18 protein-coding genes are annotated in these 44373 nt (G+C 55.8%); 14 read left to right on the top strand and 4 right to left on the bottom strand.

What is annotated here, in order from left to right:
* Positions 1–666 precede the first annotated feature (666 nt).
* Positions 667–1746 carry a fatty acid desaturase family protein gene (locus ABD971_RS12770; RefSeq protein ID WP_345322590.1) on the bottom strand — a complete coding sequence of 360 codons (1080 nt, stop codon included), beginning with the start codon at positions 1744–1746 and terminating at the stop codon, positions 667–669.
* 1572 nt (positions 1747–3318) lie between these two features.
* Here ABD971_RS12770 and ABD971_RS12765 point away from each other — a divergent pair.
* The 9 genes from ABD971_RS12765 to ABD971_RS12725 all read left to right on the top strand — a co-directional run bounded on the left by ABD971_RS12765 (position 3319) and on the right by ABD971_RS12725 (position 18823).
* A complete protein-coding gene (locus tag ABD971_RS12765; RefSeq protein WP_345322588.1) occupies positions 3319–9801 on the top strand; it encodes a beta strand repeat-containing protein in 6483 nt (2160 codons plus the stop codon).
* A 72-nt stretch (positions 9802–9873) separates the two neighbouring features.
* Positions 9874–10239: a DUF6916 family protein gene (locus tag ABD971_RS12760; RefSeq protein ID WP_345322586.1), complete on the top strand. Its 366-nt coding sequence runs from the start codon at positions 9874–9876 to the stop codon at positions 10237–10239.
* 59 nt (positions 10240–10298) lie between these two features.
* Complete coding sequence (locus tag ABD971_RS12755; protein ID WP_345322584.1) at positions 10299–10838, top strand: phage tail protein; 540 nt, start codon at positions 10299–10301, stop codon at positions 10836–10838.
* A 37-nt stretch (positions 10839–10875) separates the two neighbouring features.
* Positions 10876–11397: a phage tail protein gene (locus ABD971_RS12750; RefSeq protein ID WP_345322582.1), complete on the top strand. Its 522-nt coding sequence runs from the start codon at positions 10876–10878 to the stop codon at positions 11395–11397.
* Between the two features lie 28 nt (positions 11398–11425).
* Positions 11426–11938 carry a phage tail protein gene (locus ABD971_RS12745; protein ID WP_345322580.1) on the top strand — a complete coding sequence of 171 codons (513 nt, stop codon included), beginning with the start codon at positions 11426–11428 and terminating at the stop codon, positions 11936–11938.
* A gap of 60 nt (positions 11939–11998) precedes the next feature.
* Positions 11999–12448 (top strand): DUF6916 family protein, encoded by a 450-nt coding sequence (locus tag ABD971_RS12740; protein WP_345322578.1) that lies wholly within the window; start codon positions 11999–12001, stop codon positions 12446–12448.
* A gap of 48 nt (positions 12449–12496) precedes the next feature.
* Complete coding sequence (locus ABD971_RS12735) at positions 12497–13615, top strand: GNAT family N-acetyltransferase (protein WP_345322576.1); 1119 nt, start codon at positions 12497–12499, stop codon at positions 13613–13615.
* 307 nt (positions 13616–13922) lie between these two features.
* Positions 13923–14417 carry a YciE/YciF ferroxidase family protein gene (locus ABD971_RS12730; protein WP_345322574.1) on the top strand — a complete coding sequence of 165 codons (495 nt, stop codon included), beginning with the start codon at positions 13923–13925 and terminating at the stop codon, positions 14415–14417.
* A 1277-nt stretch (positions 14418–15694) separates the two neighbouring features.
* Positions 15695–18823, top strand: coding sequence for a hypothetical protein (locus tag ABD971_RS12725; RefSeq protein WP_345322572.1), 3129 nt, complete (start codon positions 15695–15697; stop codon positions 18821–18823).
* A gap of 1839 nt (positions 18824–20662) precedes the next feature.
* On the opposite strand, the gene ABD971_RS12720 is transcribed toward ABD971_RS12725, so the two are convergent.
* Positions 20663–21574, bottom strand: coding sequence for an HNH endonuclease (locus tag ABD971_RS12720; RefSeq protein ID WP_345322570.1), 912 nt, complete (start codon positions 21572–21574; stop codon positions 20663–20665).
* 1437 nt (positions 21575–23011) lie between these two features.
* On the opposite strand from ABD971_RS12720, the gene ABD971_RS12715 reads away from it, so the two are divergent.
* The 3 genes from ABD971_RS12715 to ABD971_RS12705 all read left to right on the top strand — a co-directional run bounded on the left by ABD971_RS12715 (position 23012) and on the right by ABD971_RS12705 (position 34313).
* A complete protein-coding gene (locus ABD971_RS12715; RefSeq protein WP_345322568.1) occupies positions 23012–28768 on the top strand; it encodes an anti-phage protein ProA in 5757 nt (1918 codons plus the stop codon).
* A gap of 560 nt (positions 28769–29328) precedes the next feature.
* Positions 29329–33027, top strand: coding sequence for a DEAD/DEAH box helicase family protein (locus ABD971_RS12710; protein WP_345322566.1), 3699 nt, complete (start codon positions 29329–29331; stop codon positions 33025–33027).
* A 263-nt stretch (positions 33028–33290) separates the two neighbouring features.
* Positions 33291–34313: a nuclease-related domain-containing protein gene (locus ABD971_RS12705; protein WP_345322564.1), complete on the top strand. Its 1023-nt coding sequence runs from the start codon at positions 33291–33293 to the stop codon at positions 34311–34313.
* Positions 34314–36052: 1739 nt separating this feature from the next.
* On the opposite strand, the gene ABD971_RS12700 is transcribed toward ABD971_RS12705, so the two are convergent.
* Positions 36053–37222, bottom strand: coding sequence for an EF-hand domain-containing protein (locus tag ABD971_RS12700; RefSeq protein WP_345322562.1), 1170 nt, complete (start codon positions 37220–37222; stop codon positions 36053–36055).
* 896 nt (positions 37223–38118) lie between these two features.
* Positions 38119–38820, bottom strand: coding sequence for a hypothetical protein (locus tag ABD971_RS12695; RefSeq protein WP_345322560.1), 702 nt, complete (start codon positions 38818–38820; stop codon positions 38119–38121).
* Positions 38821–39703: 883 nt separating this feature from the next.
* Between ABD971_RS12695 and ABD971_RS12690 the strand changes: the two genes are divergently transcribed.
* Positions 39704–43549 carry a S1 RNA-binding domain-containing protein gene (locus ABD971_RS12690; RefSeq protein WP_345322558.1) on the top strand — a complete coding sequence of 1282 codons (3846 nt, stop codon included), beginning with the start codon at positions 39704–39706 and terminating at the stop codon, positions 43547–43549.
* A gap of 3 nt (positions 43550–43552) precedes the next feature.
* Positions 43553–44044: a hypothetical protein gene (locus ABD971_RS12685; RefSeq protein ID WP_339946516.1), complete on the top strand. Its 492-nt coding sequence runs from the start codon at positions 43553–43555 to the stop codon at positions 44042–44044.
* Positions 44045–44373: the final 329 nt, after the last annotated feature.

Raw genomic sequence — 44373 nt, 5'->3', positions numbered from 1 at the left:
ATCGGCTTGGAAAGCCGAGCGACACTGCCCCGTAGCGAAACTTGTCAAAAGTTTCGGCACCCACCATAGTCGGCCAGCTTTCCAAGCTGGAACCGCCAGTGTTGAACGCCCCATTCTCAGTGCCCCCAAAACACCCTCGCTTCGACAATCCAACCACATCCTGCGCCATCGGCTTGGAAAGCCGAGCGACAATGCCCCGTAGCGAAACTTGTCAAAAGTTTCGGCACCCACCATAGTCGGCCAGCTTTCCAAGCTGGAAACGCCAGTGTTGAACGCCCCATTCTCAGTGTCCCCAAAACACCCTCGCTTCGACAATCCAACCACATCCTGCGCCATCGGCTTGGAAAGCCGAGCGACAATGCCCCGTAGCGAAACTTGTCAAAAGTTTCGGCACCCACCAACATTCGCGTCACCGCTTCCATCTGGCTTGCCGCGGCGGATTCGACGCACCGCCCCGCCTCATTTGCCATTTTTCAACTGTCAATTTTACTTTTTCAATCCTTCCGCCGGATGCTCGTTTTAAGCGGATAGGAACCGTGGCTAACGCCAAGACGCGACGTTGTGAAACATTGAGAGGCGGCATATTACTTGCGTTTCGCAGTCGCGCTCGCCAGAGCATGGATGGTTGACTCGCAAATGCGAATCACCACCTTCTCGCGAAGGTTACTACGAAACAGTTTCGCTTAGCACGCTGGTTCGTCTCCTCTTGGTCGCGATGGAATGCTGAGCCGAGTGATAAACGAGTTCGCGAACCACCGAGAACCAACTTGGGTATACCGTGTCACGATACGGCGAATCGCTCGGCAAAGCTTCCATTAACCGCCGATGTGCGATGCCCAAGTTGTGATAGGGCATACGGGGAAAGAGGTGATGCAGTCCGTGGTACCGCATCCCCAGTGGAAACAACAACTCGGTCAACACGGCGACTCCAGTGACGTTGGTGGAATCAAAGACTTGAGTCTCATGCGACACGGCATGCCCCTGGCTCAAGTAGCGATGGGCCGCAAGTGTACGAAGATGATTGAGCCCCAACGACAGGGCAGCGAGTGCATAGAGCAGCGGGACGCGGCTCCAATCATTGATACCGACGACGCACAGCACAAAGATCGCCCATGCTCGTAAACTGCACGCTAAATCCATAAACGCCCATGCCCGCAGCGGGGCGTGAGCAGAAATCTTTCTGCGATAACGAAAATCGATCACAAAGGAAGAGGCTCGCTCGAGCGTCCAGCGGCGAAGTCGGGGGTGCAGAAACGTCAGCGGTGTCAATAAAAAACGCAACGTAATGAAAATCGGTTGTAGTAGTATTTGGAAAAGAAATATACCAATATGACGCAGCGGTCCCGTACCAAGCGGCAAATATTCGCCGTCTTGATGGGTACCGTAATGACGTGCATTGTGATGGTCGTTGTGACTCTCGTAGAAAAACGAGGGCGTCAACATTGGGATCCCCGCTAACAAGTCCCACACGATACGAAAACGACGCATCTCACCTGAGCGGAAATGGACAATTTCGTGCATGAACGATGCCACGCGGTAGAGTGCGATAGCGGCAATCGGCCAACTGATCCACTGTTGCAGCGAGAACAGCGGCGATTGCAGGTAAATCGCGGCAAATCCGTAAGCAATCAACAAGCTGACCGAGAAATCGAGCCAGTACAGCAGGGGTTTGGGCTGAAACAGGTCTGCGACGATCGGGCGTGCTTGGACGGGAAACGAGGAGTGAGCGGAGCGTGTTGCGGTCATCAGTCGTGGTGCGAGATTCGTGGTGAAGGCCGATAAACGGGACAGACAATTCACATGGATAGAGTGGTTGTTGGCGGATCCAATCCGCCATTAATCCTGTACTGCTATCGTTGAATAGATAAGAGCTCTTTTTCTGCACTGGATCGTGAGCACATCGTGTTCCAGATAGTCCGATCTCACCGACAAAACATTATCGAAAATATATGATTTCGGAATGCTAGGACGGAGCCATGCTCCCTCGCGAGTGGGTGTTCGGTGCAGTCTTCTGGTAACTTTGTTCCGACACCCCGGTTCCTACGCAACATCATGTGCTGTCGTTATTCTGCACAGTGACTGTCGCTGCCGCATCTAATCTCGGCGCACGCCAGCGGCTCGGAAAGCCGAGCGACAATGTTGCCCGTAGCGAAACTCGTCAAGAGTTTCGGCACCCGCCAACATCCCACGAACCCCGCGTCGTCGGCCGTGATACCAAACGCAAAGCATTGAAAAGGTGAAATTGTAAATTGACAATTGAAAATTGCTGGCCTCTCAGCCACGGACGTGGCGATAGCACGTAGCCTTGGACGCGAGGCCCAAGGAACGCTTCACCCTCCCGGCGCAGCCGGGAGGGTCGGAAAACGAGCCTTCGGCGAGTTTTCCGGGGAGGGCAACGTGGCAGTGGAAACCGAAGTTCCATCAACAAGCCGTCAAAAGTTTCGACAAGCGCCAACATGCCACGAACCCCGCATCTTCCCGTAGCGGAACTCGTCAAGAGTTTCGGAACCGCTGCCCTTTCGACGAACGCTGTGGTACTCGGGACGCTCTCATGCCGGTAACCGCAAAACATTGAAAAGGTGAAATTGACAATTGAAAATTGCTGGCCTCTCAGCCACGGACGTGGCGACAGCACGTAGCCTTGGGCGCGAGGCCCAAGGACACTGGCCAAACTAGATTCGCAAAGCCCCGGAAGGGGCGACAGCAAAACCCCGCCGAAAGTTCCGACGTTGCATCTAACGCCGTTCGCAGACGTCCCTCTCGCTCCGACAATCCAACCACACCACACGTAAGCGTCGCTCACGCCGCGGCATCTAACCTCGACTTTCACCGTGCTCGCAACACGGGGACAGGCACGCGGAGGACGCGGGGGCACCCATAAGACGCGGCGGTTTGGTTCGTAATAACGAATACGGTTGACTCTCTGCTGCGAGTGCCCGATTCCATCGCGTCAGTGGGCCCGGTTGGCGATGCGGGGTCGGCGGGATCCGGCACACTGGTCGATGGCAAACGAGATCGGCGAAACACCCCCCGAACGAAGTTTTGTTGGCCGAGATGATGGAGCGTCTCGCGTTCTGGTATCAGTTTTTGTTAATAAAGCCGCGATAAATATCTCGTGAAAATTTCCGGGGAAGGTGTTGCACACCACTCGAGGGGGCGGTCTATTCGGGGAATCAGTTCATTTCGTCATCCGCCAAAACATGCCGTTTTGCGTCAACGAAATTCCCCCAACTCGGAGCTGACTTGATGGCCATTGGATCTTCTGAAGTCCGCGTGACATCCCCGCGAAATCGCCGTCGGAAACAAAGAGGTTTCCGAATGGCGAAGGCCAGGAGACTGCTGATTGAGTCGCTCGAGTCACGCCAACTTTTGGCCGGTGACGTGGTGTTCGTCAGCAGTGATACCGGGGGCACGATTGGCGGTATCGATTTCAGCAACGAAGACATCTTGGCTTACGAGCAGAGCAGTGGGAAATGGTCGCTGTACTTTGACGGCAGCGATGTTGGATTGTCTAACAAAAACGTCGACGCATTTCATGTGAATCAAAACGATGGCACGATTCTGTTGAGTGTCAGTATCGCGACCACGGGAGTTCCCGGTCTGGGGCGTGTCGAGGACTCCGACATCATCCGCTTTACCCCGACCCAACTTGGGCCCGGTACCTCCGGAACCTTTGATTTCTACCTAGATGGCAGCGATGTGGGGCTGTCCCCCGGCAGCGAAGACATTGATGCGATCTCGCTGGACGAAAACGGCAACCTGATCATCAGCACGATCAATAACTACATCGTTCCTGGATCGTCAGGCAATCTTTCGGGCACGAACGCGGACTTGTTGTTGTTTACCGGCAACACGGGCAGCGACAATAACGTTGGCACATGGTCGACCTATTTTGATGGTTCGGACATTGGTCTGACCACGTCCCAGGAAGCAATCTTCGGAGCCTCGGTGCAAGTCGTTGGACCAACGACGCTGGTGCATCTGACGACCAAAGGTGCGTTTAACGTTCCCGGTCTGAGTGGTGATTTCAACGACATCATCGAGGTCGATGTCAATACGTTGGGCGACAACACGACGGCGAATTCGATCACCTTGGCGGTCGACGTTGGCTCGCTTGGGTTGCCGACAACCAACCTTGACGGGGTTCAAATCGGAGACTTTGTCGGCAACGAAGTTTTCCAGGGACTCGACTTTTTCTTCAGCAGTGAAGGGGGCGGATCGCTTGGCGGTGTCAGTTACTCGGATGACGACATTTTGCGATTCGACTCGACGACCGGATCCACTTCGATGTTCTTTGATGGCTCCGATGTGGGCGTCACAATGGATGTCGACGGCTTCGTGGTCGAATCGGACACCCAGATTTTGTTCAGTCTCGGGTCGTCACAATCGCTGCCTGGGATTGGCTTGGTTGAGGGAAGCGACATTGTACGGTTTACCGGCACGCTGGGCGAAAACACGTCGGGCACCTTTACCATGATCTTTGACGGATCGGACGTGGGCTTGGACGGCTATTATGAGAATGTCGACGGGATCGCGATCGATCCGGTGTCAGGCAATCTGGTGATCAGCACTAACGGTGACTTTAGTGTTCCGGGAAGCAGCGGCACTGTCACGGGCAACAGTCGCGATCTGTTGATGTTCAACGACACCTTGTTGGGCGCGACCACGGCCGGCACATTTTCGATTTTCCAAAATGGAGCGTCGGTTGGACTGAATGCCACCTCCGAAGATGTGACCGGGATTTGGATCGATCCGGTCGGTCTGGATACTTTTGTCAACACGAACGGCAACTATTCTGTTCCTGGTTTGAGCGGCACCGGAGCCGATATCTTTTCTCCAGTCATCCCGCAGCGGCTGTTGGATTCGACGAAAAACGACATTGGCAGCCTGCCGATCGACGGCATTCACGTCGCCGTGCAAAATCGGCCTCCCGAAATCGTTAGCGATGGCGGCGGTGATACAGCCAGCGTCAACGCGGATGAGAATCAAACGTTTGTCACGGATGTGAATTCAACGGATCCCGATGGCGATGTCGAGGGCGCCGGATTGAGCTACGCCATCACCGGCGGTGCGGACGCGACGTTATTTAGCGTCAGTAGCAGCAGCGGATTTTTGACGTTCAATTCGGCTCCCAATTTTGAGAATCCGACTGACAACGGTGCCGATGGCACCTACGAAGTCGAAGTCACGGTGACCGATTCCGGTGGCCTGAGCGATTCTCAACTCATCTCGGTCACGGTGGATGACGTCAACGACGCACCGGTGATCACCAGCGACGGTGGCGGCGTCACCGCGGCAGTCGATGCCGCGGAAAACCAAACTGCGGTCACCACGGTCACCGCGACTGACGAGGACTTACCCGCCCAAAACCTGACGTTTTCGATCACCGGGGGGGCGGATGCCGGGTTGTTCGGGATCACCGCGGGCGGCATCCTGACCTTCAACGCCGCACCCGATTTTGAAAATCCTGCCGACACGGGCGGCGACAATGTTTATGACGTCGAGGTCACTGTGACCGACGACGGGGTGCCTAACCTGACCGATATCCAAGCCATCGCGGTGACCGTTACCAACGTCAACGACGCCCCGGTGATCACCAGCGACGGAGGCGGCGCCACCGCGGCGGTCGACGCCGCAGAAAACCAAATCGCAGTCACGACGGTCACCGCCACAGACGAGGACTTGCCCGCCCAAACATTGACGTTTTCGATCACCGGGGGTGCCGATGCCGCGTTATTTGGGATCACCGCGGGCGGCATCCTGACCTTCAACGCTGCACCCGATTTTGAAAATCCTGCCGACTTCGATGGCGACAATGTTTATGACGTCCAGGTCACCGTAACCGATGACGGGGTACCGAACCTGAGCGACGTTCAAGACATCGCGGTAACCGTGACCGATGCCAATGATGCCCCGGTGATCACCAGCGATGGAGGCGGCGCCACCGCGGCGGTCGATGCCGCAGAAAACCAAACCGCAGTCACCACGGTCACCGCTAGCGATGAAGACTTGCCCGCCCAAAGCCTGACGTTTTCGATCACCGGGGGTGCGGATGCCGGGTTATTCGGGATCACCGCGGGCGGCGTTCTGACCTTCAACGCCGCACCCGATTTTGAAACCCCCGCCGACTTTGATGGCGACAATGTTTATGACGTCCAGGTCACCGTGACCGATGACGGGGTACCGAACCTGAGTGACGTTCAGGACATTGCGGTGACCGTGACAAATGTCAACGAAGCACCGGTGATTACCAGCGACGGCGGCGGAGCCACGGCTGCCGTGGGTGTGGCTGAAAACACCACGGCGGTCACCAACGTCAATGCCAGCGACGACACCGACAGCGAGGGTTCCGGGCTGACTTATAGTCTGACCATGGTCGGTGGTGGTGGCACCGACAACAGCTTCTTTACGCTAAACACAGCGACGGGGGTGCTGACGTTTACAGTCGCGCCCGACTTTGAAACACCCGCTGACGACAACGGTGACAACGATTACGAAGTCCAAGTCACCGTGACTGACTCTGGTTTGTTGACCGATATGCAGGACATTACGGTCACCGTCACCGACGTGATCGAGAATGACCCGCCTGTCATCACCAGCGACGGCGGGGGAGCCACTGCGGCAATTGACGTTGCCGAAAACAGCACCCCGGTTACCGATGTTCAGTCGACGGACGACAACGACAGTGAAGGTGCCGGACTGACTTATAGTTTTACCACGGTCGGCGGTGGTGGCTCCGACAACAGCTTCTTTACGCTTAATACGGCGACGGGGTTGCTGACGTTTACAGTCGCGCCCGACTTTGAAACACCCGCTGATGACAACGGTGACAATAATTACGAAGTTCAAGTCACGGTCACCGATAGCGGTCCCGGTCCGGCACTGACCGATTTTCAAGACATCACCGTGACGGTGACCGACGTCGATCCCGAATCCATGGCGGTGGACGATTCCTACAGCGGCATCATCGGCAACGTCGGGCTGGACGTTCCGGCAGCCAATGGCTTGTTGAGCAATGATTCCGGTGGTCCCGCCGCAGTGACCGCAGTGAACGGCGGAGCCAACGTCGGCATTGCCACCGCGACCACCCATGGCACCGTCACGGTGCAAGCGGACGGCAGCTTCTTGTACGAACCGAATGCGGGCAATCTGCTGGCGGATTCGTTCACTTACGAGCTTGATACCGCCACCACCGCGACGGTGAATTTGACGTTCGGTACCGATCTGGTTTGGTTCATCGATGCCACGCCTAGCGGATCGGGTAACGTCGGCACGCTAAGCGATCCCTTCACCACGTTTCCCGACTATCACGGCGTTGCTGCCGATGGCGACAAAGTTTTTATTGCCGAGGGCAGCTATACCGGTCCGTTAAATCTGGACAACAACACGATCGTGATCGGCGAAGGGGCCGTTAGTGGGCCTGTCATTTTTGTCATCGTGGTCGACTCGACTGCGACGCTGCTAGAGGTTACCGAGCCGACCGATTCTCGCGACCTGCCCGGCGTCGATGGAACCGCGCCAGTGATCACTTCGGCCACCAACGGAATCAACTTGGCCCAGGGAAATACGATTCGCGGCGTGGACGTCGGCAACACCACCGGCACAGGGATCTCCGGCGGCGCGGTGGGATCGTTGACGATCAGCGACGTTTCCATTACTGGCAGCGGCGCCGGAGTCGATATCGGAACCTCAGGAACACTGGACGTCAGTTTTGACGAGATCTCATCGAGCAACGCAGCGGGAATCGATTTGGTCGGCGTCTCGGGAAGTTTTCAGGTCGCCACGGGAACGATCGATTCCGGAGCTTCCACTGCAGTCAATATTGTCGGCCTGCCCGTCAATCTTGGCGTGACCTTGACCAGTGTTTCCTCTGACGGCGCAACCAATGGCATTGTGATCAACAACACGACGGGGAATTTTACGATCACCGGCGACGGAAGCAACACGCAAAACGGTTCGGGCGGCACGATCGCCAATAGCACCAGCCACGGTATTCTGTTGACCAACACGCAAGGGATTTCGTTCACGTCGATGGACTTGGACAGCCCGGGGGACTCGCTCGCCGAACATGGACTGTTGGCGACCAATATTCAAGGCAACAACTTGTTCCGCGCCGGGCGGGTGACCGGCATCGGGCACACCAGCGGCGATGGGATTTCAATTAACAATACCAATACAAATCTCAGCCTCTTTGAAATCAATAACACCCTGTTCACTGGCGTCCCATCGGGAGGGAACGACGGCATTATCGTTCAAGCCCACGGCAACTCGACGATGCGAGTCGACGTGCTGAACAATTCCACATTTGATTCACTCAACGGCGATGGCGTCCAGGCCACTTCGAATGACACTTCGAATTTGACCGTCAATCTGAAGAACTCGCAATTCAATACCGATACTGGCGGCATCGATGGCGGGGCGAGTGGTGGCGTATCGCGGGTCACGTTTTCCTCGACCGGCGCTTCGACGTTGACCACGGTGGTCGAAGACAATGTGTTTGACGACACCGGCACGCAAACCGGCGCACTGCCGGTCAGCACTCAAGTCGGCGTTTTGGATTACGTCGCGAATGACAGCTCGAACTTGATCGCCAGGATTCGTGGTAATGTGATTTTCGGAGTAGACCAGGAGCAGGGGATTCGTGTGGTTGGTGATGACAACGCAGCTTCGTTGGATGTGATCATTGACGACAACGACATCAACGATATTCAAAATCAGGACGCAATTTTTGTCTACATCCGTGACGCAACCCAATTGGCCAACATTAGCATCACCAACAACGACATCGGCACCGGTCCCGACGGCGCCGTCGGTGGCGGCGACGACCAACCGATCATCGGACATGGTATTCAGGTGCGAGTGCAATCACGCAATACGGTCAACGGTGGCGGAACGAATCCCAACACCCCGATCGTGACGAATCTGCTGATCAGCGGCAATGATATCGTCAACAACGACTCCGACGAGACGATTGATTTGGAATCCGAGGTGGACAATCCCGATGGCGCCAGTGCCAATCCTGCCGCGACACTCAATGCCACCGTGACCGGAAACAACCTGGTGAATTTGGGCAGCGGCGACGAATTGGAAGCCGACTCCGAAGACGGCGTCAATACCGGCAACGGTCATGGCCCGTCGCTGCTGTGTTTGAATATGTCCGGAAACATACTCAATGCGGGTGCCGGAACGGTCGTGGTCGATGAAGACGGGGCAAGCGGTGTGGATGCACAGCTGAGTATCGTGCAAGCGGATCAGGCAACGCTGGCGTCGGCCAACGGCATCCCCACCATCAACGTCACCATTGCGGGCACGCCAAGCTTTGGCGCCGCGGCGTGTCCCACCCCGACGCACGCGGGCAGTCCTGCGTTGATGGCGGACGGTGGACAAGCAGCGGGGGCCGCCGCCAGTTTAACCGCAGCGGACTTGACCAGGGTTGTGGATGAGGCGAAATCGCGGTTTGCCGCTGTCGGGCTGTCGGCGTCCCAGATGCAATTGTTGGGAACCGTCACCTTCGCGATTGCCGATCTTGACGATGCCCGACTCGGCGAAACCTTTGTATCGAGCATCCGGATCGACGCGGACGCCGCAGGCTATGGCTGGTACGTCGACGCCATCCCAAGTGATGACAACGAGTTTGATGTTGACCAGGGCGGCAATCAGTACCAGGCCAGCCGCGGTGAAGCCGCCGGTCGGATTGACTTGTTGTCGGTGGTGATGCACGAGATCGGTCACGCGTTAGGGCTGCAACATGCAGACGAAGGGCTGATGTCTGACTCGCTCGAAATCGGAACACGCCGTTAACCGACCGCTCATGACGAGGTCTTCGCAAACCAGAATTGGTAACCCACGACTTGATAGAGGTATGAATTCCTGATGAGTGTTCGAAATCAATCCGCGGATACAGAAACACCGGTGTTGGACAATCGCCCCGGCTTCGTTCTCAGCACGTTTACGAAACATCTCGATGACCGTTTCGTGATTCGGCTCGACTCGGGGGATTCACGTTCGGTTCAGCTGGTCGAGGCCAGTGCAAGTCCTCAGAATCAATCCGAGGATGCCACCAACTTTTGTTTAGTCTTTCACGACTCCGGCGCATCGCTGGCTAACTATTTGCCTCAAGCCTCGTACGCATTGGAACACGAGCAACTCGAAACCCACCGCTTGTTCCTGGTACCGATCGGTCCCAGCCAAGATGGCGAGGGGATCCTTTACGAAGCCGTTTTTGCCAGTCCCACTTGACGGCGGGCTCAACCCGTTCAAAGCGTTTCATTCCCCTCCAACAGAACAGGAACACCTTCATGTCCGAGCCCTTTTTGGCGGAAGTGCGAATCGTGGGGTTTAGCTTCCCTCCCCGAGGCAACGCATTTTGCGATGGTCAGATCCTGCCGATTAACCAGAACCAATCGTTGTATTCGCTTCTTGGCACGACTTACGGCGGCGATGGCCGCAGTACGTTTGCGTTGCCCGAATTGCGAGGCCGTGTGCCGATTCATGTTGGCAATAGCGAAACGACCGGCAGCACGAATCATCCGTTAGGACACAAAGCGGGATCGCAAAATGTCACGCTGACGTTGGGCCAGATACCGGCTCACACGCACACGGTGATGGGCAGCGGAAACACGGCCACCACCAATGACCCAGACGATGCAATGCTCGCGACCGTGGCCCAAAATATTTACAACAACGCAGCCTCGTCGCCGCTCGTCGATTTGGCAAACGAAGGCAATACCGTGAACTCTTCCGTCGTCGGCGGAGGGCAATCTCATCTGAATGAGCAGCCCTACCTTGCCGTCAATTTTATCATTGCACTTCAAGGTCAGTTCCCGTCTCGAAACTGAGCCTTCACCCATTTAAATCGAATCCGGAGAATTTACGATGTCGGAACCCTACGTCGGTCAAATTGCGATGTTCGCTGGGAATTTTGCCCCGCGCGGCTGGGCGTTTTGTGACGGTCAATTGTTGCCCATCTCAAACCACGATGCGCTGTTTTCGTTGTTCGGAACGATCTATGGGGGCGACGGCCGGACGACGTTCGGCTTGCCCGACCTGCGTGGCCGACTTGCCATGCATGCTGGCAACGGGCCTGGGTTAGACGAACGACGCTTAGGAACCAAGTCGGGAGCGGAAACTGTGACCTTGTCCACGCCCCAAATTCCACCGCATCGGCACCAGTGGAAAGCGACCAGTGCGGTTGGCAATTCTGGCTCGCCCTCCGGTGCACTGCTGGCACAGGCACAATCCGATATCTATGTCGACAATGTCGACGATGGATCCCAGCAACTGCATAACGCCGTCGTTGTGCCCAAGGGAGGCAGTCAATCGCACACGAATCTCATGCCGTTTTTGTGCATTCACTTCATTGTTTCGCTCGTTGGCCTTTATCCATCTCGTACCTAAACCCGCCCCCCTATTTTGGAACTCGAACATGTCTGAGCCCTTTGTTGCGGAAGTCAAAATCTTTGCCGGTAACTTCGCTCCCCGTGGCTACGCATTTTGCAACGGTCAACTGCTGCCGATTAGCCAAAACACCGCCTTGTTTTCACTCATTGGGACGACCTACGGCGGTGATGGGCGAACCACAACCGCACTGCCCAATTTGCAAGGCCGCGCACCGATGCATCCAGGCCGTGGTCCCGGTCTAAACGATCGCAGATTAGGCGAAAGAGGAGGCGTTGAAACTGTCACCCTTACCGAAACGGAGATGCCCAATCACAACCATCGGCTGACGGCCAGCGGCGAAGCGGAAGGTGAGGATAACGATTCCGCAGGAAACTATACCGGGCAAAATGGAATCTACGCCGCGGCTGGGAATGCCCAGCCGATGTCCGACCGGTCGCTTGAAAATCAAGGTGGCAATCAACCCCACGACAATATGCAGCCCTACTTGGCCCTAAGTTACATCATCGCGCTAACAGGTAGGTATCCGAGTCGAGCCTGATCGGCGGCAACGGATTGCACTTGTGATGAGTTAATGAAAAACAATACAGGAGTAAGTTTGATGTCTCTCGAGAAAAAAACGCCTCGCCGTGACTTCCTTGTAACCACCACCGCGATTGCGGCCACCTGTGCTGCGGCAGTTCAAGCTCCTCGCGGTACCGCAAGCGAAGATGTTGTTCCACCGCCGCAGTCGCGAGCGGGCATGACGGCCGCTGACTTCTGCGAACGGATCGGCCAGAGTTTTCACGTTGAAAATTCCTACGGTGTCCGATCGAGACAACACGCCACGCTGGTGCTCGAACAGGTGATTCCTCACCGGCACGACCCACAGCGTCCTGGACATCTGCGTCCCCGCGGCTACTCCTTAGTCTTTTCGCCGCAAAACAACGAACGTCTCGAGAGCCAGACGCATCGTTTTCAGACCACCGGCATGCCAGCGATTGACATGTTGCTTAATCAAACCACCCCCCCCGGCGCCGCGCGTATTCGCTATGAGGTTGTGGTGAATTAGCGAACGACTTGGTGATCGGACCGTTACTCGATTCTCATAGTGAACCCCATGAATATCTCCTATCGACCCATTGCGGATTCCGACTTGGCATTTCTAAACCAAGTGTACGCCAGCACGCGGGCTGAGGAGGTTGCCATGACGGGTTGGCCTCTCGAAGAACAGCAAAAATTTTTGCGAATGCAATTTTCTGCGCAGCATACGTATTACCAAGAACATTACTCGGATGCCGCATTTGAATTGATCTTGGTCGATGGCGAGCCTGCGGGGCGACTGTACCTGCAGCGGCGCAGCGACGAGCATCGCGTGGTTGATATCGCACTGCTGCCACCGTTTCGTGGTAAAGGAATCGGCGGCACGATCATGCGTCAAATCTTGGACGAAGCGGACAAGCTCCGTTTGCCGGTGCGGATTCATGTTGAACACAACAATCCGGCCAAACATCTTTATGACCGCTTGGGATTCACAACGGTCGATGACACCGGCGTCTATTGCTTGATGGAACGGTTGCCACGCATCGATGAGTCGCCTCAAAGCAGTTCACCCAACCGCCGAGCCTTCCTGCAAAATGCATCGCTGGTCACCGTCGTAGCAAGCGGATTTGCCGGTGCATCGATGTTTGCGGTCGCAGAGGATGTCGGCAATGAAGCGGGCAACCCTGCGGATACGAACGCTGCTAGTCATCAAGTCAAGAAGCTCGATCTCGGGGTGAAGCCGACCGTGGGTACCGCAGGAGCGGTGCTCGTCCCACGGATTCGCAACACCTACGTCACGTTTCACGCCACGCAGTATGGCGAAGACGGAAATGTGGGGGTGGAGGGGACTGCGGTGATCGAGTTGGCTGTTTGTGTGCAGCGAAAATTCCGCAGCAAAGGGGACGAAGCGACCGCCGAGCATGCAATTGATCTCGAATCACTCGAGCCGTGCGAAGCGTATGAAGTGCTCGATTCGAGTTGGGCTGCGAAATGGAACGGTATTACAGGGGAAGAATCGCAGCAGGAAGGTGACGTTCGTCATCTCATCTTCACTTTTCTCGGCTTCTGTCCCGGTGTCTGTGCCGGAGCGATGCATTTTGAGTGTCTCGCGGCCGACGCCCAGGTTCACTTTTTGCAAGACGCCTCATTCGACGACGTGCTGTTGTACATCGACCTACTCGAGACGAGCAGCTAGAGCCAGCACCCGCTTCCCCCTTCCCCCGTAGCGAAACTCGTCAAGAGTTTTGGCACCGCTGCCCTTTCGACGAACGCTGTGGTACTCGGGACACTCTCATGCCGGTAACCGCAAAACATTGAAAAGGTAAAATTGTAAATTGACAATTGTAAACTGACAATTGAAAATTGCTGGCCTCTCAGCCACGGACGTGGCGACAGCACGTAGCCTTGGACGCGAGGCCCAAGGACACCGGCTTGGTACACCAATCGCTAGATGGTTTTCCTCATTACTCTTTCCCACAATTCCCTTTCGAGGAAAACCAATCATGTCAATGAAAAGCCTTGCGGATGCGTTTTACGATGAGCTTCGTGATGCACTGAGTGCCGAGAAACAGTTGGTCAAAGCGCTGCCAAAGCTGGTCAAAAACGCGTCATCGGACAAGCTGAAAGAAGCCCTTGAGAAGCACCTGCATGAAACCGAGCAACAAGTCGAGCGAGTCGAGAAGGCGTTCGAGGAAACCGGCAAGACGGCTCGGGCAAAGACCTGCGAAGCGATGAAGGGCTTGATCACCGAAACGGAAGAGATGCTCAAGGAGGACGCCGACCCGGCGGTCAAGGACGCGGTGATTATCGCCTGTGCTCAAAAGGTCGAGCACTACGAAATCGCGACCTACGGCACGCTTTGCACCTGGGCGAAATCGCTCGGCTATGACAACGCATTGAAGTTGTTGAAACAGACGATCGATGAAGAAGAGAATGCCGACAAGAAATTGTCGGAACTCGCCGAGTCGGTGAACAAAGACGCAATGGCAGTCGGCTAAGGTCAGTCCGGAAAAGGGAGTCTTCGCTACGCAAGAGCAGCCGATCGCCGGATCTCTCGCGTAGCGAAACTCGTCAAGAGTTTCGGCCGTCATTGTCGGCCAGCTTTCCAAGCTGGTACCGTGGGCGTTGGCCGCACGTTTTTTCATTGCAGCTGTCTCTCCCGCCCTGGCGTCTAACCACACTCACACGCCAACGGCTTGGAAAGCCGAGCGACATTGCTTCCCGTAGCGAAACTCGCCAAGAGTTTCGGCAGCATAGTCGGCCAGCTTTCCAAGCTGGAACCGTGAGCGTCGAGCTCACCCTTCGCATTGCAGGCGTCTAACCACTCTCACACGCGAACGGCTTGGAAAGCCGAGCGACTATGTATCCCCGTAGCGAAACTCGTCAAGAGTTTCGGCCGTCATTGTCGGCCAGCTTTCCAAGCTGGAACCGTGAGCGTCGAGCTCACGTTTCTCATTGCAGTTGTCTTTCTCCTTGCGGCGTCTAACCACTCCCGCACGCCAACGGCTTGGAAAGCCGTGCGACAATGTATCCCCGTAGCGAAACTCGCCAAGAGTTTCGGCCGTCATTGTCGGCCAGCTTTCCAAGCTGGAACCGCGAGCGTTGGCCGCACGTTTTTCATTGCAGCTGTCTTTCTCGCTGCGGCGTCTAACCACACTCGCACGCCAACGGCTTGGAAAGCCGTGCGACAATGTTTCCCCGTAGCGAAACTCGCCACGAGTTTCGGCAGCATCCTCGGGCAGCTTTCCAAGCTGGAACCGCGAGCGTCGAGCGCACGTTTCTCATTGCAGTTGTCTCTCACGCTGCGGCGTCTAACCACTCTCGCACGCCAACGGCTTGGAAAGCCGTGCGACTTTGCTTCCCGTAGCGGAACTCGTCAAGAGTTTCGGCCGTCATTGTCGGCCAGCTTTCCAAGCTGGAACCGCGAGCGTCGAGCTCACCCTTCTCATTGCAGGCGTCTCTCTCGCTCCGACAATCTAACCACTCTCGCACGCCAACGGCTTGGAAAGCCGAGCGACTTTGCTTCCCGTAGCGAAACTCGCCGAAAGTCTTGACGACATCCGCTACCAAGACGCTCGCTGCGTTGCATATCTACGCCTCTGGAGGTCGCTGTCGGCAAAATCGTCAAATTCGGCACAAGCGGAAGCGTCTGGGATGCCGAATACCTCTCTGGATGGCGTGGTTTTTGTCTGCCGGAGGGGGCACCTCGAACGAGACTCCGGAAAATCAGTGGTTTTTGCGCAGTTTTAATCAAGCTGCTACAAGGATGTGTCCCATGACGTGTTCGTTTCGGTATTGGTTTAGCCTCGTGCTTGTGGTCGCGATCGCGGGATGTTCATGGCGTCGCAGCGAACGCAGCCACCATTTCCTCGATTCCACCTTCGGCGAGCGGCACACCGGACACCATTCGCCCGATTCCGTTCTGCACCTCGCATCGGAACTGACCCGTATCGAAGACGAAATCCGGCGTAACGGTTCGATCACCGTCAAAGCTCCTGACGTCTGGGGCGATGCGAACTTGATGAGTTCGATTCAAGAATACGAAAGCGTGATGGCAGACAGCGTCAACGATTTTGACGAGGTCCTCTCTGCCTATCTGGCCCGAAGCGATCAAGCCGAATTTCAATCGGCAACCGGAGTGGCAGCAGGGGCCGCCGGCGGGTTTGCTGCCGATACCGGTGCACCGACGCCTCTGACCCAGCAACAAGTCAACCAGCTGGTGTTGCCGGCGGTGGGCGGAAGCTCGGGAGCCAACATCCCCAACCAATTGCCAAGCGATCTGCTGCAAAAATTGATTACCGCAGCACCACCGAAAAAGCCAAATGTCGGAGTCGAGCCGACGGAGTTGTTGCGGCAAGAATCGACTTACATTCAAGTCAACCAAGCGTTGCGGCGGCGAAACATGGGTGACGAACGGAGTCGCCAAGCCGGTTACGGACTGTACAAGTTCCGGGTGCCGATCTCGGTGCTGCCCGGCCGGCAAACGCACGAAGGCTATTCCGCCGTCGTCAACATGCGTGCTCGATTGGCCGTCGATGCAGCCCACCTGCGGTACACCTTTCCAAAATTGGTGGTCGCCGATGTCGTCGATGATCTGTCGGTCTACATCCATGGCAACTGGGAGAAATTTACCGCCGAAGGAGCGAAGTGTGCAGAAGATGGGAAATCAGTTCGCTCGCAGGTCGGCGCTTACACCGATTCATCGACTGAGCCTACAAAAGTTCGGGTTCATAACGCCGACTCCCGTTTGCAAGATAGGTTTTTTGAGGAAAAAAGTCTCTATAACCAAGATCCCGTTGTCGTACCAGAAATTCAAACCGAGGAGACCTACGGACCTGATAGTGTGAGTGCGATCGTGAAGCTGGCAAAATGCCAGTTCAAAGACGGACAACCCAAGCTGGCAGAGCTTCGGCATTTCTTGTTCGAGAATTTGACTCAGCAATATGAAATGCTCCGCCGCCAAAACCTGTTGTCACTGGCGTATGACGACCCGGCTTATCCGACCCCGTATGTGATCGCCGACGCGGCCAACGACGTGGCCAAGGGATGCGACGTCACGTCGGCCCGCTGTGCTTGGGTAAACGTGGCATCGTCAGAAACCTGCATCGGTGAAAACGCACTCATCGCTTGGCCGTTGGCACTGCAAGCCGGTCTACTCGACCATAACATCAAGCGAATGATCGAAGGCTTGGCGCTGGAAGGTAAAATCAGTCAATCCGATGCGGCGCTCGCCGAGAGCGTCTACTTCTTTCAAGAAGAAGTCACACCGAACGAAGAGGTCGTGCGGTTGTGGGAGATGGTCATCCAGGAAAACTTCCCCGTTCACGTCTTCGCCCTCGATCCTCAAGTCGAAGAACAGAATGTGTACGATGCCTTCAGCCGTCGCCGCGAGATGCAGATCGCACTGGCGATCTCGGTCGCTCGCGGCTCACTCAATACCGCACAGCGTGTGGACATGAGTCGTCAATTAGCCCTCGATATGGCATCGATCGATCTGAATCGCACCGCAGTCGCCTTCAGCCACGATAATGACACGTTTGGATGGTACTTCTATCCGCGTGTGCAATCACCGCCGCAGGAGCGAAATAATGTCGCTGCGCTGGCGCGTCTGATCTGGTCCACCGGCCCGACCGAACATTACGACCAGAAACACCTGTCGTTAGAACCCGGAATGCGTGAATGCGAAGTGTTGATTGCGATGCCCAGCTTCGTACCGCACGTCGAGTTTGACGTCACCACGAACTGGGAACGACTGACCAAGCCAGGAGCGACGAAGCAGAGTTACGAGGAGATGGTCGCGTTGGGCGGCCGCATCCATCGGCTTCGCGGCAATTTGCGTGAGGCCAAGGATGCTCAGTGTTTCCGTCCTGGCGACTATGCTCGTCTGATCAGCCGAGTCGACCAGTTAGAGAAAATGTTGTCGCTGCAATCGTACGAGGTCAACGTGCCTTACGCCTACGAGCAATCCGGCACGACGTTATTCAACAAAGGCGACGTGCAGCTGCGTCCAGTGCTGCATGGCGTTTATGGACTCGATTATGTCACCACCGAAGAAGACGAAGGCAAAACGACCCATTTCTTTTTGCAGGGCCGAAATTTCCATCCCACACTCACGCACGTGATCGTCGGCGGAGCGGAGAGCAACAGCTACAGTTCCGAAACCGAAGCGAGCGTGCAGGTGATCAGTCGTGAACTGATCCGGGTGAAGGTGAACGGTTTATCCGCGAAGCTGAGTGCGAAAGACAAGTTTGTGGTTCGCTGCGGAACACCGGCCGGATTGTCCAATCCGCTTTGGGTTGATGCAAAGGCTGCTACGCCGCCGAAAACGACTGCCCCCGATTTCGCTTTGAACAACACCGCAACACTGAGCGGCACGATGAAAGTGTCCGACACCGGAGCCGTTGACGAGGTCCTCTGGAACGAACGCTGCAACCTGCAAGATTCGATCCGCATCGAGTATAGTGGCGAGCACCCATTGCCATTGCACGGCACCGTCGAGGTGATCGCCAAGTTCAAGATCAAAGACAGCAGCGGAGACGCGAGTGCGGTGTCGTTGCCAGTGTCTGCGATATTCCGAGACGGCAACACGATCGAGTTGAGCTGTCAACAAATGCGTCAAGAGATAGACGCTGCACTCCGTGGCACGTTGCATGCGACCAAGGACTACGAGATCGCCAAAGGCAACCTATTGCTGCGATTTGGTGAGTGGCCGTTTATCTCGGTTGGAGGCGAGTTGACGATGAAAGTCGTCCATGCCTCATGTTGTCCGGCCCCTGAGATACTACCACAGGTCGAAGGGCATCAGGCAGTGCCAGCGGCACCCGCGCAGAAGGACGCTGCTCAGCTTCCCTCGCCCGCCGCGGCCCGCCGCCTGCCCGTCCCCGTAGCGAAATTTTCCCCGTAGCGAAATTTTCGTAGCGAAACTCGCCAAGAGTTTCGGCCGTCTTCCTCGGCCAGCTTTCCAAGCTGGAACCGTGAGCGTAGAACGCACCATTTTGCATTGCAGGCGTCTAACCACTCTCGCACGCCAACGGCTTGGAAAGCCGAGCGACAATGTTTCCTCGTAGCGGAACTCGTCAAGAGTTTCGGCCGTCATTGTCGGCCAGCTTTCCAAGCTGGAACCGCGAGCGTCGAGCTCACCCTTCTCATTGCAGGCGTCTCTCTCGCTCCGACAATCTAACCGCTCTCGCACGCCAACGGCTTGGAAAGCCGTGCGACAATGCTTCCCCGTAGCGAAACTCGTCAAGAGTTTCGAAACGGCTACCCTTTCGACGAACGCTGTGGTACTCGGGATGCTCTCGTGCCGGCAACCGCAAAACATTGAAAAGGTGAAATTGTAAATTGACAATTGAAAACTGCTGACTTTACAGCCATGGATGTGGCGGCAGCACGTAGCCTTGGGCGTGAGCCCAAGGAACGCTTCACCCTCCCGGCAAAGCCGGGAGGGTCGGAAAACGAGCCTTCCGCGAGTTTTCCGGGGAGGGCAATGTGGCTGCGGAAACCAACGCACCCTCGAAAGTCTCGACGACTTCCGCTACGGGCACCCCGCGACTTCGCCACCCGCAAATTTTCAATTTACAATTGTCAATTTAACTTTTTCAATCGGTCCAACCCTTCACCGCCACCGACGCCAGCTACGCCCAGCGGCCTAATAGCCGATTATTTGGATGCACCCGAGTAAACGTGGGTAGGAAGATGGAAGTCGGAAAATGGGGAGGACGCACCGGCGAACCAGAGCTCATCGCTCGAAAGCGTGGCAATCGAAAAGCGGTGGCCGGCCCGCATCACACCAGCCTCCCATAACGCTTCATCTTCCTGCCTCCATCTTCCTACCAAAAACGTCTGTTCGATCGTCGCCTTTTGCTCCGCAAGCGTAGCGTTTCTTCGGCGTACGTCGCGCAGAACGAATGACGATGCTCCACTCTGCCGCCGCCCCATGGACAGCAAGGCACCCCACTCTCCGGGCTTCAGCCTCCCGGCTTCGCCGGGAGGGTCGGAAAACGAGCCATCCGCGAGTTTTCCGGGGAGGGCAATGTGGCTGCGGAAACCAACGCACCCTCGAAAGTCTCGACGACTTCCGCTACGGGCACCCCGCGACTCCGCCACCGGCAATTTTCAATTTACAATTGTCAATTTAACTTTTTCAATCGGTCCAACCCTTCACCGCCACCGACGTCAGCTACGCCCACCGCCCACCGGCCAATAGCCGATTATCCGGCTGCACCTGAGAAAACGTGGGTAGGAAGATGGAGGTCGGAAAATGGGGAGGATGCACCGGCGAACCAGAGCTCATCGCTCGAAAGCGTGGCAATCGAAAAGTGGTGGCCGGCGCGCGTCACACCAGCCTCCCATAACGCTTCATCTTCTTACCTCCATCTTCCTACCAAAGACGTCTGCTCGATCGTCGCCCTTCGCTCCGCAAGCGTAGCGTTTCTTCGGCGTACTTCGCGCAGAACGAATGACGACGATCCACACTGCAGCCGCCCCATGGACAGCAAGGCACCCTACTGTCCGGGCTTCACCCTCCCAGCGCAGCCGGGAAGGTCGGAAAACGAGCCTTCCGCGAGTTTTCCCGGGAGGGCATCGTGGCAGCGGAAACCGACGCACCCTCGAAAGTCTCAACGACTTCCGCTACCGGCACCCCGCGACTCCGCCACCCGCAAATTTTCAATTTACAATTGTCAATTGAACTTTTTCAATCCTGCATCTCCCCGCCAAGTCCTGTTCGCCGTCCGGCTTTGTCTCATGCCCTCATCGGCCCCAGAAAGCATTTGCGTCGGTGCCACGCCAGGTGTTTTACCGCCGGCCACAGCCGCCGATCACGCGGCAGGATCAATCGGTTGCCGGCCATCGACGCCAACGACGACTGCATCGGGCAGTCTTCGTCAAAGGCTTCGTGGGCGACGATCACGCGGTAGTCCTCATCGACACTCCAGAGCCCAAGATCGAACAGCCAGTGCGAGTTCTTGCACAGCGCGATGCCATTTCGAGGATCATCGTTTCGCGAATGGGCGAAAGGTCGAATGTGGGCGGCGTCGACGATACTGTGACCCGTGGTCGTGGTGATGCGGTAACCGGTCAGCGCACAGGTGTGGCAATAGGCTGCAACGACATCGACGCGGAAGCGTGCGGTACGTCCTGCAGCGCGAGCTTCCCTATCCGCCTGCGCTGCCAGCTCATCAAGCACGGCCGTGTCGTCGGGCGGCTCGATTCCAGCGAGTTCATAGAGGGCGATTTGTTCAGCGTGCTCAAAGTAATTGGAAATCAGCGTGTATCCCGCGGCTTGCCGGAAGCTGGGCGATTGCAACGCGGCGAAAAATTCATCCGAAAGCCGGATCGAGGCGGTTAAATCGCGTTGATTCGATGGCTTTCCTTCCGCGGTCAACGGCGTCCAAAGTTTGGAGGAACCAAGATGGTGAAATGGCAGTCGCACATCGGGCGGTTGGGGGCGACGATGAGCCACGATCGACCAGTAGACCGAGAAGCGGAAGGCCAAGTCGGGCGTCAGTTTCAAAAACGGATCGTCGAGCAGCCCCGATTTAGCAAGCTCCAGAACGACCAGCAGCAACAGCGGCTTGTGCGGCGCGATCCCTTTAGAGCGATCGACTCGCAATTTAGCGAGTTTCTTAATGATTCTGTCGTACGCGTGTGCCACGATCGCGTTGCTTCTCCGTCGTTGGAGTTAGTTCTTCGTTGCATTCTAGGCGGTTGTGAGCGTGTTTTTTCCCGAACCATCGCAATATTTAGCCCTCCAAATTTTCTGACTGGTATCCCGCAAGAATCGCTGATTCGCAAATAGCAAAACAGCCGTCACCACTCAAGCTTCCGTGTAAGCTTGCCTCGCAGCACAGCTATTTCTGACACAGGCAACACACCTGCAAGCAGGCTGTCCTCAGAATTAATCATTTTCTGTCAAAACGAATCATCTTCCCTGTGGATTTTCGGGGACGAGTGAACTATAGCTGAGGACTTATCTGATTGGATCAACCACCCATGTCATTGTTCAGCAAGTACGGTGCAACCGTTTGGACCAGGTGATGTATCCGTCGCATTCCCACCTCCTCGCATGGTTTTACTTGCAGCTTGATTGCAAATTGCTTGCTGACGGAGTTTATATCTTCTTGCGTATTTCAACAGTGTCTTTGTTATACGTAAGCGTTTGCACACAGCATCGATTGCTTCCCCCTCGAAATAAGGGCGAGGTGTATAGAGGCGTGGTGAGAACACTGCGTAGTGCGTGGTAGAAAGTAGGATTCTTAGTCCGATAGAATAGCGCAAGCAGCAGCGTGGACTTGTAACCAGGGAAGCAGGTTAGCCTACGACGTTGACTTAGAGTGATTTCCTAACAGGGCTGGTTTTGTGTAAAGACAAGCAAATCATCCCTGAGTCGAAATATCGGGAAACCGACTCGGTGTAAGCGAATTCATGAAGAATAACGAAGAAATTGGTATATGTTGAGCGTTTCCAGACGCCGTTGGGTACCGTGTTAGTTGAGAAAGCTGCTCTTCAAATAGTTCGACATTGTAAAGGCATTTACTTGTATTAGGCGAAGCTAGGCTTCCGGATCTGCAGAAACACCTGGAGATGAGAAATTGTTTTCACAGGGTATTTCTTATGGGACCTCTCAGTCCTTACATCTCTCGATTTGGTCCAAACGCAGTAACTCAAGTCGCCGATTGAACGGGGTGAAGTTTCCCTGGAAATGCAGCAATAGCGTCAATTCAAAGTAGTCGAATAAATCGGCATTGTAGTTTCCGGACGTTGCCTCTGAGGGCGGTCAAGTTGACTGCACGCCTCGTGGCCCGGTGGAATATCTCTCCGAAACCGTATCGTTGAACCTTTGCTTGCCGATTTCGATTGCAAAACTAATCTGCGACATCTTGCAATCAGATCTGGCGATTACAATCGCGGGAAGTCAAGACAATACACCGAGGGTCGCTATATCATTATGCATGCTGAAAATAATAAACAAGGGGTTACAGATTGCGTCAAAATCCAGGCCAGCGTAGCGACATGTCTCAATTACGCATCTTGGCAAAATTCGGTTCCAATTCTTCGATGCCTTAAGATTGACAATCGGGAGGGCGAAACGTTGGAGAACCTTTGCCTAGAGGTTCGTTCGATCCCTGGATTTGCACGTCCTAAGAAATGGATTATCGATCACATCGGCGCTGGCTCGGGTGTGGCGATCCGTGATCGCAATATCGAACTTGATCCAGATTACCTCAATGGATTGAACGAAGCGGAACGCGGGGTTATTGAATTCACGCTTTCAGTGGATGGCGATATAATCACGACGGCTTCGCACGACGTCCGCGTTCTGGCTCGCGACCAGTGGGGGGGATTAAATTCAAGTCGCGAATTGCTAGCGGCGTTCGTGATGCCAAATGATCCAGCAGTCTCAAAAATTCTAAAGGTCGCCGGCGACGTGCTCTCCCAGCATGAGCATTCGTCCGCACTCGATGGGTATCAGAGTGGCGATCCGAGACGCGCGTACATGTTGGTCGCCGCGATTTGGTCTGCGGTCGCAGCAAAGTCGTTAACGTATGCCACTCCGCCGTGCAGCTTTGAAACCGAAGGTCAAAAAACGCGACGACCGTCTACCATTCTCTCCGAAGGCTTAGCGACCTGTTTGGATACCACGCTACTGTTCGCCGCAGCGATTGAAGCAGTCGGATTAAATCCGGTCATCGTGCTTGTCCATGGACATTGCTTTGTAGGTGCTTGGCTGGTGGAGAAAACGATGGATCAAGTCGTTGAAACCGATTGCAGCGAAATTCGCAAGGCGATCGCGGCTCGAGAGCTGATCACGTTTGAAACCACGTTGATCACGCATCGCCCACCTGCACCTTTTGAAGATGCGATCCAAGCCGCGGTAAGTTCAACCGGTGAGTCCAATGAAGACAACTATCTAGCGACCATCGACATCACTCGGGCCCGAATGGCGCAGATTCGGCCGCTTGCGTCGCACGAATCAATCGCAACCATGGATGAAGACACCGCTCATCCCAGCGGTCCGTTACCATTGCCGGCCGCTCCCACTATCACAGCGCCGATGCAAAGTGCTGAGGACACAAAACCTGCAACACCTGAAGGACGAATTGACCGCTGGCAACGAAAACTATTGGATCTGTCGCTACGGAACCGATTGCTAAATTTCAAGGACAGTAAGCAATCCGTTCCAATTCATTGTCCTAATATCTCACTGCTGGAAGATCATTTAGCTGCGGGAAAACAATTGCGATTGATCTCGCTGTCTGAGCACAATCCGCTGAGCGGGCGAGACGCCGAGATTCACCGCAGCAAATCCAAGCAGGATCTCGACTCCGAATTTGCAATCCAAGCACTCGATCGCGATGAGGTGTCTTGCTCACTTAGCGAATCAGAGCTTGCCGGTCGCCTGACCACAATCTATCGCAATGTGAGAAATGACCTTGCCGAAGGTGGATCAAACACACTTTTTTTGGCTGTCGGATTCCTGCGGTGGAAGAAACCCGAGGACACGAAATTTTACCGCGCTCCTTTGCTGCTGGTGCCTGTCAAGCTGATTCGTAAAAGCGCGGTTTCATCGTTTAAATTGGCGATGCATGAGGACGATGTGCGGTTCAACGCAACATTAATTCAATTGCTCAAGAAGGATTTCGCTCGAGATCTGTCTTTCTTTGAATCTAATCTTCCAACGGACGAGAGCGGCGTCGATGTTCCGCAGATCTTGGAGCGAATGCGGCGTGAAGTTCGCGAGATCCCTGGCTTTGAAGTGGTTGACGAGACTGCGTTGGGCACGTTCTCGTTCGCAAAGTACTTGATGTGGAAGGACTTGATTGAGCGCATCAATACGCTGAAGAACAATCGGGTCGTCCGGCACTTGATCGACAGCCCCGATCGTCCTTTTGAGTCCCAGGGCGGGTCGATTCCTCAAGCTCTCGAAGTCGATATTCGGTACGATCCCAACGAGATTTATCATCCTCTCCCCGCTGATTCTTCCCAATTGGCAGCTGTGATGGCCGCATCGGAAGGCCAAGATTTTGTGTTGATCGGGCCGCCGGGAACGGGTAAGAGCCAAACAATCGCCAATATGATCTCCCAATGCTTGGCCACCGGCAAAACGGTTTTGTTTGTAGCAGAGAAAACCGCAGCCCTCAATGTTGTGTATCGTCGCTTGCGGGCGCACGGATTGGGTGATTGTTGTTTGGAACTTCACAGCAACAAGGCTGAACGGCGCAAATTCCTCGATCAACTCGACAGTGCCTGGAAAGACAATCGCCAGGTAAGTCAAAATGACTGGATCTCGGTCAGCAGTCGTTTGAAAGTTCGTCGCGACGAACTGAACTCCTACGTCGCAGCAATACACAAGGAGTATTCAAACGGGTGGACGGTCTTCGAAGCAATGGGAACCTGCGTCAAAGGCGGTGACCATACAACGCCCGAATTCGATTGGGAGGATTCGGTTCAGCACGACCGTGCTGCGTTCCAAAAACTATCCGATATCATCGATCAAATTGCGCTCACATACGGGGCCATTGAAGAGGGAACGGCTTTGCCCGCTGTTGATGCGACACGTTGGTCCGCGTCATGGGAACAAGCATTGTTGTCGCAATGTGCATCGCTCCAACGGGCTGCCGACGAACTGCGGGAGACCCTATCTCGCTTTTGTGACTGCATTGGCATCCCAGGCCGTAATGATGTCTCGCTCGCTGAGATGGAAGGCATCGGCCAACTGGCGGAATCATTATTGGATGCCGCGGACGAAGACGTTCAGCTGTTGTTTCACAAGCAATTTACCAAGTTCCCCGATGCGCATCGACAATTAGATCTCGCGATCACGGCGTATGCTCAGGCTCGCAACTCTGCAGCGGCAAACTACGACGAATCGCTCGACACGATTCCACTCGATGAGATCGACCAGAATTGGCGTCATGCCATCGCGTCTGTCTGGCCGCTGTCCTGGTTTGCAAAACGCAAAGTCACTCGCTTGCTTCAAACCTATGCCAACGAAGGGATTGCGAACCCAGATACCGACATTGTTGCGATCCGTTCGATTCAAGCTCAGCTTGAGATTATCAACGCGAGCCCTCTTGCGGGGCCATCAACGCACTACAATGCGACTGAAACGGACATCCGGCAACTTGATTCACAATTAACCAAGGCCACAGCGGTTCGACGATCCCTGGTTGCAGTTGGCAAGCAGATGGACAGTCTCCAGGTGATATCCAATGCCGTTGGTCCATTCATCAATGGGCAGCATCCAGATGCTCCGCTGTTCGCCACTGCAAAACAGTACTCAACTGCGATGGGTGTGTTCCTCGACGCTATGAAAACGTTTGGCGATACGGCTGGTAAAATGCCGATCACGAAGGCTACGTCCCAAATAGTGCGTGCATCGGAGGATGCGGCGATGCAAATCCAAGCGAACCGTACGAGTCTACGGCGCTGGACCGCATGGTGCGAAGTGCGCAGGGCGGCACAGGTTGCGGGTTTATCCAGGTTTGTGGAATCGATAGAACAAGGTGATATCGCATCGAATGAACTCGCCGATCGGTTTCGGTTGGCTTACGCACGATGGTGGGTTCGAGGGGTGATCGATCGCGATGACATCTTGCGAACGTTCCAGCGGTTTCAGCACGAGGATGCGATTGAAGATTTTTGTCAGCTTGATGAACAGGCTCGTTCGCTCGCCTCGCTGCAGGCGAAACAGTCAATCGCCCATGATCTCCCCATGCCCGAAGGGGTTCCGAGAAGAAGTGAGCTCGGTTTGCTGCGTCATCAGATCGGATTACAGCGACCCAGTAAGTCGATTCGGGAAGTGATTGCTGCGATGCCCGAATCATTTGGGAAACTTGCCCCCTGTTTGTTGATGTCACCGCTGTCGATTGCCCAATATTTGCCGGTGCACCAGACGTTGTTTGACGTAGTAATTTTTGATGAAGCATCGCAAATTACAACCTGGGATGCTGTAGGAGCCATTGCGCGCGGACGTCAAACGATCATTGTTGGCGACCCTAAGCAGTTGCCACCAACGAACTTTTTTGGCCGTGCCGACGATGATCACACGAACGAAGGGATTGAAGATCACGAGAAAGATCTCGAAAGTATTCTCGATGAGGCGAAGGCCTCCGGTCTACCGACGCTGCAGCTGAATTGGCACTACCGAAGTCGCCATGAATCACTGATCGCATTCTCCAACTGGAATTATTATGGCAACAACTTGGTCACGTTTCCGGCGGCTGAATCAGAAGATCGCGGCGTTTCTTTTGTTCATCTACCCGATGCGATGTACGATCGTGGCAAGAGTCGCACGAATCGCAAGGAAGCTGAGGCCATCGTCGCCGAGGCCGTTGCCCGAATGAATAGAAACCTGTTGTTGCCCATTGATGAACGGTTGACATTTGGGGTCATTACCTTCAACAGCCAACAGCAATCGTTGATTCAGGATCTTTTTGATCAAGCCCTGCGAGACAACCCCGAATTGGATTGGTACTTTGCCGATGAGCGAACCGAACCCACCGTTGTAAAGAATTTAGAAAATGTTCAAGGCGACGAACGCGACGTGATGATGTTCTCTATCACATATGGTCGAAAAGTCAAAGGTGAAACCGTTCCCAGAAGCTTTGGTGCGTTGAATCGCGACGGAGGGGAGCGACGCTTGAACGTCGCTGTCACGCGGGCGCGACAAGAGCTTCTTGTCTTTTCATCGTTCACCGCAGATGAATTGAGCATCTTAGGAACCAATTCGCGTGGAGTACGAGATTTAAAAGCCTTCTTGGAGTACGCCGAAAAGGGGCCCGAGGCAATAGCGGCCCGAAGTGAGGGCAGTGGCGGTGGTTTCGATTCGCCGTTTGAAGAAGCGGTTGCAGAATCCTTGCAAAGCCTTGGCTGGCAGGTGGTACCTCAAGTCGGGGTGTCCGGTTTCCGCGTCGATCTCGGAGTCATTCACCCTGACAAACCCGGAGCGTATCTCGCCGGTGTGGAATGCGACGGAGCGACCTATCATCGAAGTGCTGTCGCTCGAGATCGAGACAAAATCCGACAGCAGGTGCTCGAAAATCTCGGCTGGAACATCGTTCGCATCTGGTCACCAGAGTGGTGGTATGACGCGAAGTCCGCTACCGAAACTGTCCATCGTCAATTGCAGCAACTCTTGGACGATCAGCGCAACGATGTTCCACTCGATACGGAAAAACTCGACACCGTCGATCCCAATATTACCGAGCCTGATACGAGTTTCAGTGCAATCGAATCTGCCTCTGGGATAGAATCGGAGCATGATATTGACCTCGCGCCAAAAGGTTTGACCGTTGACAAGTCCAACGAGCGGTTCCATGGTGATCCTCAGATGTTCTACGCTCGTGTGAAATTGTCCGATTTGGCATCCAATCAAGATCGATTTTTTGAATCATCGTATGACGATGAACTTCGCGCTATGGCGGTGGCCATCTTAAATCAACAAGCTCCGATTCGCGACGACGTCTTAGCGAAGCAAGTTGCCCGTGCTCATGGATTTGCGAGAACCGGTGCCAACATTCGATCGCGAGTACTTAATTTGCTGATTGGAGTTCCGTCCACCAAGGAAACCACAGGGCGATTTCTCTGGTCAAGCGAAACGCCCTCACGAATAATCTGCTTTCGCAACGCGTCCTGTGAGGATGATCGCCGTAGTGTTGGCGAAATACCCATCGCTGAACTTCTTGGTCTTATTCAGCGGAATGAGCATCTGCTTTCCGAGGACGATCCCGCCATCGCGTTGGCCCGAAGTATCGGCCTTGGGCGTTTAAGTCAGTCCGCTCGCCAACGTTTTGAGGAGGCCGTTTCTCGTTGGCAAGAGCTTAAGGGCAAGGATGAACTATGCTAGTCCGTTTTTGCTGACGTCAGAAACCGATCAGTAAGTTGCGTTGTCAGTTTCAAGCGAGCGGTTCCTAGTGGCATTGCAGAAAGCCAAGTTCAGCTACCCACCATGTATTAAAATGGGACATATACCGTCACCAACTCATGTGTTCATGCTACGTTGTGTTGGCGTTTAAGGCATGAAAGTGAGTTTACAGGAGTAATCATCGTTCATTATGGCAGCGATGGAAGGAGAGAGGTCCATTTTGGATCAGAATGCAATCCTGTGTTTCAGAGGGCTATGCAACGGGCTTTTTCCACTCCAACGTCAATGACACTGCCATCGCCTTGGGCTCACGAGATGGGGGAGTTAAAGGAGATCGGAATCGAAGCGATCGAGTTGTAACGGTTTGTGATCTCCAGTTCTCGATACGGGCAATACAGACTTCTGTACCAAGAGATGTTCCGTGGCCATTTTTGAACGATTCGTTCCCGGGTGACAAACATTGTATGCCGCTGTATCTTGGGAGAACTGTCCATAGATCGCTCGTGGTGCCCGCCTGTTTCTTGGTCGTATAGACTTTGTCGATGAAATCTCCGTTTCTTTGCATTTCGCCTGAGGATTGGCTTGCTTCCAATGAGCTGGCGTTCGCCATCTCTGACGGATTTCCGGTCGCTCCAGGGCACTCGCTGGTTGTTACCAAACGGCTCGCGGCGACTTGGTTTGATGCGACGGCGGATGAACAGGCCGCGTTGATGGAGCTGGTGAATGTCGTCAAGCAGAAACTCGATGAAACACTGCGCCCCAAACCCGATGGATACAATGTCGGCTTCAATGCGGGGAGTGCGGCAGGACAGACGGTCGATCACGTTCATATCCATGTGATCCCGCGTTACCGAGGTGACGTCGCCGATCCTCGCGGTGGGGTTCGTCATGTCATCCCCTCCAAAGCCAACTACCTAGTCGAGCAACCCGATGCTTCGGTTGCGGGCCCCGCCGAGACCGATGCCTATTTGAGTGTGGGACATCCGCAGTCGCCGCTCTGGGAGCATTTGGATTGGCGGATCGCGGGTGCAAAATCAGTCGATGTGCTGGTCTCGTTCGTCCAGTCTTCAGGGCTGGATGTGATCGAAGAACGGCTCTTTGATGCGATCCGAAATCAAGCGGTGGTGCGGATTTTGGTCAGCGATTATCTGTTTATCTCGGATCCCAAGGCACTGCGGACGCTGCTGGGATGGTGCGAATTGGTGGCGGAGGAATCATCGTCACCACAGTTATCGGTCAAGCTGATTGAGACGGCAAAGCTGCCGTCCAGTCCGGCGTCGTTTCATCCCAAGGCGTGGCGGATCGTAGAGGAGTACCGCGACTTTATCTCGGTGGGCAGCAGCAATCTTTCCAAACCGGCACTGCTGACCGGCGTCGAGTGGAACCTGTTGTCGACCACGAACGCGAAAGAGTCATCGCACGCTCAGTTTTCCGAACAGTTCGATTTGTTATGGGACGTGGCCTCGACGCTGACGCCGGAATTGGTCGCGAATTACGAGCAAACAGCGGAGAAGTATCGTCGCGAGCATTTCGTCCCGGTCACCGTCGATCCGGTGCAAATTCCGTCGCCTCGTGCTTGGCAGGTCGAGGCGCTGCAGGCTTTGCAGCGTGTTCGCGACGCTGGCCATCGCCGGGCACTTGTCGCTGTGGCGACGGGGATGGGGAAGACTTGGTTGGCGGCGTTTGATGCCTGTCAATTCGGCGATTTCGTCCGTCGTCGTCCTCGCGTTCTGATCATTGCCCACCGAGCCCATATTCTGGCACAATCCGAGACGGTGCTTTCGCGGCTACTGGACCACCGCTTCGGCGACGGCTCGACGGGATGGTATAGCGGAAAAGACAGCGAGTTGACCGGAGATCTTGTCGTTGCATCGATTCAGAAGCTTGCGCGTCCCGAGGGGCTCAAGCGGCTGGCCAAAGAACACTTTGACTACGTCATCATGGATGAAGTGCATCATGCGAGCGCACCGAGTTATCGCCGCGTACTTGCTAAGCTGGATTGCGACTTTGCCCTCGGATTGACGGCGACTCCCGAACGTACCGACGGCGTCGATGTGGCTACGATCTTTGATGATAACTTGGCCTATCAAGCGACGATCGGTGACGGGATCGCCGAGGACTCGCTGGTCCCGTTCCACTACGTCGGGATCAAGGACACGGTCGATTTCCGGCAAGTCCCCTGGCGAAACGGACGTTTCGACGTGGCGGAACTGGAAGAACGAGTCGCTCGCAGCGAACGGATGGACAAGCTTTGGACGGCGATGCAAGAGCATCCGTCCGAGCGAACGATCGTGTTTTGCTGTTCCAAGCGTCATGCCTTGTTCGCACGCGATTGGCTGAAGGAGAAAGGTGTCTCGTCCGCAGCGGTCTTTTCGGGCGAGGGTAGCGACAGTTACGGCGAGTCGCTTGAAGGGCTCCGCAGCGGCAAGCTTCAGACGCTGTGCGTGGTCGACATGTTCAACGAAGGACTCGACATTCCAGCGGTGGACCGTGTCGTGATGCTTCGGCCGACCGAATCAAAAATCATCTTCTTGCAACAGCTGGGGCGTGGCCTGCGTGCAAGCGAAGGCAAGTCACGTCTGCTGGTGATCGATTTTGTTGGCAATCATCGCATTTTTGCGCAGCGGATCGTGCATCTGTTATCACTGCGTTCGGGCAGCGACAAATGGCAACCGCTGAAGGATTGGCTTGGGGGAAAACCCGTTGACCTTCCCGACGGCTGTTTGCTGGATGTCGAGCTCGACGCGAAGGACATGCTGAAAAAGTTTCTTCCCAAGGGCAAAACAGCCTCGATCGAAGGCTACCGAGCGATCCGAGACGAATTGGGACGCCGCCCGACCGCATTGGAAGTGTTTGCCCACGGCTATTTGCCAAAAACGATGGGTGCAGGCGAGGGAAGTTGGTTTGGATTTACTCACAGCGAAGGTGATTTAGATGATCCGCAACGCGAAACACTTGCAGCGTTCAGTGATTGGTTAAAGACGGTAGAGACGACTAGTTTGAACAAGTCGTACAAGATGGTCGTGCTACGAGTGCTGTTGGATTCGGGCCAGTTTTTCTCGGGGATCGATCTCGACGAACTTTCGAAGCAGTGCCGAAGATTTATGCTTCACCATGAGGTGCTGCAGCGCGACCTCGCCGGTGATAACCACGCGGTTGACCACGAGAACGCGAGCGACCGCGAATGGTCGGATTGGTGGATCAAATGGCCGATCGGGCGATGGTTGGAAACTCAAAACAAGAAAGTTTGGTTCGAGCGAGATGGCAACCACTTTCGGTTCCGCATCGATTGCCCTGATCAGCTGCACTCTTCGCTCGAGTCGATGACCGAAGAACTGGTTGACTGGCGTCTTGCAGCGTACGCGAAGAGTCGTCGCCTGGTGAAAAGCAAGTCTGGCGATTTGGCATTCGATGGAAAGGTGTCCCATGCCAACGGACGCCCCATTCTTTTCCTGCCTGAAATGAGCGAATTGCCGGAGCGTCCCACCGGTCCGATCGTGGCAAAGCTTCCCAGCGGTGAGGTCTGGGAGTTTAAACTCGTCAAAATCGCCTGCAACGTAGCGAGACCGGTTGGCGAAACGAAGAACAAGCTGGGCGACTTGCTGAAATCGTGGTTCGGGCCGAATGCCGGTTTGCCGGGAACGAATTTCCATGTGCAATTCACGAATCAGGACGGACAGTGGCAGGTGTCGCCATGCCCGGTTGATGGGGCGATTCAACGAGATGCCGCCGAGCCGATTGACGCGGACGCCGATGTGGTCGTGCCTGAGGTGCCGAAGGCAGCGAAATACACGACGCATGCACCAGTTTACGACCTTTCAATTGCCGCCGGCGGATGGGGGCCGGAGGGAGTGCCGACGGCGATCGGTTGGATTGAAGTTCCTGGTCAACGGCTGGCCGAAGGGATGTTTGCCGCTCGCGTTACGGGGCATTCGATGGAGCCGAAGATTCCGACAGGATCTTGGTGTCTGTTCCGTCCCATTGACGCGGGATCGCGTGAAGGAAAACTGCTGCTCGTGCAGGTTAACACGCATATGGACCCTGAAGAGGGCGGTCGCTACACGATCAAACGCTACCACTCGACCAAGAACGTTACTGACGATGGCTGGGAACATGCGGCGATCGAACTGCAGCCGCTGAACAAGGATTACGCTCCGATCCAAGTGTCTGCAGAGCAGGCCGACGACCTGAGAGTGATCGGCGAATTTGTGAGCTTGATCGCGCCGTCAACGTCGGAGTAACGATTGGGCGGCTGTGCTGGCGTCACAGATGCAAGCGGGTGGTTATGCCTCGCTGGTCGGGTGGTGGCGACCCATTGCGTCTAGGCATCGAACTTGAAACAGGGACTCCTTGCGTTGTCCACTACCAAAAGTTGTCCACTACCAAAACAAGAATACGGCGTTACAAAAGGGGCGGGGACTCGTCGCCTCGTCCACTACCGTAAACGTCCTTAAGCTAGCAGCGGCGGGGGTCGCTGCATCCATTTGCTAATCCAAGAGCACTGATGATCGTAAAAGAAAAGGAATCCGTCCGGCCGACAGACCCGATGGGAAACGCGGGGTATGAGGCGGAAAAACAAATGGCGTTCTTCTTGCGTCGTGCTTTCGCCGAGTCGTCTGATGTGCTAGTGTTTAATGATGTCGCATATGAACGAAATGGCGAGGGAGCACAGATCGATCATCTTGTGATGCATCGATTTGGTTTCGTGATCGTCGAAAGCAAATCGGTGACAGGGACAGTTGAAGTCAACGAGCACCACGAGTTTGTCAGGACATCCGGTGGCCGGCGAATGGGGATGCGGTCGCCAATCGAACAGGGGCGACTGCAGGCTCAGTTGCTGCAGAACTTACTCAATGACGCTAAGGAATCGCTGCGGCCAAAGAAGCTGTTCGGAAAAGTCCAGCCTTATTTCGGTGACGAACGGTTCACCGTGTTTGTGGCGATCTCGGATCAGGGAGTGATTGAGCGAAACGGAGCCAATCCGCCTGAATTAATGAAGGCCGAGCGGGTGGTCAAGGAGATCGTCGAAAAGACGAACCGCTACCAGCAAACCCAAGGAGTCAAAGGGCTGGTCAATTTCCTGGCGGCCGGCAAGGAGAAAACAAAGGAACTCGAAGAACATCAAGTTGCCGCCTTTACTGACCATGAAATGGAAGCGATCAAGGAGTTTTTAAAGAGCCAGTGCCGAGGGGGGGCGGCGGTGAAACCTGCGAAGCCGAATGTTGTCTCCAAGCAGGTGGCGGCGGTGAACGAAGTCGCAGTTGCAAAAGAGTCGAGCGCCACAGCGCCCTTTGCCGTCAAGTGCGATGATTGTGAGACGACGGACGTTGAGATTCTGTATGGCCGCTACGGCTACTATCTCCGCTGTCGGGCTTGTGAGGCGACCAAGACGGTGCCGCAAAAATGCGAGGTGTGTAGCAGCAAGGCGAAGCTTCGTAAGAACGCCAATTGCTTCTATCGCGATTGCCAGGTGTGTGCGGCTCCAGTGCTGCTGCATACCAATCCCGCCAATGCGGCAAGTAGCTAGGACGGAAAGAGGGAAGAATTGAAAAAGTTAAATTGACAATTGTAAATTGAAAAATGGGAGTGCGTGCATTGTTGCTCGGCTTTCCAAGCCGAGGGCGCGGGGTGTGATTGGATTGTCGGAGCGAGAGAGGTTGGGGGCGCTGAGAGTTGTCGCCACGTTCGTGGCTGAGGAGTCAGCAGTTTTCAGTTGTCAATTTACAATTTTCCCTTTTCATTGTTCTCCGTGCTGCTAACACCTGCACCCAGGTTTCGTGGGGTACTGAGCGTTTCGAAACGCTTGACACGTTTGTTGATGGAACGTCTGATTTAGCTGCGGCGAGCCCTCCCCGGAAAACTCGCTGAAAGGCTCGTTTTCCGACCCTCCCTCGCTTCGCTGGGCGGGTGAATTCGGTGGGAGAAATTGAAAAAGTTAAATTGACAATTGTAAATTGAAAAATGAGGGTGCGTGCATTGTCGCTCGGCTTTCCAAGCCGATGGCGTGCGTTGTGGTTATGTTGCCAGAGCGAGAGCTTGGGGACACTGTGAATGGGGCGTTCAACGTTAGCGGTTCCAGCTTGGAAAGCTGGCCGACGATGACGGCCGAAACTCTTGGCGAGTTTCGCTACGGGATACGCGATGGGCGAGTTTGCTGTCGCCCCTGCCGGGGCTTTGCGAGTCCGGTTTGACCGCATTCCTTGGGCTTACGCCCAAGGCCACATGCTGCCGCCACGTCCGTGGCTGAGAGGTCAGCAATTTTCAATTTACAATTGTCAATTTAACCTTTTCAATGTATCCGGTTTGCTAACACGTGCAAGAGCTTCGTGGAGTGTTGGCGGTGCCGATACTCTTGGCAGCTTGTTGATGGAACGGCGGTTTCCGCTGCCACGTTGCCTTCCCCGGAAAACTCGCTGAAGGCTCGTTTTCCGACCCTCCCTCGCTTCGCTGGGCGGGTGAATTCGCTGGCGGCTTTTCCGATCGGAACGAAACTTTTGACAAGTTCCGCTACGGGGAGCATTGTCGCTCGGCTTTCCAAGCCGATTGCGCGGGTTGTGGGCAGGTTGCCAGAGCGAGAGGTCGAGTGCATCGATAGTGGGGCGTTCAGCGCTAGCGGTTCCAGCTTGGAAAGCTGGCCGACTATGACGGCCGGAACTCTTGGCGAGTTTCGCTACGGGATACGCGATGGGCGAGTTTGCTGTCGCCCCTGCCGGGGCTTTGCGAGTCCGGTTTGACCGCATTCCTTGGGCTTACGCCCAAGGCCACATGCTGCCGCCACGTCCGTGGCTGAGAGGTCAGCAATTTTCAATTTACAATTGTCAATTTAACCTTTTCAATGTTTTCGGTTTGCTAACACGTGGCAAGAGCTGCGTGGAGTGTTGGCGGTGCCGATACTCTTGAGTGGCTTGTTGATGGAACGTCGGTTTCCGCTGCCACGTTGCCCTCCAAGGAAAACTCGCTGTGGGCTCGTTTTCCGACCCTCCCTCGCTTCGCTGGGCGGGTGAAGTTTTCTGTCGCCCCTGCTGGGGCTTTGCGAGTCCGGTTTGACCGCATTCCTTGGGCTAACGCCCAAGGCTACATGCTGCCGCCACGTCCGTGGCTGAGGAGTCAGCAATTTTCAATTTACAATTGTCAATTTAACCTTTTCAATGTTTTCGGTTCGCTGACGCGTGGCAAGAGCTTCGTGGGATGTTGGCGGTGCCGAAACTTTTGACAAGTTTCGCTACGGGGACATTGTCGCTCGGCTTTCCAAGCCGATTGCGTGGGTTATTGTTGTTTCGCTAAATGTTTGGCGAGTTCTTGGAGCGACAGGCGGCCGTCTTTGTTTTCGTCGGCCGCTTTCATTGTTGATGCCGGCAACTTGCCCGGGACGGATGCGCCGGACGACAACTCGGCAGGTTCGATGAACGTCGATCGGTCGGTGTCGTGACGCAGGAGCAGCCGGCGGGCGTTGGCGATGTGCTCGTCGCTGAACCCGAGCTGCTTTCGCTCGCTGGCGATGTACGTTTGCACTTCACCCAGCGTGACGGTGCCGTCGGAGTTGGCGTCGAACCGAGTGTACTGTGAGGACGCGTCCCCATCGGCCGAAAACGCGTCGCCACGCATCTCATCTTGGCTGATCTTGCCGTCTTGGTTGAAGTCGGCCATCGCGATGATCCGTTTCGCCTTGACGCCGTCCGATTTACTGAGCCCTAGTTCTCGCCGATGCTTCGAAAACAAGATCGCCAGCTCGATGTTGTTCAGCTTACCGTCGCCGTTGTCATCATGCCCCCGGATATCGAGTGGCAATCCGGCGGCCGCCGATTCTTTGGCGTCCAGGTTTTGGTCGCCATCCTTATCGAACTTCTTCATCACCTTGATCGCACTCATGTTGTCGACCGCTTCGATCCCTAGTTCGCGGCGGAGGACGCGTTTATAGGCGAACTGTTCGGCGATTTCGATCGCGGTGATGATGCCGTCAGCGTCCTTGTCAAACTGGGACGGATCCGGCGGCCAGCCGTCGGCGATTTCATCGGCATCCAATTGCCCGTTGCGATTGGTGTCGTGTCGCTTGATGAAGACCTGGGAATTGTTGCGGTCAAATTGCGTGATCCCCAACGAGTCGCGTTGGTTGGCGAGATAGATGGCGACTTCCAAATGCGTTAGTTTGCCGTCGTGATTCAGATCAAACGTGGCATGCTCGTCACGCCACGCCAGCCGTTTGCGTTCGGCAGCGTCAATGAACCCGTCTTCGTCGGCATCGCAAATCGTCATCGTTTGCGTCGCGTCCGACAGATCCGACTGGATCAGAACCAGCGAGAGCAGGTCGCTCGGGTCGGGAGGGGACTTTGGTTCAGGGGCCTGCGCTGCGGCTGGAACACAGTGCAGCGCAAAAACGCAGTGCATCGCAATGCCAAGAACCCACAGGCCGGGTGGCCATCCGATTGAATGTTTCATCGCTTCACTCCCGTGGCCCCATCGACATTGGATTGGAATCATCATCATCAATCGTTTCAATGTATTGCATCTCGCAGTGGCTCGCAGCGTTTTTTGAGTTGTCAGTTCGGCAATTTCGAAATTTCGTTTTGCGATGTGTGGAGGGTGCGTTGTGTGAGCGGTAACGCGTGAGCGGCCGGGGCGTGCGGGGATGATGGAGACGCAGCGGAGCGAAACGTGGGTGTGCGTTTGTCACGTAGCGGAAGTCGTCAACGGCTTTCGTTGGTGCGTTGGTGCGTCGGTCGGGACGAAACTTTTGACAAGTTCCGCTACGGGGCAGGTGAAGTTGGTGGAAGAAATTGAAAAAGTTAAATTGACAATTGTAAATTGAAAAATGAGGGTGCGTGCATTGTCGCTCGGCTTTCCAAGCCGATGGCGTGCAGCGGATTTGGTCGTGGCGACAAAAGTAACCTCGTCCAGGGAGACGATCGTTCACCATTTGCGGTTCCACCTTGGAAAGCTGGCCGACAATGATGCAAGCTCTGGGTGGGGCCTCGGGGTGTTAGCGATAGAGCGATCGATTTAGCTGCCACGTTGCCCTCCCCGGCAAACTCGCTGAAGGCTCGTTTTCCGACCCTCCCGGCTTCGCCGGGCGGGTGAATTCGGTGGAAGAAATTGAAAAAGTTAAATTGACAATTGTAAATTGAAAAATGAGGGTGCGTGCATTGTCGCTCGGCTTTCCAAGCCGTTAGCGTGGGCTGTGAATTGACTTCGCTGCGAGAGAGAGACGCCTGCATTGAAAGTGGTGACATCAACGCAGGCGTTTCCAGCTTGGAAAGCTGGCCGACAATGGTGCCGAAACTCTTCGCGAGTTTCGCTACGGACGGGTGACATCGGCGATTGGGGATGCCGGAATGTTACGTTAGAGGATTGGGCGGCAGGCTGGATGATTTGAGCAGTTCGAGTTCGGCGATTCGATTTTTTAATCGCTCGATCTCTTCGTCGATCGAGGCGATGTTGCGTTGGTCGATCGGGCCGAGCACTGCGGTGCCTTTGCGGTCCAGTTTGCTGATCCGGTGCAAGATTGGGATCACTAGGCTGACCGCGGCGACGACGATCGACATCGCGGCGATCAGTCGCCAGACGGCGGACGAATCGATCTCGCCCAAGATCACGCCACACAGTACCAGCGAGTAGCCGAAAATAATCTGGCTGCCGATGAAATAGACCCAGCGAAATCGGCTGGCCAGTTTCGCGATCGACAACAGGCAGACGTGGACGGTGGTGACGGACAGGATTGACAGGCAGGTGGTGGTTTTCCAGTACATCTCCGAATCGTTGGTGGTCCAGATGCCAAATAGCAGCAGTGCGGCGGCAATGCCGGTCAGAATCAGTCCGGCGGACGGCAGCAAATTGCGGCCATGCGGAGTGCGGGTCATGTCGCAGGCGAGACCACACAGACTGGCTGCGGCAATCACGACAGTCGTCATCACCACTTGGAGCTCAAACCAGCTCCAGGTGTTCCGCAAGACGAAGAAGATGCCCAGGACGGCGCCGAACAGGACCGATCCGATCAAACCATACAACAACGGCTTTTTCAGTTTACTGGGGTGACTCATCGGTCGGGCTCAAGTGCAGGAGAAGCGGGGAGGCCAGAGAAGCAGGAGGCCAGAGAGTGGCATTCATTATAAAAGAGCCCCCGAAGCGGCGGATGCTGCGCCGAGATTGTAGTCCAGGCTGCCAGCCTGTCCGAGTTCTCGATGCCACGTCGGTTTCCGCTGCCACGAAGCCCTCCCCGGAAAACTCCGCGTGGCTCGTTTTTCGCCCCTCCCTGCTTCGCTGGGCGGGTGAATTCGGTGGGAGAAATTGAAAAAGTTAAATTGACAATTGTAAATTGAAAAATGAGGGTGCGTGCATTGTCGCACGGCTTTCCAAGCCGTTAGCGTGGGCTGTGAATTGACTTCGCTGAGAGAGAGAGACGCCTGCATTGAAAGTGGTGACATCAACTCTGGCGGTTCCAGCTTGGAAAGCTGGCCGACTATGGTGGAACGAAACTTTTGGCAAGTTTCGCTACGGCCTGGTCTCCTCACTCCTCACTCCTCACTCCTTGTCTCCTTGTCTCCTTGTCTCCTTGTCTCCTTGTCTCCTTGTCTCCTTGTCTCCTTGTCTCCTTGTCTCCCCAATCCCCACTCCAAGCTCCTTTTCCCACCTACCTTGCCGGTTGGAGGGGGAAATCTTCGGAAACCTGAAGTGCTAGCAGATTGGGGGCTTGCTCGTAGGTTGACATTTCCGCTGTTCGGCGCTATCTTCGCCCTCCGCGGCGGGTCGATTTTTATTGACCTGTTGATTGAAACTCCAGCAGAGCCGCTGTGAAACACCCAAAACTGCTGGCTTCCAAAATTGAAGGTATCGTTTCGACGTGAAGTTAGGTGTTCAGGGAGCCGTTTTTTCCTGGACGCGTTGGCTGAGCTCGGGCGTACCGATGAATGAGACCGACTTGCGATGACTGTCGATCTAGAAGCAATTGCCCGACGCGGGCGTTGCGAAGAATCAAGTTTACGAATTGCGTTGCCCCTGATTGAACAAGGATACTCGCCGCCATTTTTGGCGCGGTATCGGCGTGATGAATTGGGGGGGCTGGACGAGGCTAGTTTGTGGGCGCTCGCTGAGGCGCTGCAGGCAGACCGTCAACTGGCCGCTCGACGCGCCGAGTTGCTCGAAAGCTGGCGAGCGACCCCGATTGCCGACCCTGCGCTGGGACGAGCGATCGAGAAGGCGAATTCGAAGCGGATGCTCGAACGTCTCGGCCGACGGATCAAGTTGGAGTCGGGCGAAGCGGTCGATTCCGCAACCCGGCTGGCCGTCCGTGTGCTGAACCCGCAAAAGGGTGACGGCGACGACTTGCACGCAATCGCCGAAAAAATGGAAACGATCGACGACGCCAACGAAGCCAGTGCGAAGCTGGAGAAATCGTTGGCGGGCCGGTTGGCTGGCGATCCGCGGATGATCAATGCGGCCGTCCAGTGGCTGGGCAAACATGCCAAGATCCATGTGATCGAAATCCATGATCCCCACTCCAGCGCCGATCATGATCATGACGATGCGGCCGAAGGTGGATCCAAGCCCGGCTCGGCCAACGCCAAGGGATCGAAGAGCACAAAATCGGTCGACGCCAAACCGGCGGCGAAAGACGAAGCGGCCTTGACCCAGGTGGCCGAGGAATCTGCAACGGCTGAAGCTGCTGCAACGGAAACACCCACGGCCGAAGCTGCAACTGCGGAAACGCCTGCGAAAGAAACGCCTGCGGCCGAAACCGCGAATACGGAAGCTCCTGCGGCTGATGCGCCTGCGGCGGAAGCGGCATCGGCAGAAGCGGCTGCGGCCAGCGAAGCAGATAACTCGGTGAAAACCGACGAGCCTGCCGCGACCGAGCCGACAGCGACCGAGACCCCAGCTGCGGAGAACCCAGCGACCGAGCCAACTGCTGCGGATACAACTGCTAGCGAAGCTGTCGCCGAGACCAAGCAAGCTGACGAAGCTGCGGCGACCGAGCCGGCTGCGACTACTGAGCCCGCTGCGACTACCGAGCCGGCTGCGGCGGATGCGGAGACGCCCGCTGCGGCCGATGCGAAGGCAAAAGAGCCGAAGGCCGAGAAGAAGTCGGAACCGGCGCCGGCTAAGAAACAGAAGAAGGTGTCGCCTCGCCAGCGTCGTCGTCGTTGGTTGATGAGCGTGTTGAAGCCGCTGGAAGGCAAGCGAATTCCGACGAACAAGCTCAGCTCGTTCCAAACCGTGATGCTCGCTCGCGCCCTTCGCAGCCAAGTCGCCAATTGCTCGTTCGAGTACGATGCGAACCGCTTGGTTGCTGAGCTGCAGAGCACTGCCGAGCGGATCAATCCGCGTTTGGCCGACATGCTGCGAAGCATTCTGATTGAAAACGAAGCGGACATCCGCGGTGCTGCCGAAGCGGCGTGGTGGGACGAATTGCAAGAACGTGCGTCGACTCGATTGCTGGGCATCGCGGCCGACCATCTGCGAATGCAAGTCAATCGCAGCGGCGTCGAAGCCAAAGTGGTGATGTCGATCGATGCGGTCGGACCTCGCACTGCGGCTACCGCGATCGTGGCAAGCGATGGCCGTTTGCTGCACTGCGAAGATTTGCCTTGCCAACTATCCGCCGGCATGCGTTCGCAAGCGGTGTTGCGAATGGGCGAACTGATTCACGCTCATCACGTTGATTTGATCGTGATCAGCAACGGCCCGGCTCGCCGAGGTTGTTTGGTGGCGGTCAGCGAATTGGTCAAACAATCGCCAGAAAACTCGATCCGCTGGACGTTGGCCGATCGCAGTGGTGCCGACACGTATGCGGGCAGCCAGGTTGCCGACCAAGAGATGCGAACGACCCCACGTCGATTCCGCAGTGCGGCTTGGGTGGCATTTTCGGTGCTGCAGCCCGCCGGTGCGATCGCCAAGGTCGATCCGCTGAAGTTGCGTTTGGGTTCGTTCCAGCGTGAGCTGTCCGACCAAGCGTTGATGGATGTGCTTGACGACGTGATGATCAGCGGCGCGTCGCGTGGCGGAGTGGATGCCAATGCAGCTCCGACATCGTGGTTGTGCCGACTGCCGGGCGTGACGCCGCAAGTCGCTGACGCGTTGGATGCGGCTCGCCGCAAGGAATTGTTCAAATCGCGAGAGCAGATCGAAGAACTCGAGTCGTGGGGCGACCAAGCGTCGACTCGCCAAGCGTTGCCGTTTCTGCGTGTGTTTGGCAGCGAAGAATCGCTCGATGGGACTTTGATTCACCCCGAGGATTATCCGCTTGCGAAGAAGTTGGCGACGGCGCTCGAGATCGAGCTGCCTCCGTCGACACCGCCTGGTTACGAAACTCCGAATTTTGACGAAGACGCGTCGCCGAAATTGAGCGATGTCGTCGAGCCGGCGGCAGCGAGTGAGGAAACGCCGAGCGACGACGAGGCCGAGGAGAAACCGTTTGGTTTGTCCGCCGAACTCGATACCGCCAGCGCCAGTGGTGATGCGGCTCCCGCAGACCCGCCACCGGAAAGTGTTTCGGCAAGCGAGTTGGCGGGAGAAGCGGCGGCGGAATCGGAAACGGCGGCCAGCGAGAGTTCCGAGTCGGAGTCGCCTGCAGGTGATGCGGCCGCGAGTGATTCGTCGGAGCCAGCGGCAGCTGATGCCGAAGCGGCCCAATCTTCTGAAGAAACTCAACCATCCGAAGAGACTCCGTCGGCTGAGGAAGCTGCGGTTTCGATGCGAGTGGTTCGGCCTCGACCTGAAAAGGCCAAGATCGACAAGTGCATCAAAGAATGGCAGATCGGTGCCCGCCGGGCTCGTCAATTGGTCAGTTGGTTGTGTGACCCGTTCGGGGACAGCGACGTTGCCGATGGGGCATCCAATGCCGTTTTGACATCGATGCCGAACTTGAAGACGTTGAAGACCGGCGACCAAGTGATCGGCGTGGTGGTCGGCGTGATGCCGTTTGGCGTGTTCGTCGAATTGGCGCCCGATTGCAGTGGGCTGATTCACGTCAGCCGTGTTTCGGAACAATTTATCGAAGATTTGCACGAGGCAATCCAAGTGGGTGACGTGATCACGACTTGGGTGACCGGCATCGATACCAAGCGTCGGCGAGTGGCCCTGAGTGCCATTTCGCCTCAGCGTGAGATCGAACTCGAAGAGATGCGACGTCAGCGCAGCGATCGTCCTCACCGTGGCCAGCAATCGCAAAATCGTGGCGGTGGCAACCGTGGCGGCGGAGCGGGACGCGGCGACGCGGCTGGCGGGCAAGCTGCCAAGGGTGGCCGTCCCGATAACCGTGGCGGTCGTGGCAAAGCGGGCGCGGCTGGTGGTGGCGGCGACCGTGGTGGACGACCCGGCGGTGGTGGCGGACGCGGTGGACGTGATGGGGGGCGCGGACGCGATAACCGAGGTCGCGATCAACGCGGCGGCGGACGTGGCAAGCAATCCGAAACGTACCGTGTCGTCAGCAGCAAGCCGGTGGAACCGATCAGCGATGCGATGCTGAAAGGGGACGAGCCACTGCGTTCATTCGGCGATTTGATGCAGTTTGTTTCCAAGGACAAAGCGGAACCCGCCAAGGAAGTAAAGCCGAAGAAGGAAAAGGCGAAACCGGAAGCGTCGGCGGTTGCCGAGGCGACCGAAGCGACTGCGGCTGGTAGTGAAAAGCCTGTGGTTGCCGAGACGGTGAAAGCGGAAACGCCGAAACCGGAATCGCCTAAGCCGGAAACCCCCAAGCCGGAGACGACGGAAGCTTCCTCGGCAGCCTCGGGTGACGAGCCCACCAGCACCTCCACGGAACCATCGGCCTGATAGATGAGCGACGATTTTAACGAACGGCTCGAGTCGGCCATCCAGCGTGGGAAGCAACGAGCGGAGCGGAAAGCGACCGCGGAGCGGCAGCAGGAGATGTCGGCGGAAGAGCTCCGGCGACTGCACACTTCGTTGCGACTATCGCTGTCGGATCACATAGAGAAGGCGGTGCATCGCGTCGCCGATCATTTTCCGGGATTCCGCACCGAGGCGTTGTTTGGCGAGAATGGCTGGGGAGCGGCCTGTTACCGAGACGATCTGCGGATCGAAGCGGGCAAGCGGAGTAACCAATACAGTCGTTTGGAGATGATGATTCGCCCCTACAGTGACTTGAATGTGCTGGAGCTAAAGGGCAAAGGCACGGTGATGAATCGCGAGCTCTTTAATCGCAATCATTTTGTCACGATCGCGGAAGTCAACGAGAGCGATTTTTTGCGTCTAATCGACAGCTGGGCGATCGAGTACGCCGAAGTCTACGCAACCAAGAGCATGTAGTCGTAGCGGAAGTCGTCAAGACTTTCGTTGGCATTGAAAAGGTTAAATTGACAATTGTGAATTGAAAAATGGTGTTGTTCCGTTGCGGCGTGATGCACCCATTGTCGCTCGGCTTTCCAAGCCGATTGCGTTTCACCTCCCCGAAACTTGTTTTGGGGAGGTCAGAGCGAGCGGAGCAAGCTCTGGGTGGGGCCTCGGTGTGTTAGAGGTAGAACGTTCAATTTAGCAGCCACGTTGCCCTCCCCGGAAAACTCGCTGTGGGCTCGTTTTCCGACCCTAGTATATGATCATTGTGGTGTTTCGACCGGTTTTCACGTCGATTCGCTGTG

It is taken from the genome of Novipirellula rosea (genome assembly GCF_039541335.1).
Lineage (GTDB): Bacteria > Planctomycetota > Planctomycetia > Pirellulales > Pirellulaceae > Novipirellula > Novipirellula rosea.
The sequence above is the reverse complement of the archived record's forward strand: the minus strand, read 5'-3'. Positions and strand labels throughout refer to the sequence as shown.

Excerpts from the sequence above, each read along its gene's own strand:
- ABD971_RS12770 (WP_345322590.1), bottom strand. The coding sequence starts at position 1,746 with ATGACCGCAACACGCTCCGCTCACTCCTCGTTTCCCGTCCAAGCACGC.
- ABD971_RS12765 (WP_345322588.1), top strand. The coding sequence starts at position 3,319 with ATGGCGAAGGCCAGGAGACTGCTGATTGAGTCGCTCGAGTCACGCCAA.
- ABD971_RS12760 (WP_345322586.1), top strand. The coding sequence starts at position 9,874 with ATGAGTGTTCGAAATCAATCCGCGGATACAGAAACACCGGTGTTGGAC.
- ABD971_RS12755 (WP_345322584.1), top strand. The coding sequence starts at position 10,299 with ATGTCCGAGCCCTTTTTGGCGGAAGTGCGAATCGTGGGGTTTAGCTTC.
- ABD971_RS12750 (WP_345322582.1), top strand. The coding sequence starts at position 10,876 with ATGTCGGAACCCTACGTCGGTCAAATTGCGATGTTCGCTGGGAATTTT.
- ABD971_RS12745 (WP_345322580.1), top strand. The coding sequence starts at position 11,426 with ATGTCTGAGCCCTTTGTTGCGGAAGTCAAAATCTTTGCCGGTAACTTC.
- ABD971_RS12740 (WP_345322578.1), top strand. The coding sequence starts at position 11,999 with ATGTCTCTCGAGAAAAAAACGCCTCGCCGTGACTTCCTTGTAACCACC.
- ABD971_RS12735 (WP_345322576.1), top strand. The coding sequence starts at position 12,497 with ATGAATATCTCCTATCGACCCATTGCGGATTCCGACTTGGCATTTCTA.
- ABD971_RS12730 (WP_345322574.1), top strand. The coding sequence starts at position 13,923 with ATGTCAATGAAAAGCCTTGCGGATGCGTTTTACGATGAGCTTCGTGAT.
- ABD971_RS12725 (WP_345322572.1), top strand. The coding sequence starts at position 15,695 with ATGACGTGTTCGTTTCGGTATTGGTTTAGCCTCGTGCTTGTGGTCGCG.
- ABD971_RS12710 (WP_345322566.1), top strand. The coding sequence starts at position 29,329 with ATGAAATCTCCGTTTCTTTGCATTTCGCCTGAGGATTGGCTTGCTTCC.
- ABD971_RS12705 (WP_345322564.1), top strand. The coding sequence starts at position 33,291 with ATGATCGTAAAAGAAAAGGAATCCGTCCGGCCGACAGACCCGATGGGA.
- ABD971_RS12700 (WP_345322562.1), bottom strand. The coding sequence starts at position 37,222 with ATGAAACATTCAATCGGATGGCCACCCGGCCTGTGGGTTCTTGGCATT.
- ABD971_RS12695 (WP_345322560.1), bottom strand. The coding sequence starts at position 38,820 with ATGAGTCACCCCAGTAAACTGAAAAAGCCGTTGTTGTATGGTTTGATC.
- ABD971_RS12690 (WP_345322558.1), top strand. The coding sequence starts at position 39,704 with ATGACTGTCGATCTAGAAGCAATTGCCCGACGCGGGCGTTGCGAAGAA.
- ABD971_RS12685 (WP_339946516.1), top strand. The coding sequence starts at position 43,553 with ATGAGCGACGATTTTAACGAACGGCTCGAGTCGGCCATCCAGCGTGGG.